Source organism: Mesorhizobium sp. LSHC412B00 (assembly GCF_000503035.1).
Taxonomy (GTDB): Bacteria; Pseudomonadota; Alphaproteobacteria; order Rhizobiales; family Rhizobiaceae; genus Mesorhizobium.
Genome location: NZ_AYWB01000016.1, coordinates 1 through 53,670, shown reverse-complemented (window position 1 = coordinate 53,670; position 53,670 = coordinate 1). Strand labels below are relative to the sequence as shown.

Below are 53,670 nucleotides of genomic sequence, written 5' to 3'. Positions count from 1 at the left end.
GCGGTACTGGCGCGCTTCGGCCTGTCTTTGCAGGATGTGCGCACCGTCATTGTCACGCATTTCCATGCCGACCACATGTCGGGCCTGTCGCTGTTTCCCAACGCTCGGCTTATCGCCAATGACACCGCCTGGGCGCGGGCGAAGGCCAAGACTTCCCGGCAGAATCTGCGCCATGGCGTCTTCAAGGAACTGTTCCCGCCCGATTTCGAGAGCCGGCTCGACGGGCTGTCGTCGAAGCGGCGGATCGAACCTCGCGGCGGCGTGCCAGGCGGCGCCGATCTGTTCGGCGACGGCAGCGTCATCGCAGTCGATCTGCCCGGCCATGCCGATGGCCAGTTCGGCCTTTCGTTCCCAAATCTGGAGCGGCCGCTGCTCTACGCCGTCGACGCGCAATGGTTGTTCGCGGCCCTTGTCGAAAACCGAACTCCCGGTCTGCCGGCAACCCTGCTGGCCGAGGATGCCGCCGCGATCGAGCCGACCAGCGTAATGTTGCGCCGGTTTCTGGCGACCGGCGGCGAGGTTGTTCTTTGTCATGATCCGGCGGTGACGGCCTACGATCTTGCCGGAGAGAGCGCATGAACGGGCCGACGGAAGCGGCCCGTTCGTTTGTGTTGACGCAATGGCTCTCGCGCAAGAGCCGTGAGAATTTCGAACGCTGGCAAGGTCATGCCTTGCGCCGCTTTCTCGACCGCGACCTGCCGCGCGCGCCGTTCTACGGCAAGACGCCGCGTCATCTCGGCGATCTGCCGGTGACCGACAAGGCGACGCTGATGGGCAATTTCGAGCGTTTCAACATCCGCGGCGTCTCGGCCGCCGAGGCCTGGAAGGCGCAGGCAGGCGATGGCCGCATTGGTGAACTGACAGTCGGCGCCAGCACCGGCACGTCGGGCAATCGTGGCCTGTTCATCATTTCCGAAGCGGAAAAATACCGCTGGCTGGGCACCATCCTGGCCAAAGCAGTGCCCGATCTGCTCTGGCGCCGGCAGCGCGTTGCGGTGATCCTGCCGCAAAACACCGGGCTCTACGATAGCGCGCGCAAATCGCGGCGTATCGACCTGCGCTTCTTCGATCTGACGCGCGGTCCGGAGAGCTGGCGCGGCGCTCTCGAAGGTTTCGCGCCGACGGTGATCATCGCGCCGCCGAAGATGCTGCGGCACTTCGCGGCCGAGGGCTTTAGGCTCAAGCCGCAGCGTGTCTTCAGCGCCGCCGAAACGCTCGACCCGGTTGACCGGCCGGTCATCCAGGCATTCTTTGGTCGTCAGCTCGACCAGATCTACATGGCGACGGAAGGGCTGTTCGCCGTCACCTGCCCCCAGGGCGGGCTGCATCTGGCCGAGGATTCGGTGTTCTTCGAGTTCGAACCGGCCGGCGACGGCCTGGTCATGCCGCTGATCACCGCCTTTCGCCGCCGGACCCAGATCATGGCGCGCTACCGGATGAACGATCTGCTGCGGCTGTCCGAAAAGCCATGCCGCTGCGGCTCGCCGCTGCGCACGCTGGACGAGATCGTCGGCCGCATGGACGACGCTTTCCGGCTCGCCTCGCCGCACGGGCAGCTCCTCGTCACGCCCGACATACTACGCAATGCGGTGCTCAAGGCCGACCGGCGCATCGACGATTTCCGCCTGGTCCAGACCGCTGCCGACGTCATCGAACTTAGCCTTGCGCCCGAGCTCGCCGACGAAGCCGCCACTGCCGCGCATGCAGCCGTGCGAACGCTACTGGCCGCGCGCCAGGCGACGGTGAGAGTCAGCCTCCTGCGCAAGAGCCTGCCGCTGGAGACCAGCCGTAAACTGCGCCGTGTAGAATGCCGACTGGGGATGAGGACGTGAATCGGCCTGCCGCATTGCCAGTCGCTCAACTGGACCAGGTTGAAAACAACCCGCGTGAGGTCGAAGCCTTCGTTCAGCTATTCAACGAGGTGCCGGTGCGCGACCTCGTGCGCAATCTGACAGTGGCTGTCGAAACCTTCGAGATCGCCGGCCGCTCCTTTCCGCTGACGCTGAACGACAGAAGCGAAGCGCCGAACTGCTACATCTGCTGCCCGTCCAGCGCCTATATCGACTATGCCATCGACGAGACCCGCAATTTCGTCTCCTCGCCCTTGCTGCAAAAAACGATGCGGATGCTGATCGGCCTGTGCGCGCCGCTGGTCAGGATGAGCGGCCTCGACCATCAGGTTCAGGTCAACAACTGGCTCTATTCGACCAATCCGGTGCCGCTGCTCGATCGCAACGCGGTCGCGGCGATGCGCGACGATCTCACCGCGCGTTTTCCCGATCGCGCTGTTCTCATCCGCTCCCTGAACGAGATCGCCGATCCCTCGACAATCGCAGCGCTGAAGGCGGAGGGTTTTCGAATGCTGGCGGCGCGGCAGATCTACATCTTCGCAGGCGACGGTTCGGCCATGACCAACGACATGAAGCGCGACCGCAAGCGGCTGCCCACGACGCCTTTCGAGCAGGTCGGCAATGGCGACTTCACCGAGGCCGACTATGCGCGCGCCGAAGCGCTCTACCGGATGCTCTATCTCGACAAATACACGCCGCTCAACCCGCACTACACGGCCCGCTATATCGGCGAGACGCACCGTCGCGGCATCCTGCAACTGGCAGGCCTGCGTCGTCCCGGCGGTGAACTGGTCGCCGTCGCCGCTTTGTCTCAGAACGGCAGGACATTGACGCAGCCCATCGTCGGCTACGACACCGGCCTCCGGGTGAGCGAAGGCCTTTACCGCATGATGATGGCGCTGGCGCAGGATCATGCGATGGCGCACAGCCTGTTCTTCAACATGAGCGCCGGTGCCGCCGCCTTCAAACGCTTGCGCGGCGCCGTGGCGACGGTGGAATACAACGCCGTCTATGCTGCCCATCTGCCGCGCCGCCAACGCATGGCGGTGCGGATCATGGAATTTGTGCTCGCGAAGATCGGCATTCCCCTGCTCAGGAGATTTGAACTTTGAGCGACACCCGGCAGCAGAAAGACAAAGACTATTGGCAGGCGGNGATGCGGTCTGCCGATATCAAAGCCAAGCCGAAGCGCATCCTGTTCGACGGCGCGCCACTGGTGCTGTTCCGCTCGGCGCAGGGGATTGCAGCCCTCTTCGACCGCTGCGCTCACCGCCTGGTCGAACTCTCGACCGGCAAGGTCGTCGGTGGCGAGATCGAATGTCCCTATCATGGCTGGCGCTACAATGGGGAAGGGCGCTGCACCGCCATTCCCGGCCATGTCGGCGACGTCCCGCATTACCGTGTCCGCCGCTACAGCGCGATCGAGCGCGACGGCGTCGTCTTCGTCTCGGCAGGCACGCCTGAGGGCGAGCCCTATCTCCATTGCATGCAAGGCAACGATGTCGTCATCAAGCGGGTGCGAAGCTCGGCGCGATCGACGGTGCTCGACGCCGCCGAGAACATTCTCGACGCCACTCACACCCACTTCACCCACAAGGGTGTGCTGCGCGGCCTGACCGCAAAGCGCCATCTCGTGCGCGTCGAGGTGACCGGCGGCAAGGGCTGGGTCGAAAGCTGCTACACCGGCGAGGACCGCCAACAGGGGCTGGTCAGCCGGCTGCTGGAAGGCGAGCGCGCCAGGACCATCGGCCGCTACCGCCATCCCGGCATCGTCGAACTCGAATATTGGGGCAAGGGCGGCTTGGCGCTGGCGACCACTTTCCATTTGCGTCAGGCGGACGAACGGACCGTCGAAGGCGTCGGCTGGCTGATCGGCCCGCGACAGGGCCTGTTCGGCGAACTCAAGGCGCTTGCTTTCCGGCCGCTCTTTGCCTTTGCCCTGCAGCAGGATCGCCGTGTGCTGAAATCGGCCAGCGACAACGCCCGTATATCGCCGCAGGTTCAGCCGGCGATCGGCCCGCTGGATTTCCTGCGCCGCGACATAGCGGCGATCATCGACGGCAAGATGCCACCGGCGGCGGCAGAGCCGCGGGTGCACCAAATCGAGCTGTAATCTAAAGTTCACGGCACTTGATTCCAGTTCTGCTGTAAATTATAGTTCACGGATGATCGAAGTTCGATCCACTGACGAATTCCGAAAATGGCTCAGAGGGCTCACGGACATTCGCGCCGTAAAGAAGATCACCCAACGGATTGTCCGCGTTCAGGCTGGGCTGGCGGGAGACGCCAAGTTCTTCGATGGCATAGGAGAATTGCGCGTAGATTACGGTCCGGGATACCGCGTGTACTTCGTCCGGCGCGGCAACACGGTCATTATCCTGCTCTGCGGCGGTGACAAAGGCTCGCAGGACAGGGACATCGGAAAAGCCAGGAAAATGGCAAAGGAAGTTTGATATGACCCTCAGAACCACACCATTCGACGCCGCCGAATATCTTGATGATGCTGAGTCTCAAGCCGAACTGCTCGCTGATGCGTTCGAGACCGGGGACGCGACTTATATTGCGCACGCCCTCGGCATTGTCGCGCGCGCCCGCGGCATGACAAGCATAGCGAAGGACGCCGGCGTGACCCGAGAGGCACTCTACAAGGCGCTGAGCGAAAAGGGCGATCCGCGCCTCAGTACATTGCTGGGCGTAACCAAGGCGCTTGGCCTGCAATTGTCCGCAAAGCCAGTTAATCCCGTTTAGGCAACCTTAGCAGGACTTACGCACTCAGCTGAAAACGGGAAGTTCCGCTTCAACTCGACTAGTCCTGCTCCGGCCCATTCCACTCGACATCGCGCGTCGACGCAGCCTGAAGGCTGATGCGCTGGCGCAGTGCTGTGCCGGCGATCTCGGCCAGCGTGCGCCACTGCGCCCGCTTCGGCGCGGGGTCGCCCGGCCAGTCGAGCAGCTCATCGGCATCGTGCATCGCCTGGCGAAAGCTGCCGAGACCACCGGAGCGCAGTGCCGCCGGCATCCCGTAGATCCACATCGCAAGCCTCACCGTCTGCGGCGCCGTCACGTCGGGCTTCACCTCGGCGCCATCCTCCAGGACCGCGTCGGCGAAGCGCCGCGGATCGCGAAAGAAGTGCAGGCCGCTCACGGCGCGCGGATTGCACTCCAGTGGCAGCACCGTGCCGTTATTCTCGCGCATCAGGTCGAAGGATATCTGGCCGGTCCAGCCGGCGCCGGCGACGAAGGTTTCGACGAAGCGCCGCGCCGCGATATCCTCGACCGGCTCGAAACAGATGCCGGCGCCCTTGCCGGCGCGATAGAGCGAACGGTAGAGCGCCAGCGCTTTGAGTTCACCCTCGATCGCCACCGCATAGGCGCTGATCTCTTCACCGGCGATGTAGCGCTGCGCCACCCAAGGAGCGGCGGGCGAGGGGCGGACGGCGTCGAGTTCGTCCGGCGATGGCCGCAGCAGTACGTCACGGGCAAAACGTGACCACAAAGGTTTGAACACCAGCTCGCGCGATTGGCCACGAACGCCGTCGAGATCGGCCTCGCTTTGCAGCAGTATCGTTTCCGGCACGTCGAGCCCAAGGCTCTGCGCCAGCCGGATGAAGGCATGCTTGTCGTGAACGCGGGCGAGCATCGCCATCTCGGGTGCGAAGAGGCGGGCCGGCATGGCGCGGTGCTGCCAGAGACGACCGAGATAAAAGACTTCCTCGCAGGTCGGGATAACGAGTTCGATGCCTTCCGCGCGGACAAGCGCTTCCACCGCCTTGGCATAGGCGTCGGCGGCAAAGCGCGGCGGCGGCAGGCGATTGTAGGCGGCGCAGGCCGTGCTCGCTGCGGCGATCGGCCGGGCCGGGCTGTCGGCCAGGATCACCCGGCAACCGGCGCCATGCAGCAGCCGCGCCAGGTGCAGCGCCACCGGCGCGCGGGCACCGGTGATCAGCACGGTGCTATTGGGCATGAGCCACCGGCATCGGTTGGAAAAGACGAGTCAATGCTTCTGCGGAAGGCTTCATTCGCCATAAGTGCCACATGGCTTGCGTGCCGCCAACGGACTCCACAAAGGTGGCTCCGCTGCGTCAGCCATCGCTTTTTGGCCTTCAGGGCGTTATTGGCAATCTGTCGAACACCCGGATCTCCTCAATGCGCTTTCTGTTTGTCCTGATACTGCTTGCCGGCGCCGCCATTGGCTTCGTGTATCCCTGGGCCATGAGCAATTTCTCCGGCCACGAGATCGGCACCTGGCGCGTCTACGACCAGGGACGGTTTAGGCCTGTGACGGTGACGCTGAAAGCTGGCGACGCGCCGGTCAGAGTGCTGGTCGACCTGACGGCAAAGGCCGAGCGCATTGTCTCGCAGCAGCGCACCGTGCTGACGCTGACTGCCGCCACAGCCGGGCGCACGGTGCTTGCCTCGACGCTGCAATTCAACCACGCCGACAATCCGCGCCAGGTCAGCCCGCAACTGCCCGACAAGATCTTTCGCGACGAGGCCGGCGTGATCGAAACCGTCAGTCCCGGCGCCTATCTCTTCACCGCCGGCCCGGGCGACGCCGACGATATCCCGATACGCGCAGTGGATCTGATACTGCGCTCCGGCGCCGGTGAGATCGATCAACGCGCACGGCCGGTTGGCTATGGGCTGATGGCCGTCGGCCTGATCGGCTTCCTGCTTACTCTGGCTTTCGGCGGTCGCCGGCCGGAGAACCCGAACTCGAAGCCGCCACCGCCGCGTTGGGGCAGAGGCTCCTCGACATGAGCGCGGCATGAACTACCGTCACGCCTATCACGCCGGCAATTTCGCCGATGTCGTCAAGCATGTCGTGCTCAGCCTTCTGCTCGACTATCTGAAGCAGAAGGACAAGGCGTTCCGTGTCGTCGACACTCATGCCGGCATTGGCCGCTACGATCTTTCGTCGGCGGAAGCGCAAAAGACCGGCGAATGGCAAGGCGGCATCGGCCGCCTCATCAACGCCCCGATCGAAAAATCGGCGGCTGCGCTGCTTGCCCCCTATCTTGAAGCGGTGCGTTCGCTCAATCCCGATGGCGGGGTGAAGAAATATCCGGGCTCGCCATTGATCGCCAGGCACCTCATGCGAAAGCAGGACCGGTTGTCGGCGATCGAACTGCACGGCGCAGATGCCGCCAGGCTGAAGACGCTGTTTGCCGGCGATTTCCAGACAAGGGTGATCGAACTCGACGGCTGGCTGGCGCTTGGCGCGCATCTGCCGCCAAAGGAAAAGCGCGGCCTGGTGCTGATCGATCCGCCGTTCGAGGAAGCCGGCGAATTCGACCGCCTGGTCGACGGCATGCAGAAAGCGCACAGGCGCTGGCCGGGTGGCATCTACGCGCTGTGGTATCCGATCAAGGATCGCAAAGCGATCATCGCCTTCCGCAAGGCGCTCAAGCAATCCGGCGTCCCAAAATTGCTCGACATCGAGTTCGAGATCCGGCCGGCATCGCGTGAACCAAGCCTCGACGGCAGCGGCATGGTGGTGGTCAACCCGCCCTTCACGCTGGAGCGCGAACTGCGCATCGTGCTGCCGGTCCTGCACAGATTGCTGGCGGTCGAAAAGCCGGCGCACTGGTCGCTGGAATGGCTGGCCGGGGAGTAGCGACGCTTCGCAGCGGGCGACGCCCGCGGCAAAGACACAAAGTCGCTAGAGGTTTTGACGGTGGCGCCATCCGCGAATGCTCAGCTGTGTTCAACGAACCGAAACCATGGAGATGCACATCTAATCGGCTCGGCGTTGACGCTAATCCCAGAATCAGAGAGATAGATATCTAATTATTAGATTTCGAATCGAATGCCAAGATCGACAGAAGAGGAACTGGTCAACGCGATAGGCTTCGCGATGTCGCGCTGGCAGGATGCCGTCGAAACGTTCGATGGGACCGTCGCCGAAATCTATGTGCTGAGCGCTGCCGAGCGCCGCTGTGTCTCGGCGCGATCAGTCACGGCCCGCGGCCGGCAAACGTCGTAGCGAGGGAGACAAATCTCACGCCGGCGGCGGTTACGACGTTGATTGACCGGCTGGAAAAGCGCGGCTTCGTCAGCCGCCAGCCGGATCCCGATGACAGGCGCAAGGTCATGGTCGCGGCGGGCACCGAGGAACTCGTCCGGCGCTGCTACCATCCGATCTTCGAGGCAGGCGCCGCATTGCTGGAGAAATACACGGTGGCCGAGATGCAGTTTTTGCTCGGCTTCATCGAAGAGGTCGAAGCGATGCAGAAGGCGTAGACCGAGAGGCTGCGCGGCAAAGCAAAACCGGTGCGTTGAGAGAAGGCATCGGAGGATGGTCCGGCGCAACGCCGGTCCGGTTTCAACTGTGTACTGTCAAGGAGACCCTATGCCCCGTATGATCTTCGTCAACTTGCCCGTCGCCGACCTCGCTGCGTCGATGGCCTTCTACAAAGCTCTCGGTTTCGACAACAACCCGCACTTCACCGACGACACCGCAGCCTGCATGGTGCTGAGCGAAACGATCAACGTCATGCTGCTCACCCATGCCAAATGGCGTCAGTTCACCGATCGCCCCATCCCACCGGCCACCTCGAGCGAGGTCATGCTGGCCGTGTCCTGCGACAGCCGCGCGGCGGTCGATGCGATGAATGAGGCGGCGGCTAAAAATGGCGGCGCCGCCGACATCAACGCCCAGCAGGATTATGGCTTCATGTACAATCGTCGCCTGGCCGATCCTGACGGCCACGTCTGGGAAGCGATGTGGATGGACCCGGCCGCCATACCGCAGGGCGACGCCAAGCAAGGCTGAACCGGGTTTCGGCGGCCCGCCGGCCATGGGCAGGCCGCTTTTCCTAATGGGCAAGGCGAGCTTTTTCAAAGGTCAGGACGTGGTTTCGCAGCTTCGCACCGAAGAAACCGGTTGCGGAGCGGGAAACCATCGGCAGCGCGACCGCTTGACCGCGCGCCGCCGAATCCGCAAAGTGGGCGCAGTCGACCTTTGAGAGGCTGCCATGACTCGCTTTGCCAAATCCGCTCTTGCTGCCCTGATTTCGCTTTGCACGCCGCTGGCCGCACCCCTCGGCCAGCCAGCACAGGCCGCCGACCTTTCCGTCTATTCCGACGAGGACAGCGGCGTTTGCGGCGAGGCCTGGGTGCTAAGCAAGATCTCCAGCCGCTTCTCCTACCAGGTGCATCACGTGCCGCATCTGCCGGATGTTTCGATCACAGATTTCCAGCGCATCCACCAGCATCGCTATCTCCCGGCCAGCGAAGAATGGCCGATCGGCCGCCGCTATTGCGGCGCCACCGTCAGCTTTTCCGATGGCCGCGCCCGCACCATCTGGTACTTGATCGAGGAAGGCCAGGGTTTTGCCTCGATCGGCGACAATGTCGAATTCTGCGTCTCGGGCTTCGACCGCTGGATGGTCTACAACGGCCGCTGCCGCGTCCTGCGCTAAGGTCGGATAAGAACCGCCGTTGAACCTGCCATCTCCCGCAAGGGGGAGATCTGATGTCGCTCCGGTTTCGCCAATCTCCGAACTGCTGCCGCTGCCTCACACCGCCTTCCCACCAGACACGTAAGCGCAGATCAGCTCGACCAACTGCTTCTGCAGCTCCGGCGCGTCGAGCATGTCTCGCCGCGCGGCATTGTGGATGACGCCCTCGACCGCTGAGGACAGCACCCGGGCCACGGTCTCATTGTCCTTTCTGCGCCTGCGATATTGCGCCACCGCCGCCGTGTAGTGATCAAGATAGCGCGACTGGAACGAGGCATGGGCGGCGCGTGAGCCGCGATCGCCCGGCGCCTCGTCGAGCAGCACCTGATGCAGCGTCGGATGGATGCTGTGCGCATCGATCATGCCGCGCACCAGCTCCTGCGCGAATCGCTTGAGCGGCTTGTCGCCTTCTGCTGATTCGGCGATCACCGACAGCACCTGATCGAAATGTCGCCGGCGAATTGCTTCGACCAGCGACAGCTTGTCGGGAAAATATTGATAGAGCGAGCCGATGCTGACGCCGGCCGCATCGGCCACCTTGTTGGTGGTGAAGCCGGCCCAGCCGAGCGCGCTCAGAACATGAGCACCGGCTTCGATGAGCGCCTCGACCGTCGCTCTCGAACGCGCCTGGCGCGGCTGCTTGCGCATGCGTGAGCGCGGCTTTGCAATGCGAGTAGACATGTCTGCTCCAGCAGCCAAGAATATAGATATCATACTCACATTTTTTGCAAAGGATATAGACCATGGACGCGCTGGATTTGCTCCGCAGCCTCTACGTTTATCAAACCTGGGCGAATGGTGAATTGCTGGAGAAGCTTGCGGGCCTCGACCAGCAGGAGCATATCGATCAGCGCCACACGGCGACCCGTCTCATCAACCACAACCTTGTCGTATCGAAGATATTCGCCGCGCATCTTTCCGGTACGCGTCATGGCTATGCGTCCGACAACACCGAGGACACACCGGCACTCGATGAATTGAGCGCTGATGTCGCTGCGATGGATCGTTGGTATCTCGACTATATCGAAGCCGTCTCGCCAAAGCTCATGTCAGAGCCTGTGCCTTTCACCTTCACCGACGGCGACAGGGCGATGATGTCACGCCAGGAAATGCTGACACATGTCGTCACGCATGGCGGCTATCACCGCGGCGAGATCGGGCGGATCCTGATGCAGATCGGCATTGCGCCGCCGTGGGATACGTTTGCCGTCCACCTCCACCACGCCGAGCCTTCGCGCCGGCTGCAGGTGCGCGAACGGGTTGGCGCTTAGGGGCCCGCACCCCTTGGCTTCCAAGGGACCGCGGCTTCCCGGGAGGAGGATTCCCCGATCTTTCGTTTCCCATTTCCGGTGGGCATCTCTTGCGCCGAAGCTGGCGATCTCCCTTCTCGTCTGGGAAACGTCCAACACAACAGGCTGTCCCTTCAAGTACTGTCTTTCCTGGCTTCCATCCAACCACTTTCGATATACGATTAAAAAGCTCGCGTTTAGTTTAGTGCTGTTCCTGCAACCGTGGGGATGAAGCAAGATCAGCCTCTGCGGTGCGATGATTGTTGCCATCCGATAGGCCGCCGATGACCGCGTGAGATCGACGGCGTTGCAAGAGAATGTGAGCTTGACGAGAAGAACGTGTGAGTCGCGATATCAGAGATTTCTCTCGCAACAGTTCGCTGCGAAGCGGGAAGATTTCTTGCCGATTTCTGTGCCGATCATTGCGATCATGCTCTCAGCGTAACCGAAACTTAATCTGTGAAATTCTATGTAATGCTTCGCTGGCTAGATACGCACGAGTCAGATATGCATTAGCTCGCCGGGTCACTCACGGCCATCGGCACAAACGCAAGGGGCATCGCATGGCAAAGACCACGACGAAGGCGCCGGCGGCGAAAGCGCCGGCAAAGAAAGCGGCACCGAAAGCTGCCGCGAAACCTGCAGCAGTAAAGAAGGCAGCACCGAAGGCAGCGGCAAAGCCGGCCGCCAAGGCAGCGGCAAAGCCGGCAGCTAAGGCAGTAGCAAAACCCGCCGCCAAGGCAGCAGCGAAACCCGCCGCCAAGAAGCCGGCCGCCAAGGCTGTGGCGAAGCCTGCTGCGAAGGCAGCAGCCAAGCCCGCCGCCAAGAAGCCGGCAGCCAAGGCAGCGGCAAAACCCGCCGCCAAGGCTCCGATGAAGGCCGCCGCCGCCAAGTCGACGGCAGCTGTGAAGAAGGCTGCACCGGCCAAGAAGCCAGCCGCCAAGAAGAAGTAACAGCGGTCCATCTCAAAGCTCCCGGGAACTTTGCCGACTGGCAGATTCCCGGGAGCTTTTTTGTTGTGATTTAGGTCTTGTTTTGATGCATGTCGTTCTCTCGAAATTGACGCCACTTCTGTGAGACATGCATGGCGATTTCATTGTCGGCGGATTGGCCGCCTGGTTTTGCCCTTCTGGCAGTTGCTCCCTCAGGGAAGATCGGCCAACACTAAGGCGGTCGCATTCGATGGGGTTCAGGCGACACGCTCTAGACCTTTGCTTTACGCGCGTCGTTCTCAAGACCGGAATCGCATTTTTGAGCGACATGCACTGGCCGTCCGAAAACAGGGAACCGATCATGCCGAAGCTGCTCTACGCGTCCTCATCCCCCTACAGTTCCAAGGTGCGCATGGCAGCACTCCATGCCGGCATTGCCGTCGAGCTGGTGCCGGTCAAGACCGAGGACAAGCCTGCTGAACTGATGTCAGCCAATCCTCTCGGCAAGATTCCGGTGCTGGTGCTCGACGACGGCCGCTCGATCCACGACAGCCGCGCGATCACTCAGCATCTCAACCGCGCTTCGAAGAGCCTGTTGTTGCCGCGCAATGCCGACAAGCGCCTCGAGGCCGAAGTGCTGGAGGCGCTGGCCGACGGCATATGCGACTGCGCGCTGTCGATGGTCTATGAGCGGCGCACGCGTCCGGAGGAGATGGTCTATCAACCCTGGCTCGATCGCCAGTGGACCAAGATCACCGCCGCACTCGATTTCCTCAACGCCAATCCGCCGAAGCTGCCGAAGAAGATCACGCTTGGCCAGCTGGCGTTGCGTGCCTGCCTCGGCTACCTCTCTCTGCGCTTCGCCGGCAAATGGGAAAAGGGCCGCGGCCGCCTGACCCGCTGGGCAGCGCGTTTCGATGAGAAGTTTCCAGGGCTGAAGGTGGCTGTGCCGGCCTGACGGGCGAAACAAAAAAAGCCGGGCGCGAGGCCCGGCTTTCTTGTGTCGTGGCTTGAACGACAGTTAGAACTTCATACCGACGCCGAAGGTGACGCGGTTGTCGCTCTCTTTGACCTTGGTGCCGACACTGTCGAAGCTCTTGGAACCGAAGTCGGTGTAGCGGTACTCGACACGGCCGAACACATTGTCGGTGATCTTGATGTCGGTGCCGACGCCGGCCGTCCAGCCGAGCATGGTGTTGCTGTCGCTGTCGCCGGGGACCGAGACCTTCTGGTTCTTCAGGGCGCCGCCGCCGGTGCCGTAGAGCAGGATTTCCGGGGTCACGGCGTAACCCAGACGGGCGCGCAGAGAGCCTTCGAAGCCGCCCTTGGAATTGACGCCGCCGCTGTCACCCTTGACGCCATTGTAGCCGAGATCGGCTTCAGCACCGTACACGAAGTTTTCCTGCTGCCACTGGTAGCCGCCGAAAACGCCGCCGACAAAGCCCTTGGTCTTGATGTCGGGGCCGCCGTCCTGGACTTTGGCATGACCGCTGAAGCCGTAGCCGGCGCTGAGACCGGCATACGGGCCGGCCCAGGAAGCGACGGGGAGCTCGGCGATCGGGGCCGGCGCCGGGGGCTCTTCCGAGACGACATCGGCAGCAAAAGCGGTACCGCTGAGGGCGAAGAGCCCGAGCGCAACCGCGAGCGGCGCGAATTTGAGATTGGTTTGCATTGTTGTTTACTCCTTAAGCCACAAGACACGTAGGCCTGTTTGTCCTGAGCGCCATCAACCCGTCCGGGGGGTGAAACGGATCTGGCACTCAACGGTTCCGAATGTCGTGTCAAAATGCGGCGGCAGCGAACCTGAAAATGGGTCATTCCCCGGCACGAATGAGGCCGAAGCTTGACGTTGCATCTTCGCAACAGCGAAATGTCAGTACGCAGGCGATGCTGCACTGCACTCGGCTTGGTGCAACGGGTTCAGCGTCCTATATTGCGGTCCTGCCGACCCGAATCCGGGGCGGTGCCGGCGGCGAAAAAGCCGTTTCGCCACATTCCTGCCCCAGGTGGAAACGGCATTTAACCCCTGGACGCGTCACAATGTGCCGCCAGCCGAATTGAGGCGCAGATTGAGGATTGACAGATGATCGAAGCCGCCGGAACGGCGCTGGTGACGGGCGGGGGGAAGCGGATCGGCAAGGCGATCGTCGAGGATCTGGCCGCGCACGGTTTTGCCGTCGCCATCCACGCCAACCGCTCGACCGCCGAGGCCGACGCGCTGGCTGCGAACATCAGGGACGGAGGCGGCCGCGCCGGCGCGGTAGCCGCCGATCTGACCGACATGGATGCGGTTGGCGATCTCGTCGGCCGCGCCGCGGCAGCGCTCGGCCCGGTCACGCTTCTTGTCAACAATGCGTCGCTGTTCGTCGACGATAGCGTCGAGGACTTCGACTGGGCGGCATGGGACCTTCACTTCGCCATCCATGTGAAGACGCCGGCGCTGTTGGCGCAAAACTTCGCCCGCGCCTTGCCGCCAGGGCAGGAGGGGCTGATCGTCAACATCATCGACCAGCGCGTCTGGCGGCCGACGCCGCGCTATTTCTCCTATGCGCTGTCGAAGTCGGCCTTGTGGACGCAGACCGAAATGCTGGCACAGGCGCTCGGTCCGCGCATCCGCGTCAACGCCATCGGTCCCGGTCCGACGCTGAAGAATACGCGCCAGGAAGATCATGATTTCCAGAAGCAGGTCGATGGCCTGATTCTGGAGCGCGGCCCGCAATTGGCCGAATTCGGCGCCACCATCCGCTATCTCTGGGATGCGCGCTCGGTGACCGGCCAGATGATCGCGCTTGACGGCGGCCAGCATCTTGCATGGCAGACGCCGGATGTGACAGGCATGGTGGAATGAGTCCCGCAGACCAGAAACACAAGACGCGCGCCGGCGCCGCCGACGATATGCCGCCCGAGATCAACCTTCAGGATGAAGCGGTCGAGGAGATCGTCGAGCCCGAGGCCACCGGGCCCGATGTCGCCTTCACAGCGATAGACTGGGCGCCGCATGCCGGCGACGCCGACGGCATGGTCGGCGCCGAGGTCATCCAGACATTGGTCAAGCGGCTGCCCAATGCGCCCGGCGTCTACCGCATGATGAACGCTGCCGGCGACGTGCTTTATGTCGGCAAGGCGCGCAGCCTGAAGAAGCGGGTGACCAACTACGCGCAAGGCCGGTTCCACACCGCCCGCATCGGCCGCATGGTGCGCGAGACATCGACGATGGAGTTCGTCGTCACCCGCACCGAAATCGAAGCGCTGCTGCTCGAGGCCAATCTCATCAAGCGCTTGCGGCCGCGTTTCAATGTGCTGATGCGGGACGACAAGTCGTTCCCTTACATCCTGTTGACCGGCGATCACGTCTCGCCCGGCATCTACAAGCATCGCGGTGCGCGCTCGCGCAAGGGGGACTATTTCGGACCTTTTGCGTCGGCCGGCGCGGTCGGGCGCACCATCAATTCGCTGCAGCGCGCCTTCCTGCTCAGGAGCTGCACCAACTCCTTTTACGAAAACCGCACCCGGCCGTGCCTGCTCTACCAGATCAAGCGCTGTGCCGGTCCATGTACCGGGGAGATCTCGCATAGCGACTATGCCGAGCTGGTCAGCGAGGCGAAGGATTTTCTGTCGGGCCGCAGCCAGAAGGTGAAGACCGAAATCTCTGCCGCCATGCAGCAGGCCTCGCAGGAGCTCGATTTCGAGCGCGCCGCCATTTATCGCGACCGGTTGGCTGCACTGTCCCATGTGCAGAGCCATCAGGGCATCAACCCGGCCACGGTCGACGAGGCCGATGTCTTTGCCATCCATCAGGAGGGCGGCCAGGTCTGTATCCAGGTGTTTTTCTTCCGCACCGGCCAGAACTGGGGCAACCGCGCCTATTTCCCCAAGGCCGATCCGGCACTGGAGGGGGCGGAAGTGCTGGGCTCGTTCCTGGCGCAGTTCTATGACGACAAGCCGACGCCACGGAACATCCTTCTGTCGCGAGGCGTCCAGGATCAGGAACTGTTGGCCGAAGCGCTGTCCACCCGCGCCGGCCGTAAAGTGTCGATCTCGGTGCCGCACCGCGGCGAGAAGAAGGATTTGACCGACAACGCGCTGCAGAATGCCCGCGAGGCGCTCGGCCGCCGCCTGGCCGAAACCTCCACGCAAGGCCGGCTGCTCGCCGGCTTTGCCGAGACCTTCGGCCTGCCGAAGCCGCCGGTGCGCATCGAGGTCTACGACAATTCGCACATTATGGGCACCAACGCCGTTGGCGCCATGGTCGTCGCCGGGCCGGAAGGGTTTGTGAAGAACCAGTACCGCAAATTCAACATCCGCTCGACCGAGATCACGCCCGGTGACGATTTCGGCATGATGCGCGAGGTGATGGAACGGCGCTTTTCGCGGCTGCTGAAGGAACATGGCGATGTCGTTCCCGACGACGCGGCAGCCGGTGGAGCAGGCGACGACATCGAGGAAGACATCTCCGGCAGCTTCCCGGCCTGGCCGGACGTCATCCTGATCGATGGCGGCCAGGGCCAGATGAGCGCGGTGCGCAAGATCCTCGCCGACCTCGGCATCGAGGATCGCGTGGCGGCCATCGGCATCGCCAAGGGCCAGGACCGCGATGCCGGCCGCGAGCGTTTCTTCGTCAGAGGCAGGGACTCGTTTTCGCTGCCCGTCCGCGATCCCGTGCTCTATTTCGTCCAGCGGCTGCGCGACGAGGTGCATCGCTTCGCCATCGGTTCGCACCGCGCGCGGCGCAAGAAGGAATTGGTCAAGAGCCCGCTCGACGAGATCGCCGGCATCGGTCCCGGCCGCAAGCGCGCGCTGCTGCTGGCCTTCGGCACTGCGAAGGCGGTCAGCCGCGCGGCAGTCGAGGATCTGGTCAAGGTCGACGGTATTTCAGAGCAGGTCGCCAAGCTCGTCTACAATCATTTCCATGAGAGCTGAGCGCCGGTGACGCCGCTGTCCCGATCAAATGGCAGCAGCCGTTCTTTTCTCGCAGGCCACTCGAATCCCGGCAATCGCGCGCTATTTTCGTCTGGCCAATCGAATCTCGCCTGTTGACCCCCTACATCCGGTTCTGATTTGAGTACGCAGGCAGAAAGAGTCCCTGAGATATGGCCAAGCGCGCGTTCAACCTGCCTAACATGCTTACCTATGCCCGCATCGTCGCGGTGCCGCTGGTGGTGCTGTGCTTTTTTCTCGAGGGGCATCTGAAATCGAGCGACTTCGCCCGCTGGTCGGCGTTGATCATCTTCCTGCTGGCTTCGATCACCGACTATCTCGACGGCTATCTGGCGCGCGCCTGGCAGCAGACGTCCAACATCGGCAAGATGCTGGATCCGATCGCCGATAAACTGCTGGTCGCCACCTGCCTGCTGCTGCTCGCCGCCGACACCGACCGCCATGCCGGCATCGCAGGCTGGTCGTTGTGGGCGGCAATCATCATCCTGTGCCGCGAAATCCTGGTTTCGGGGCTGCGCGAATATTTGGCGGCATTGAAAGTCTCGGTGCCGGTGACGCAGCTCGCCAAATGGAAGACCGCCATCCAGATGGTCGCCATCGCCTTCCTGCTGGCTGGGCCTGCCGGCGACAAGATCTTCCCTCTGACCACGCAGACCGGACTGGTGCTGCTGTGGATCGCAGCCCTCGTCACGCTCTACACCGGCTACGACTATTTCCGCGCCGGCCTCAAGCACATCATGGACGAGTGAGATGATCACCCGGCTCATTTATTTCGCCTGGGTGCGCGAACGGATCGGCAAGCCGGAAGAGGATGTCGAACTGCCCGCCGGTATCGAGACGGTGGCCGACCTCCTGCGCTGGCTGAAATCGCGTGGCGAGGAATATGAGCACGCGCTGCAATATCCTGATGTGATCCGCGTCGCCATCAACCAGGAACATGTCGAGCATCGCGAGAAGATAGCCGGCGCGCGCGAGATCGCGCTGTTTCCGCCGATGACCGGGGGCTGACACCATGTCCGGCGCGCCGACGGTGCGCATCCAGCGCGACGATTTCGACGTTGCCGCCGAGATCGCGAAACTGACCGGGGGTCGCGCCGACATCGGCGCCGTGGTGTCCTTCTCAGGACTTTGCCGCGACGAGCAGGGCCAGCTGTCGGCGCTGGAACTCGAGCACTATCCAGGCATGGCCGAGGCCGAAATCAGCCGGATCGCCGGCGAGGCGCTTCAGCGCTGGCCGTTGCAAGGCCTGACCGTCATCCATCGCCACGGCAAGATCGCACCGGGCGAAAACATCGTGCTGGTGGTGGCGGCGTCCTCGCACCGGCAGGCGGCGTTCGAAGCGGCCAATTTCCTGATGGATTTCCTGAAATCGCGTGCACCCTTCTGGAAGAAGGAGCACCGCGTGGACGGCACCGATGGCGGCTGGGTCGAGGCCAAGGACGCCGACGACCAGGCTGCGGCGCGCTGGAAGGCGCGGCCCGAATAAATCTCGGCGCAGCCATGTATTGACCGCATTCCCTTGGCCAAATCGCATCGGCAAAAAGGGAGCAAGGGCATGCTGGACAGGATCGCCGAATTCTTCGTCTTCGGTTTTGTGCCGCTGGTTATCGGCGTTCTGGCCGTTCCCGAGCCTTCCGTCGCCGCCGAGAAAACCCTGAAGGGCGAGGTGATGTATCGCGAGCGCATCGCGCTGCCGCCCAACGCCGTGCTGTCGGTTCAACTTGCCGATGTATCGCTGGCCGATGCGCCGGCCGCCATTGTCGGCGAGCGCAAGGTAGCGCCGGCCGGCCAGGTGCCGATCAAGTTCGAGATCAGCTTCGATCCAACGGTGATCCGGCCCAACATGACCTATGCGCTGCAGGCGCGCATCATCGCCGACGACAAGCTGCTGTTCGTCACGGACTCGCGCTATCAGGTCGATCCGCTCAGCGAGGCGCCGCAGGCCATTGTGCTGAAAATGGTGGCGCCGAGCGACAAGCCGACCTCGGCCTCGCTGTTCGGCCAGAGCTGGCTAGTCGAATATATCGACGGTATCGGCGTGATTTCGGAGCCGCAGGCGACGTTCCGGGTCAGCGAAGCCGGCAAGGCGGGCGGCAGCGGCCCGTGCAACGCCTATTTCGCCACCGCCAAGGTCGATGGCGAGACCATCGTCATCAGCGACATCGGCTCGACCTACAAGGCCTGCGCGCCGGAGATCATGGCCGAGGAAAAGGCGCTGTTCGAGGCGCTCGCCAAGGCGGCGTCATACCGTGTCGATGGCGGCAAGCTGATCATCGCCGACAAGGACGGCCACGATATCTTGCGCTTCAACGCAGCGAGCTAAGAATCAAGACTGCGGCGGCGGGGGCGCCGGCGTCAGGCCGAACCGGCGCATCAGGTCCATCAGCCTGGTGCGGTCTGGCGGGCCGCCAGTGCTGAAGATGGCGAAGGCCTCGCGAAAATATTCCGGGCCGATCGCCGCCGGTGTCACCACGCACAGCACCTTGGCGGTCGCGGCGGTGTCGTTGTCGAAGCGATGGACCGCGCCGCGCGGAATGCACAGCGCCTGCCTAGGCCCGATATCGTGCCGGTGTCCGTCGACGGTCAGCGTCAGCACGCCTTCGATCCCGTACATCGTCTCTTCATAGTGATCGTGGCTGTGCGCCGGGGCGGGCAGGCGCTGCGAGCCGGCGACCGTCAGTTCGAAGGCGGCGATGCTGCCGTTCGACTGGTCGCCGGTAAGCAGGAAGCGCACGGCAAGGCCGCCATGGCTGATTGTCTCGTCGGCCGGATTGACGCTGATCTGGCTAGCTCTGTCTAGCATTTCATCCTCCCACGTGGTAAATTGAATTTACCGAAATGAGTAAACTCAATTTACCAGAGTGTCAATGCCATTATCCGCGGAAGAACCGCCAAAGAAGCCACCGCTGATCGGTGCACTGCTGCGCGTTCCGGCCATGGCCATTCACCGCAAGCTGATCAGGGATCTCAGGGCGTCGGGTTTCGAGGACCTCAGCCCGCCGCATATGGCGGTGATCCAATATCCCGGCCCGGATGGCCTTCGGCCGAGCGCGCTCGCCGAGCGCGCCGCGATGAGCAAGCAGGCCATGAATCAACTGCTGAAGACGCTGGAAGCGATGGGTTATATCACTCGCTCGGCGGCGCCCGATGAGAGCGGCGGGACCGTCGTCCACTTCACCGATCGCGGGCGCGCCGCATACCAGAAGATGGCCGACATCCTGCTCGACGTCGAGCGGGAATGGGCGCAGGAGCTTGGGCAGAAGCGCTTCACCGAGCTGAAAACGCTGCTCGGCGACCTCTGGGACACGCCGCTGATCCGCTAAGGGAGCGGGCCAAAAACAAAAAGCCGGGGTTTTGCCCCGGCTTTCATAGTCAAACCTGTCTATCGGCTCAGCCGACGATCTCGGTGTCCGAGAACCAGTACTTGATCTCTTCAGCAGCGGTTTCCGGCGCGTCGGAGCCGTGCACGGAATTCTCGCCGATCGACAGCGCGTGGACTTTGCGGATGGTTCCTTCGGCGGCGTTGGCTGGATTGGTCGCGCCCATCACTTCGCGGTTCCTGGCAATGGCGTTTTCGCCTTCCAGCACCTGCACGATGGTCGGCGCCGACGACATGAATTCCACCAGTTCGCCAAAGAACGGACGATCCTTGTGCACGGCATAGAAGCCTTCGGCCTCGCGGCGGCTCATCCACACGCGACGTGAGGCGACGACGCGCAGGCCGGCCTCTTCCAGCATCCTGGTGATGGCGCCGGTAAGATTGCGCCGGGTCGCGTCCGGCTTGATCATGGAAAAGGTGCGTTCGAGCGCCATGGGGTCGTCCTTGTCTTGAGATGAAAGTCTTGAGATCGGAATGTGGAGTGGCGGGCTCTATACAAGCCGCCCGGCCCATTGCCAAGGGGACGCGCCCCGGCAGCGTTATTCGGCCGCGACCGCCCGCATGGCTGTTCGCAACGCCCTGGTCAAAGGCAAGGCTTTGCGGGAAAATGGCGATTGCGCAGGCACGCACGGTTTCGAAGGGAAATCAGCGGAACGGAAAGACATCGGACCATGTTTGACGGGACGCGCTGGCCTACCACCACCCCAGGCCGGGCGACATAAAAGGGAGCCTATTGATTATCGGCATTTTTGCTGCCGTGGGCCTTGTTCTGCTGCTCTTTCTGGGTCGCCGCACAGATACGAACTTCGGCTTCGGCCCCGAATGGCAATGCACGCCGATGCCGAAGGGCGACCCGATCTGCGTGAAGCTGGTCGGCAAAGACGGCGCGAAGTGACTGTCAGTATCACTACCGCCTGATCACTACCGGCGGCCGCCGGCGCTCCCAGCCCTCGCGCTCCAGCGTCGGCATCTCATGCTCCTCGCTGGGATAGCCGAGGCAGAAATAGCCGATCAGCGTCCACTCAGGCGGGGTGTCCAGGATTACGGCCATCTCGGCGGCGTCGAGGATCGACACCCAGCCCATGCCGATGCCTTCCGCCCGCGCCGCCAGCCACAGTGTGTGCACCGCCATGACGGCCGAATAGTCGATGGTCGCCGGCATGGACATGCGGCCGAGCCCATGGCCCTGTTGCGTCGTGCGGTCGGCGAAAACCGCGAACTGGCAGGGCGCTTCATTGAGACCGGCGAGCTTCAGCCGGGCATAGAGAGCGGCGCGCTCGCCTGAAAAGCATTCAAGAGCTTCGGCATTGCACCGCTCGAAACAGTCTCTCACCGCGCCCCGCCGCTCGGCGCTCTCGACCACCACGAAGCGCCACGGCTGGCTGAGACCGACGGACGGCGCGATGCTGGCAAGCTCCAGCAGCCGCTCCAGCGTACCCTCGGGCAAAGCCGTCCGCTCGAAGCGCCGCACATCCCGGCGCCAGCGCAGCAGCGTGACCAGCCCGGCGCGAAAATCATCGGTGAAATCGGGGGGTGGTGGCATGGCGATCAGGAGATTTGTGTGGGCAGTAGGCAGTAGGCAGTAGGCAGTACAGCGCTCGGACCCTATTGCCTACTGCCTATTCCCTAAGCTGCTGCCGCCGCCTCCTTTCAGCAATGCCGGTTGAACGGACGGGTCGCGTCTCGTCCGACGAGTTCATGGAACAGAATGGTCATTGGCGGCTGCGTCCTCGCGGTCTAATTAGGCGCGTGCGGCTGAAGCGGAACTCGTCGGCGGGAAAAAGATGAAACAGCATTTCATGATGTTCGCGGCCTACAATCAATGGGCCAATGGCCGCATCTACGATGCCGTCGCCGCACTTGACGAAGAAGAGTTCAACCGCGATGTCGGCGCATTTTTCGGCTCGATGATGGGAACGCTCAACCATCTGCTGGCCACCGACCGCATCTGGATGAAACGCTTCACCGGCGAGGGCGACGCGCCGGCAAAACTCGACGCCATCCTGCACCGCGCGTTGCCTGGCTTGAAGCTGGCGCGTGAGGCCGAGGACAGGCGGATCGTCGACTGGGTCGGCGGTTTGACCGAAAAGGCTTTGTCCGGCCGCTTCTCCTACATGACCGTTTCCGACATGCGCACCGTCTCGCAGCGGCTGGCGCCGGCGCTGGGACACGTCTTCAACCACCAGACCCATCACCGCGGCCAGGCGCATACCATCCTGACCATTCTCGGCCGGCCTTCGGTGCAGCTCGACCTGGCGTTTTTCCAACGCACCGACGAAGGCCGCGCCTACGCCTGATCTCCTGACCGCGCTTCCCGTTTAAACGCACGGGAGCGTTAACCGGTGCATTTGCGCGACCGTCGATGCCCGGCACCAGCTCTGGATCCAAGCCGGGTTTTGAGGACCCTGTCGGCACAACGCTGCCCGGTGACGGGGCCAGGTGGCTGGGCTGTCGGTGGCCCGCCTTTTGTGGGCCTTCGGCTCCAGGCCGCCGCAGCCACAACCCGCTCCAACTCCGGTGGAATTTCTGTTTAGAGAATTAAACAAAGTTTAAATATTGAAGCAAAAACATATTTTTTTTTAGCAGACCAGTGTACGCCTTGAGAACTACAATCCTTATTCTTGGAAAAAATAAAGAAACTATAAGGAAGACTCGTGCGTAGCTGTGAGTGCATAAGCATATGTCTGCTTTGGTTTGCTGGCATGTTGCAATGCACAAAGCAGAACGGCAACAAGGAGAGTGTCATGGTTAATATCACTCAAAAAATCGCTAGAACACTGGCGGCGGGTGCAATTATCGTCATTTTTGCCGCTCCCGCGAATGCAGGCGGCGGAATTGGCGTCGGTGTCGGCGCATCTATCGGCGGTGCTGGCGGCATCAATGCCGGTGTTGGCGCTTCGATCGGCGGCAGCGGCGGGGTCAAGGCCGGTGCCGGCGCCTCGGTTGGCGGCAGCGGCGGTATCAAGGCGGGTGCTGGCGCAACGGTCGGCGGCAATAGCGGCGTTACTGCGGGCCTCGGCGCCTCAGTCGGCGGTAGCAGCGGCATCAAGGCCGGCGCTGGCGCGACGGTCGGCGGAGCCGGTGGCATCAAGGCCGGTGTTGGGGCCACGGTCGGCGGCAGCGGAGGTATCAATGCCGGTGTCGGCGTCAACGTCGGCAGCGGCATCAACGTCGGTGTCGGCGTCGGCATTGGCGGAACGCCGGGCACGCCCGGTACGCCCGGTACCCCCGGCACTCCAGGAACTCCTGGAACACCAGGCACCCCTGGGACACCCGGTGTCGTCGCCAGCATGTCGAACAGCCAGCTGACACGTATGAAGAAGCGCTGCGTCGATGTGCTCGCGAGCGAGGGCACCTACGACAGCGATCTGCGGCAGCTATGCCTTATGATCTCGCGTCGCTGAGACAGGTTTCGCCGGGAGTGTCGAGCCAGCCGTGAGGCTTTACGGCACTCTCCTACCGCATGGCCCAGACTTCCCGAGGGACATGCGCTGACGAGAAGCCTCCGGCCAGTCGGAAAGCCCGCCGCGCAAGTGGCGGGCTTTTTGTCGCCACTCACAAGGCAACCGATCGCGCCTTTCGATTGCCGGAGCGTTTTATCGTTTAACGGAAACGGTGAAACGCGCTATCCCTTTGTCTTGGTAATTCTCAGGGAAAGCGCCCACGCGCTTCTCCCGGGAAAGCTGCTCACACTTTCCTGGAATTGTTCTGGTTAACCACATTCGAATTGCAGGTAAGATTTTAGGGTTTCATTTGTGTTCCCGCTGCAAAATGGCGAACACAGTGGGAGAAATGGCATGCGGGTCGATCTTTCGCCCACGAGCTTGGGCAGGGTCATAGCAGTCACGGTTGTCGGCACGGCGATCTGTATCGCGGCGGCCTTCCTTGTCGATTCCTACAATTTTCCGTCGCTGTCGCCCGAAGCGTTGCGCTGGGCGCAGCTCACCGACCTGTTGCTGCCGCTCGTGCTGGGTGGATCGTTCTTCTCTTTCCTGATGTACAAGATGCGCCAGCTGGCGATCGCCCAGAAGAATCTGAGCATCGTCGCGGCGACCGACAGCCTGACCGCGGTGTTCAACCGCGGCGCGTTTTCGATGCTGGTCGAGGCCTATCTCGAACAGGCGCGCAGCCAGGCCGTCGTCGATGCCGGCGCCCTGCTGATCGTCGACGCCGATCATTTCAAGACCATCAACGATCGATTGGGCCACGATTGCGGCGATCAGGCGCTCAAGCTGATTGCGCAGACGATCAAGGCCCAGCTGCGCGGCGCCGACATCGTCGGGCGCATCGGCGGCGAGGAGTTCGCCATCTTCCTGCCTGGCGCCGACCCGTCGCAGTCCTGGCTGGTTGCCGAGGGGATCCGGCGGCGCATCCGCGAGGTCGAGTTTGCCCCGGATGGACGGCCCTGTCCGCTCTCGGTGAGCATCGGTGGCGTCGCCTTCAGCGGACCCACCACCTATGCCGACATGTTCCTGACGGCCGACCGGCACCTCTACAAGGCCAAGTCCAACGGCCGCGACCAGGTCAGTTTCGAAACGACCGGGCCGCGCAGCCTGCTCGCCGGCGACCCGACGTTGCATTGAAATGCGGGGGCCAGGCGAGGCTCCGGTCGGGCGCAGGCGCTTTCCAAACGGATCGCGGCAATGCGACCTGGAATACGCAACGGCGCCGTCAGCTTCCATGGTGTCGACTGCAGCAGGCCTCGTTCCTTAACGCAAGTGTCTCGGTCTGCTGGTTGGCGCTGCGATCCGTTGGCCTACCGCATCGATATGATGCCTTCAGATGTACCTAGTCCTCGCTTGCTGCGTCCGCCGCTGCTTGCGGGTTGGCCGTCCATTTCTGCTTCGAGGTGTGATCAACGCGATGGCGAAACGGTGGCTGCAGCGTCGCTCGCTATCGCGCGTGGTACCCGCCTCGGCGGCTTGTACCGTTATCCAGTGCTCATAGATCGGATGAGTCAGGAATCCAGAAGTCGGCCTAAACTCGTTTAACGGGCATTTACTTAGAGAAGAAATAATTCGTAGAGTGGCGTCGGATTGTTCCATCAATTCAAGTGATGATATATTCAATTTCCCGATCAACCATAATGGATTTGTGTCTGACGTCTCAAGCGTCAGTTGATATTTCAGATGGGAAAAAAATATGCAATAAAACTCAAAGGATTTAACACGGCATCTAGGCCGGGGGGGCTTTTTTACTCCTCCAGTTCGCCTCAGGGTATGGATGCGTGACGCGGCACCTTGTAAAGGATGAAGACATCGATCTCGTCAGTTCCGATCATCCACAAGCGATTTCTTTCCTGGCGAACGAATTTAAGGTTAAAGCCATTCAGTCGCGATCGATACCGGAGGAGGCAGTTTTTGGCCGGCTCTATGATGCAGTCTTTGCGCTTTCATTCTTTTCCACATGCCGATAACAACTGGTCGCGATGGCTGGTTCGTCTGTTCAGCTTTGTGCGGCCTGGTGGCATTCCGATTTTCACAACTCACGGCTCGCGATCCATGCCTTTTCTTCAATGGAGACGCCACCGAGTGAATTTGGCTTTCGGTTTGCATTGAACAGTGAACAGGCCGACATCGCGGTTGAGGAATACGGCATGGTGGCCATGGATCTTGGGTTCGTGATCAAACTATCTCAAGACGCTTCCAATGCCGAGTTACTCCAAGATGAAGTGGACGCTTGGTGGGATCACCAAGACGTGTTTGTCGTTCGACGTCTGCCGGCAAGTCCGAGTGATCTTTTTTGCTGGGCAGGCCTGGTCCCGGCCGTCTCAGACGGCGTAGCCGCCATAACCGTGTGCGACCGGCTTGACCGAGACGGCCGGCTGGACCGCGGGCCAGAGGATGCCTGCCGTGACTGCAAAGGTGATCAGGGCATCGCGTGCGGCCTCGGTCGAGATTTCTCCGGCGCGCGCCGCCTCGCAAGCCCTCACGGCCGCGCCATAGCTCAGGCGCCGGCGTGACGGCGGAAATTCGGTCAGGAAATCATGCATCTCGAACAGCGAGGCGAGCATGCGTTTGTGGCCGGCGCCAACGCTAACGGCAACCGGGGTGAAGAACATCGCGTCGTGCATTCTGGCCTCTCTGGATGGGCGGAAGGGCGGCGGCCGCCGCCCTCCGATCGCGGGTTGGACGCCAGAAAACGCGGCTGGCGGCCCGAGGTTCCCTGAGAGATGCCATGACAGGACGATCTGCTCTTGAGGTCGCTCCCTGCCGGCATTCGCGGTTGCGGCTATTTCCACATGCCGCGCATGCGGGCGCCGAGGTCGACGCGGACTTCAGGTCTGTGGCGCGGATCGTCCTTGGCGTGGACGCTCGCCCAAGAGGTCTGCTCGAAGGCGCCGAGGATCGAGGCCGGGATGAAACGGGTTCGCGAGGCATAGACGTGACGGTCGCCGCGCGCTGCCTGGCCGTGGGTGAAGAAGCGCTGCGGCGTCACCAGATGCAGGCCGTCCTTGGCCCGCGTCATCGCGACGTAAAGCAGCCGGCGCTCCTCCTCGATGTCTTCCTTGGTGCCGACGCCGAGATCGGCCGGGATGCAGCCATCGACGGTGTTGAGCACGAAGACGTTCTTCCATTCCTGGCCCTTGGCCGAATGAATGGTCGACAGGATCAGATAGTCCTCGTCGCGGTGCGGCGGCCCGGCCTGGTCGCTGGTCGCATCCGGTGGATCCAGCGTCAGCTCGGTCAGGAAGCGCTCGCGCGAAGCATAGCCTGAACCGATCTGCTCGAGCTGCATGAGGTCGGCCCGCCGCGTCGTCGCATCCTCGTGCATGCGCTCGAGATGCGGCTCGTACCACAGCCTGACCTGTTCGAGATCGGCCGGCCATTTCCCCGACCGGGCGCGCAGGCCGGAATAAAGCGCAACGAAGGCTGGCCAGTCCTCAGCCGCGCGTTGCGGCGGCCGGTAGCGGGCCAGCCCCATTTCCTCATCGAGCGATGTCGCCATGGTCTCGACGATGGTGCTCGCCGCCGAAGGGCCGATGCCGGGCAGGAGCTGCAGCACGCGGAAGCCGGCGACGCGGTCGCGCGGGTTCTCGGCAAAACGCAGCACCGAAAGCACATCCTTGACATGGGCGGCGTCGAGGAATTTCAGCCCGCCGAACTTGACGAAGGGGATGTTGCGGCGCGTCAATTCGATCTCCAGCGGGCCGCTGTGGTGCGAGGCGCGAAACAGCACCGCCTGCGATTTCAGCACCGTGCCGGCCTCGCGCTCGGCAAGGATGGCCTGGCAGACATAGTTCGCCTGCTCCGCCTCGTCGCGCACGCTGACCAGTTTCGGCCTTTGCGAGGATTTGCGCTCCGACCAGAGCTTCTTGGTGAAGCGCTCCGATGCCTCCGAGATGACCGCATTGGCTGCCGCCAAAATGGTCTCGGTCGAGCGGTAGTTGCGCTCCAGCATGATGACATCGGCGGCTCGCGCGAATTGTTGCGGGAAATCGAGGATGTTGCGCACGTCCGCGGCGCGAAACGAATAGATCGACTGCGCGTCGTCGCCCACCACCGTCAGTCCGGCGCCGTCCGGCTTCAGCGCCGAAAGGATCGAGGCCTGCAGCCGGTTGGTGTCCTGGTATTCGTCGACCAGCACATAGTCGAAACGCGAGCCGAGATGCGCCGCGATCTCCGGCTCGGCGGCCATCTGCGCCCAGTAGAGCAGGAGGTCGTCGTAATCGAGCACGTTCTGCGCCTGCTTGGCTTCGACATATCGGGCGAACAGCGCCTTCAGTTGTTCGGTCCAGCCGGCACACCAGGGAAAGGCCGAACCCAGCACCTCGCCGAGCGGCGCTTGCGCGTTTACTGCGCGCGAATAAATCGCCAGGCAGGTGCCCTTGGTCGGAAACCGGCTTTCGGTCTTCGAGAATCCAAGCTCATGCCGGGCAAGATTCATCAGGTCGGCGGAATCCTCGCGGTCATGGATGGTAAAGGCGGGGTCGAGGCCGATCGTCAGCGCATAGTCACGCAGCAGCCTGGCGCCGATGCCGTGAAACGTGCCGGCCCAGGCCAGCGCATCGGCGATGACGGACGCGTCTCGGCCCAGCACCTCGCCGGCGATGCGTTCGACCCGCCTAGCCATTTCGGTGGCGGCGCGGCGCGAGAATGTCATAAGCAGAATGCGTCTGGGATCAGCCCCCTTGACGATCAGATGCGCAACCCTGTGGGCGAGCGTGTTGGTCTTGCCGGAGCCGGCGCCGGCGATCACCAGCAGCGGCCCGGCGATCTGGCCGTCGCCATGTTCGACGGCGAGCCGCTGCTCGGCGTTGAGCTTCGCCAGATAGGCGGGCTGCAAGGACGAATCATTGATGGCGATGGTCATCGCCTATCAAGCATCGTTTCCGCTTTGTTCGCAACGGGNCGGGCTGCAAGGACGAATCATTGATGGCGATGGTCATCGCCTATCAAGCATCGTTTCCGCTTTGTTCGCAACGGGCGGAAGTCGCCCTTACCGCCGTGGCGCGACACCCGTTGCCGCCGACTGGCGCCGCAAGGCGGCGCGTTCGTCGCCAGGCACCGGCAACGGATCGAAATTGTCGGGCACGTCCTTGATGATCTCCTTGGCGATGCGATAGGTCGCGTAAGCGAAAAGGCCGGTAATGAGCAGACGGATCATGGCGCGATCTCCTTTGGGCAACCAACCTCAGAGCCGCCGTTTGGTTCCAGCCGACGCGGCGTCGTTTGCGAGCGTGCAACCAAAGCCGAACCACCTCGTTGCCTTACGAAGGAGAGGGCAGACCTAGGAGGTCGCCATGAAGAGGCTTCTGATTCTGCTAGCCGCCAGCTTGGCGCTCGCCGCCTGCGACGGCGACATCCAGCCAACCAAAGCCCCGGTGCTCGATCAAACTCCGCAGACGGATTCGGCGCCAAAGCCGGCGGCCAGCGGCGATCAGCCGGCGCAATGATCGTTTTCCGGCGGGAGACGAGAAATGGCTTTCAGGAGAAGAAGGCCGGCGCCGCTTGGGAGGTGAGCTGATAGCGCCGGCCAGGCGGATATCAGGTCCGCCGCAACAACCGAAGATAGCTGAGTCTCTCGCCTGCGTCATGAGGTGGCAGTTTTCGTGCCGGTTCTGCTCGTGCCGTCTGCGCAAAACCAGCTGAAACGGCCGCAAATCCCGCAAGGCCGCGGAAAGAATCCGACCTCAGGCCATCGCCTGCCGCAGCACCGGGCCGCCGGCAATCCCGGCGTCCAACTGGCACTGCGTCAGCGCCGCCTCGGCCATTATCCACTGCTTGAACAGTTCCACCTTGCGCGTGTAGGGCGCGGTGACCGGGCAGACGAAATACCAGCCGGCGGTGTTGGGGTGATGCACGGCAAACGGCGCCACCAGCCGCTCTGCGCGGATCTCGCTCGCCATATAGGCGCGGTTGGCGACTGCAAAGCCCATGCCGGCATTGGCCGCCTCATAGGACATCATGCAGGAATCGAAATAGATGCTCTTGGTCTCGCCGAGCACGGAACTCGCGCCGGCAAAACCCAGCCACGACTGCCAGTTCTGCGTGCAGGTGTCGGAATGCAGCAGCGTGAAATGCCTGAGGTCGTCCGGCGTCACCTTTGACGGCGGCCTGTCGCCGAGAACTTCGTGGAACAGCTTCCTGCTGCACACCGGCGTCAAATCCTCCTTGAACAGCAGGTCCGCTTTGAGGTCGGGAAAGCTGCCGTCGCCATAGCGGATCTCGAGGTCGAACTCGGAGGTGGCGAACTCATTGGCGGCGTAGGAGGTCGAAACCCGCATTTCGATTTCGGGATATTGCCGCTGGAACAGCGGCAGGCGGGCAAACAGCCAGCGCGCCGCGAACGTCGGCAGCACCGAAATCTTCAGCACATGTGCCTGCGACTGTCCGGTCGCCTCCATGCTGGCCGCCACGATGCGCTCCAGCGCCTCGCGAACGCGCGACACATAGGTCTCGCCCTCGGGCGTCAGCGACACCGCATTGCCGCCGCGCTGGAAGATCTTGAAGCGCAGCTGTTCCTCGAGGCTTTTGACGCGCTGGCTGACGGCGGAAGCAGTAATAAACTGCTCTTCGCCGGCGCGCGTGAAGTTACGGTGCCGGGCGGCACTTTCGACAATCTTCAGCGAATTGAGGTTGACCTGACTGAGCAGACGCACGCGTTTCGACCTTAAGCTGGGCTTACACTAGCACCTGCATTCCTAATTTTACAGGGGTGGGGAAATTAATCGACAGTTTACCAAGTGATGCCCCCATCCTGGAGAAGTAGAATGAACGCCCATACCATACCTGAACTGCGCTACGCGATGAGCCGAGAAGCCATTATCGGTCATGAGACGGCCTGGAAAGTGTCCGGTTTCGGCGTTGCGCAGTATCTGCATGGCTACGACCCGGCGCTGCTGGCGGCGATCGAAGAGGCGGCGTTGAAGCTCAAGGCCAGCCACGCCGTGCACAAGCACCTCGACCTGACCTTCATCACCGGCGCCGATCGTTTCATCCCGGAGATCAAGGAGCTGCTGCATGACAAGCTGCGCCTGGAACGTCTGTCCGACATGATGGGCACCAAGCTTGAGCCCTATCCGCTGTCGATCGTCGGCTCGACCGTCACTTTCATGAATCCCAAGGACGGCGCCGTCGATTGGCATTGCGACGGTGTCCCGGTTACCGAACTCATTCCGCTGTCGATCAGCAATCCGCTGGTCGGCGGCCATCTCGAAATCTACTGCGACGATTCCGAGACCGGCCGCGCCATCCTTGAATCCGGCCGCGAGATTCCGCGCAACCAGGTCATGCGCATCGACCACAAGATGAACTACGCCACACTCGGCCAGTTTCTCGGTGTGCTGCACCGCACCGCGCCGATCCAGCTCGGCTCGCGCGTCACGCTGGTCCTCAACCAGCGCTCTGTGGCCAAGCCCTACGTCGACGACAATCGCATGTTCTATCTCGCAGCCGACAATGATCACGATCGCGAGTGGGTCAACGAGCTCGCCGAAGACGTCTGGACGAACCAGCTGCCGGCCTATCGGCGCTTCGAGGAAGAACGTCCCGTTGCGGCGGCGGCCGATGCGCCGGTCCCGGGCGGGTCAAGGGAATCCTGGTAGCCAGAGCATAGAAGTGGACGCCGGTTTGGCCGTCGGTAACATCATGGTCGGCGATAAGGACAAGGCACCGTCTCGGCGATTCCGGGATGGATCGGGCTCGCCATCGGCCATGGTCTTCGCCGCCGGCGCGGTCGCCCTGTGGTCGACCAACGCGCTGGTCGGCAAATCCCTGCTGGCCAGCCATCCAGTATCGCTCGTGCAGTTGCTGCAATTTTGTGGAGCGGCTCTGGTGTTCGCCGTCCTCCATCTGGCGAGCCGGAAGGGGGACACGCAAGACGCAGCCTTTGCCAAGGGTGCTGACGGCACCCTGGCGCCGGTCGCGGTCGGCTTTATTGGCCTGGTCGGCACCATGGTGCTGCAATACATCGCCTTTGCCTCCATGCCGGTGATCGAGGCCAATCTCGTCGCCTACACCTGGCCGCTGATGGTCGCGGCGGCGGTCATCGTGCTGGGCAAGCGGCAACGCCCCGTGCTGCTGGGTTTGACTGCCGTGCTCGGCTTTGTCGGCGTGGCGCTGGTGATCTCGGGTGGCCGCGGCCAGCCTTTTCTCCAGGGCAGCATCGTCGGCTATCTCGCTGCCTTCGGCTCGGCGCTGTGCATGGCCTTCTATTCGATTGCGGTCGCCCGCCTGGCCACACCGTCGGAGCGTTTGCTTTTGCCTTCGGCATTGGTCGGCGTCGGCCTGACCTTGCTGTGGTGTATTCACGACGGCGCAGCCTGGCCATCCAGCGAGCACCTCCTGCTTGGCCTCTATCTCGGCGCCGGTCCGATGGGGCTGGGATATTATTTCTGGTCGCGCGCCTTGAAGCTTGAAGGCGGCGGCAAGGTTGCGGTCATCGCCTATCTGACGCCGATCGCATCGACGCTGCTGCTGACACTTTCGGGCGAAAGGCTGACGCTTACCGCGATAGCCGGTGCGGTCCTCGTCATCGGCAGCTGTATTGCGGTGGGCATAGAACGCTCGGAGGCTGAACATGCTTGACGACGATGAACGCCTCGCCAGACAGGAAGCATTCTGGCTGCTCAAGGAGTTCGGCGCCGAGGCGCCGCTCTACGCCGCCATGAAGGCCGAAAAGGCGATAGAGCAAAAAGATTTCGGCCGGTGCGCCCGCTGGAAGCGCATTCTGGACATACTGGCCGACTCTAAACCTGCGGCGTCCGTGCAGTTGAAATCTGCTGGCGCGAAGTCGGCCGTTTCCAAGTATTAGATTTTCTAATTTGCAACGTTGCAACCTGTTGTGGAAACATCCTCCTGTTCCGATTCTTGATCGTTTATTGAGACTTTAGCGACCCGTTGGGGGGTGCAGCTAGGTCGATACATCAAGAGAAGTCTTAAAAAAAGCCGGCAACTTCATGACCGGCGGGAGAAACAGAATTGCACACCATCGACAGCAAGACCGCTATTGAACTGACTGCTGACATCGTCTCGGCCTATGTCGGCAACAATCCTCTCCCTGCGTCTGGCCTGCCGGATCTGATCGCCAGCGTCAGCGCATCGGTGCGCAAGCTGGGCAGCATTGCCGCCGTGGAAAGCCCCGCGCTGAACCCCGCTGTCAATCCGAAGCGGTCGGTGTTTCCCGATCACATCGTCTGTCTGGAAGATGGCAAGAAATTCAAGTCGCTGAAGCGCCACCTGATGACCGACCATGGTCTGAGCCCGGAGGAATATCGTGGCAAATGGGGCTTGCCGTCGGACTATCCGATGGTGGCGCCGAACTACTCCGCGACCCGTTCGGCACTGGCCAAGTCCTCGGGCCTCGGCCGCAAGCCGGCCGTTCCGGCCGCCGCGGCCAAGGTGACGAAGCGCAAACCCAAAGCCTGAACCAGGCAGCCTCTGAAAAGTCGGTCTGCTGTTTGCAATGGACGGCGCGCTTAAGGCGCGCCGTTTTCATGCCTTATGCCCCCGCCGGCGCCCAGGCCCTTGCGAAGCGCCGCCCTCCCGTGCAAAAGCCCCGGCATGCTTATCATCAACGATCTTTCGCTCCGCATGGCCGGACGCTTGCTTCTCGATCATGCCTCGCTGACCTTGCCGGCCGGCACAAAGGCCGGCCTCGTCGGCCGCAACGGCACCGGCAAGACGACGCTGTTCAAGGCCATCACCGGCGACTTTCCCTCCGAGACCGGCTCGATAAGCCTGCCCAAGAACACCCGCATCGGCCAGGTGGCGCAGGAAGCGCCCGGCACCGAGGAGCCGCTGATCGAGATCGTGCTCAAGGCCGATCTCGAGCGCACCGCATTGCTCGAGGAGGAAAAGACCGCCACCGACGCGCACCGCATTGCCGACATCCATATGCGGCTGGCGGATATCGATGCGCATTCGGCGGAATCCCGCGCGGCCACCATCCTCGCCGGCCTTGGCTTCGACGACGCCGCGCAGCGCCGCCCGGCCTCGTCCTTCTCCGGCGGCTGGCGCATGCGTGTGGCGCTCGCCGCGGTGCTGTTTGCCGAGCCCGACCTTCTGCTGCTCGACGAGCCGACCAACTATCTCGATCTCGAAGGCACGCTTTGGTTGGAAAACTACGTGTCGAAATATCCGCACACCGTGCTTCTGATCTCGCACGATCGCGACCTGCTCAACCGCGCCGTCAATTCCATCGTTCATCTCGACCAGAAGAAGCTGACCTTCTGGCGCGGCGGCTACGACCAGTTCGAGCGCCAGTACACCGAGCAGAAGGAATTGCAGGAGAAGGGCCGCGTCAAGCAGGAAGCCGCGCGCAAACACATGGAGTCCTTCGTCGAACGCTTCCGCGCCAAGGCTTCGAAGGCGAGACAGGCGCAGTCGCGCATCAAGGCGCTGGAGAAGATGAAGCCGATTGCCGCGATCGTGAACGACACGGTGCGGCCGTTCTCTTTCCCCGAACCGGTGAAAACGGTGGCGTCGCCGATCATTGCCTTGAACAACGTCAATGTCGGCTACACCGAGGGCCAGCCGATCCTCAAGAAGATGACGTTGCGCATCGATGCCGACGACCGCATCGCCCTGCTCGGCGCCAACGGCAACGGCAAGTCGACCTTCGCCAAGCTTCTGTCGGGCCGGTTGAAGCAGGAGAGCGGCACCATGACGGTGGCGCCGGGCCTGAAAGTGGCGATCTTCGCCCAGCACCAACTCGACGACCTACGCCCGGATGAAAACGCCTATGAGCATGTCCGCCGGCTGATGCCGGAAGCGCCGGAATCCAAGGTGCGCGGCCGCGTCGCCCAGTTCGGTCTGACCACCGAAAAGATGAACACCGCCGCCAAGGACCTGTCCGGCGGCGAGAAGGCGCGCCTGCTCATGGGCCTGTCGGCCTTCGAGGGTCCAAACCTGTTCATCCTCGACGAACCGACCAACCATTTGGACATCGACAGCCGCGAGTCCTTGATCCATGCGCTGAACGAGTTTCCCGGCGCCGTCATCCTGATCTCGCATGACCGGCATCTGCTGGAAGCGACCGCCGACCGCCTGTGGCTGGTCAAGGATGGTGCGGTCAACCCGTATGACGGCGACCTAGAGGACTACAAGACGCTCGTCACCGGCGTGTCCGGCGATCGACGCGGCAAGCGCGAGGCCGAGAAGGCATCAAAGGCCGATCGCCGCCGCGATGCCGCGGCGCGCCGCGCCGCCTTCGAGCCGCTGGCCAAGGAAATCCGCGCCACCGAAGCGCTGATGGACCGCATCCGCAAACGCATCGACCTGATCGAGGATGAACTCGCCAATCCGGCGGTGTACGAAAAGGATCCGTCGACCGCGACCCGGCTCGCCAAGGAGCGCTCGCAGCTGGCACAGCAGTTGGCTGGCCACGAGGAAAAGTGGCTGACCATGTCGGCCGAGTACGAGGAAGGCACGGCGGAGTGATTTACCCTCCCCCTTGTGGGGAGGGTCGATCCGCGAAGCGGAGCGGGGTGGGGGTCCGCGCCGCACCCCGTCGCTGCGCGCCGACCCTCCCCATCAAGGGGAGGGTAAGATCTGGCCCTACACGCCGCCCGCGAAACCCGCTAAAAACGCCGCATGAACCAGCACGCCAAGGTCAGAATCGGCCACTCCGCCTGTCCGCATGATTGCCCTTCGACCTGCGCGCTCGAGGTCGAACTGCTCGATGGCAACCGCATCGGCCGTGTCCATGGCGCCAAGTCCAATACGTATACGGCTGGTGTGGTCTGCGCCAAGGTCGCGCGCTATGCCGACCGTGTCCACCATCCCGACCGGCTGCTGAAGCCGCTTGTTCGCGCCGACGCCAAGGGCGCCGGCATCTGGAAAGAATCCAGCTGGGAAGCGGCACTCGACCTCGTCGCCGAGAAATTCATCGCGGCCGAGGAAAAATACGGCTCCGAGACCGTCTGGCCTTATTTCTATGCCGGCACGATGGGGCTGGTGCAGCGCGACGGCATCGACCGGCTGCGCCATGCGAAAAAATACTCCGGCTTCTTCGGCTCGATCTGCACCAATCTGGCCTGGACCGGCTGGATGATGGGAGCGGGCGCCTTGCGTGGTCCCGATCCGCGCGAGATGGCGAAGTCCGACTGCGTGGTGATCTGGGGCACCAATGCCGTGGTCACGCAGGTCAATGTCATGACCCACGCCATCAAGGCGCGGAAGGAGCGTGGCGCCAGGATCGTCGTCATCGATGTCTACGAGAACGCGACGATGAAGCAGGCCGATATAGGCCTTGTGCTGAAGCCCGGCACCGATGGCGCGCTGGCCTGCGCGGTCATGCATGTGCTGTTCAGGGAAGGCATGGCCGACCGCGCCTATCTCGAAAGATACACCGACGATCCGAAGGGGCTGGAAGCGCATCTGGAGACGCGCACGCCGGAATGGGCTTCCGCCATCACCGGTCTTGCCGTCACCGAGATCGAGGCTTTCGCACGCCTCGTCGGCACGACGAGGAAAACCTATTTCCGCCTCGGCTATGGCTTTGCCCGCCAGCGCAATGGCTCGGTCAACATGCACGCGGCATCCTGCATCGCCGCCGTCACCGGCGCCTGGCAATATGAGGGTGGCGGTGCCTTCCATTCCAATTCCGGCATCTTCAAGCTCAACCAGGATGTGCTGGAAGGCGCCGCGATGCGCGATCCCAATATTCGCCATCTCGACCAGTCGCGTATCGGCCCGGTGCTGACCGGTGCAGCGGACGCGCTTTACGGTGGCCCGCCGGTGACGGCGATGCTGATCCAGAACACCAACCCGGTGAATGTCGCGCCCGAGCAGCGGCTGGTGAAGCAGGGTTTCCTGCGTGACGACCTGTTCACCTGCGTGCACGAGCAGTTCATGACCGACACGGCAAAGCTCGCCGATGTCGTTTTGCCGGCAACGATGTTTCTCGAGCATGACGACGTCTACAAGGGCGGTGGCAACCAGCACATCACGCTCGGCCCCAAGCTGATCGAACCGCCGGAAGGGCCGCGCACCAACCATTTCGTCATCGAGCAATTGGCGCAGCGTCTCGGCGTCGCAGACCGGCCGGGCTTTGGCCTGACCGAGCAGCAGCATATCGACATCATCCTCGGCAAGCGCGGGCTGGGCTCCTTCGCCAGCCTCAAGGAAGACAAATGGGTCGACCTGCAGCCGGATTTCGAGGCGGCGCATTTCATCGATGGTTTCGGCCATGCCGACAAGAAATTTCACTTCCGCGCCAATTGGAGCGGGCAGGCGGCGCCCAACCGGCCGCCGAAAATCATGGGCCTGTTCGGGCCGGTGGCGGAGCTCCCGGAATTCCCCGACCATGTCGACCTGATCGAGGTCGCGGATGCGGAGCATCCGTTCCGGCTCGCCACATCGCCGGCGCGCAACTTTCTCAATTCGACATTCGCCGAGACACCTGTGTCGAGAGCCAAGGAAGGCCGGCCGGAACTCCTGGTGCACCCGGACGATGCCGCCGCGCTTGGATTGGGCGACGGCGACCGTATCGAGGTCGGCAACCGGCGTGGCGAGGTGGTGCTGCACGCAAAGCTGTTCGAAGGCCTCAAGCGCGGCGTGGTGATCGGCGAGGGCATCTGGCCAAACAGCGCCCATGAGCGTGGCGAAGGCATCAATGTGCTCACCGGCGCCGATGCGCCGGCACCTTATGGCGGCGCTGCCTTTCACGACAACAAGGTCTGGCTGCGGCCGGCGGGCTAAAGCAATTCCAGGAAAAGTGTGAGCGGTTTTCCGTCCGGAATTGCGTAAAAGAGACTGGCTATCCCGGCAGAGGCACCATCAGCCCCACCTTGACACGGTCCATGGCAACGAAGGTGCGGAATTTTCGGACATTCTTGCTGTCGAAGAACAGTCTGCGCGTCAGGGCCTCATAGGCCCCCATGTCGGCCGCGGTGATGACTAGGATGAAGTCGGCCTCGCCGGTGACGTAGTAGCATTGCTGCACTTCGGGCTCTGCCGAGAATTGCCGCTTGGCCGCGTCGATCAGGTCCGAGCGTTCGCTCTCCAGTTCGACCTCGACGAAAATGGTGATGGGCTGGCCGACCACAACGGGGTTGATGACAGCGACGTTGCCGGCAATGACGCCGGACTGTTCCATGCGCTTGATGCGCCGCTGCACCGCCGGCGCCGACAGGTTGACGGCTTCGCCGATCAGCCGCTGCGGCGTCGTGTTGTCCCGCTGCAGGATGGCAAGGATGGCGAGGTCGAAACTGTCGAGCGAAGGCGATCGAGGCAAAGCGCTATCCTGGCGAAACAAACTTGCATTTCGAAGCGCCAATAACAGCGCTATTTGCGCCTCGGCTGCAATATGATTTCGTCACACCTAAAGGAGGCCGCCCGTGTTCCTGCTCAACAGCAATGCCTTGCACCGCCGGCCGCTCGATCCGGTCGATGCCGAAACGCTGGGGAATGCCGGCGCCGATACGGTCGAGCGCTTTCTGGCCCATTGCGACAATCACCTGCCAACGCCCTTGCATGCATTGCCGACGCTGGCCGGCGAACTCGGCCTCGGCGCCGTCCACATCAAGGATGAAGGCTTTCGCCTCGGTCTCGGCAGCTTCAAGGCGCTCGGCGGCGCCTATGCCGTTTTTCGACTGGTGCTGGAGGAGGCGAGCCGATCGCTTGGTCGGCCCGTTGACGTGGCCGATCTCAACCGGTTCGACGTCCGGGCGGTCGCTGCCGGGATGACGGTTGCCTGCGCCACCGACGGCAATCACGGCCGCTCGGTCGCGCAAGGTGCACAGTTGGTTGGCGCGAAAGCGGCAATCTTCGTTCACGCCGGCGTCAGCGAGGCGCGCATTGCAGCAATAGCCCGCTATGGCGCCGAGATGATCCGCGTCGACGGCAATTATGACGACTCGGTCAGGCAGGCCGCCGAGGTTTCAGCTGAGCAAGGCTGGACCGTGGTGTCCGACACCTCCTGGCCGGGCTACGAGCGCATCCCCGGTCTGGTCATGCAGGGCTATTCGACGATCGTGCGTGAAGCATTGGGCCAGTTGCCGCAGCCGCCGACCCATGTCTTCGTGCAGGCCGGTGTCGGCGGCATTGCCGCCGCCCTGGCCGGCCATCTCGCCATCGTGCTCGGTCACGCCAGGCCGACCTTCATCGTCGTCGAGCCGGCCCGCGCCGCCTGCGTTGTCGCAGCCGCCCGGGTGGGCCACGTGGTCAAGGTCGCACACGATCAGCCGACGGTGATGGCGATGCTCGAATGCTACGAGGCCTCGCAAGTTGCCTGGCGCGTTCTGGCGCGGGTTGCCGATGCCTTCATGACGGTGGATGAGGAGGAGGCGGTCGCGGTGATGCGGCGGCTGGCACGGCCGGCTGGCAATGATCCAGTGATCGTCGCCGGCGAAAGCGGCGGCGTCGGTCTGGCCGGGCTGATCCGGGCGGTGGCCGACCACAAGGCCGCGCTCGGGCTCGACGACAAATCCCGCGTGCTGCTGATCAACACCGAAGGCGCCACAGACCCGCATCGCTATACCGAGCTGGTCGGGCAGAGCCCCGCCGATGTGCTGGCCGGCAAGCTGAAGGCCGAGGCATAGCCATGATCGGGATCGATGCACAGCGTCTGCTTGGCCGCATCCGGGAACTCGGCGCGGTTGGCCGCGACAGTGAGGATAGGCTGATCCGGCTCGCCGTCTCCGACACAGACAGACAGGGCCGTGACCTCTTTGTCGGCTGGCTCGGGCAGGCCAGGCTGGAAGTCGCCATCGACCGGGTCGGCAATATTTTCGGCATCTGGCAATGCCCCGACAATGCCGGGCAGGCGCCACTGCTCATCGGTTCGCATATCGACACCGTCATCGATGCCGGCATCTATGATGGCTGCTACGGCGTGCTGGCCGGGCTGGAGGTGATCGAGACGCTGCAGGCTTGGGGCTTTTCGCCGTCACGCCCGGTCGCGGTCGCCGCTTTCACCAATGAGGAAGGTGTGCGCTACACGCCTGATATGATGGGCTCGCTATGCCATGCCGGTGGCGTCAGCGCCGAGGCCGTGCTGGCCGCCATCGGCACGGATGGCAGCGTGCTCGGCCAGGAGCTCGCCCGCATCGGCTATGCCGGCGACCGCGAACCCGGCTTCCTCAAGCCGCATGCCTATCTCGAACTTCATATCGAGCAGGGGCCGGTGCTGGAGCGTGAAGGCGTGCCGATCGGCGCGGTCGAGAATCTGCAAGGCATTTCCTGGCAGCGCATCACCATCGACGGCGCCGCCAACCATGCCGGCACCACGCCGATGTCGATGCGCAGCGACGCCGGCCACGCCGCCGCCCGCATCATCACCTTCCTGCACGACCGGGCGAAAGCTTCAAATGGGCCAACCGTGGTCACTGTAGGCACGATGCGCTTCGAACCCAATGCCATCAACGTCATTCCCTCGCGCGCTATCTTCACCGTCGATCTGCGCGATCCCGACGAACAGCGCCTGCAGGCGCATGAGGCGGCCCTTGCGGCTTATCTCGAGGAGCTTGCTGCAGCCGAGAGCCTGTCGATTTCGGCAGAGCAACTGGCCCGTTTCGAACCGGTGCTGTTCGACATCGGCATCGTCGAGCGGATCGAGGCGGCCGCGAAGAACCGCGGTCTCGGCGTCAGGCGCATGACATCGGGCGCCGGCCATGACGCGCAGATGATGGCCCGCCTCGCGCCGGCGGCAATGATCTTCGTGCCGAGCGCCGGTGGCATCAGCCACAATCCGCGCGAACACACTGAAGATGCCGAGCTTGTCGCCGGCGCCAACATCCTGCTTGATGTCGCCAGTGAGCTTGCAAAATAGGTCGGGGAGAAAATGGCTGAGCTCGATCGTGATGTGCTGAAGCAGGAAATGACCGGCTGGCGGCGCGATTTGCACGCGCACCCCGAGTTCGGCTTTGAGGAAAAGCGCACCGCTGCCTTTGTCGCCGCGAAGCTGCGCGAATTCGGGCTGGACGATGTTGCAGAGGGGGTCGGCGGCACCGGCGTCGTTGGCACATTGAAGCGCGGCAGCGGCAACCGGGCGATTGCGCTCAGGGCCGACATGGATGCGCTGCGCATCACCGAGCAGTCCGCGACCGCCCATCGCTCGCAGAACCCCGGCATCATGCATGCCTGCGGCCATGACGGCCACACCACCATGCTGCTCGGCGCGGCAAAGCTGCTGGCCGCCGAGGGCGGTTTCGACGGCACCGTGCGCTTCATCTTCCAGCCCGCCGAGGAATGGGGCAGGGGCGCGCTGGCGATGCTGGACGACGGGCTGCTGCAGCGCTTTCCCTTCGACGAGATTTTTGGCCTGCACAACATGCCTGGCCTGCCCGTCGGGCATTTCGAGACCCGTGCCGGCCCGTTCATGTCGGCGGAGGACAATTTCGAGATCGTGCTCAAGGGCATCGGCGGCCATGCGGCGCGGCCACATTCCGGGAACGAGACCTTGGTCGCCGCCTGCGCGCTGGTCACCAATCTGCAGACCATCGTCTCGCGCCGGCTGAGTCCCGCCGACATTTCGGTGGTTTCGGTGACCGAGCTGATCACCGACGGCACCCGCAACGCATTGCCCGGCCTCGCCCGCATCCTTGGTGACGCCCGCAGTTTTCGTCCCGAGGTCAGCGCCGAGATCGAGCGCCAGATGCGGGTCATCGCGGCGGGCACCGCCGCCGCCTACAATGTCGCCGCCGACGTGACCTACAGCAGGGAATTCGTGCCGCTGCAGAACGATGCCGACCTGGTGGACGCGGCCTTTGTCGCCGCAAGGCGCGTGCTGGCCGATGGCGCCGCCGGCATCGCGGCGGAGCCGATGACCGCCTCGGAGGATTTCGCCCGCTTTCTCGACCACGTACCGGGCTGTTTCGTCTTCCTCGGCAATGGCGAGGCCTCGCCGCCGTTGCACAATTCCAGCTACGACTTCAACGATGACGGGCTGTTGCACGGCACGGATTTCCATATCGCGATCGTCAGGCAAAGACTGTGCGGCGCGATCGGGAAATGACGCCTGATCGCCTTCGCAACTGGCCCAAGCGGCACTGCTATCGCCAGCCAGCTGCCGGGTTTAGGGAGATTGCCTGTTGCCGGAGATCGCACGCCGATGACCAGGGTTTCGCTTCTGGGAATACCGCATGACGAGAACTCGTCCTATCTCAAGGGCGCGGCCGCAGCGCCGGCCCTGATCCGGCGGGAACTCAAAAGCGACGCGCACAGCTCGTGGAGCGAAACCGGCTTCGATGTGGCGGACAGTTTCGTCGACCACGGCGACATCGACTTTTCAGGCGCCGGCGGTCCATGGGAGCGGATCGAGGCCGAGGTCGGCCGCGCGCTGGATGCCGGCCACCCGTTGATCAGCCTCGGTGGCGATCATGCCATCGCCTGGCCGGTGCTGCGTGCCGTGCGCCGCCGCCATGCCAGGCTAACGATCGTCCAGATCGACGCCCATCCCGACATCTACGATGCCTATCAGGGCAACAGGCGGTCCCACACCTCGTCCTTCGCGCGCATCCTGGAGGAGGGGCTGGCTGGCCGGCTGATCCAGATCGGCCTGCGCACCCTCAATGATGAGCTTCGTGACCAGCTCAAGCGCTTCGGCGTCGAAATGATCGAGGCGCGGCATTTCAGCGAGGATCTGCAGCTCGATCTCAAGACGCCGGTCTATCTCTCGGTCGATCTCGACGGCCTCGACCCGGCTTGTGCGCCCGGCGTGTCGCACCGCGAACCCGGTGGTCTTACAACCCGGCAAGTGATCAACCTGATCCAGCGGATCGACCAGCCCATCGTCGGCGCCGATGTCGTCGAATACAATGCAAGCCAGGATGTCTCCAATCTCACCGCGCTGGTTGCCGCCAAGCTGGTCAAGGAGATCGCCGGCATGATGCTCAAGACGCATGGCGCCGGCTGAATCAATCTGGCAGGGCGGCATGGTAGATCATTGTTGTGACTCGCATTTCCAGTGAAAGCCGCCATGCCGCATCTGTTGAAGATAGCCATAGCCGGTGCGCTCGGCCGCATGGGCAGCCAGATGGCGCTGGCCGTCGAGGCCGATCCCAGGCTGACGCTCGTCGCCCGCTTTCACAGGCCGGGCAGCATCGGTGAGGGGCTGGTCGAGCGCGACGAAGCACTGGCGCTTGCGGATGTCGTCATCGATTTCACCACGCCTTCGGCCTCCGTCGATCTTGCACAAGCTTGCGCGGCCCGCGGCGGCCCGGCGCTGGTCATCGGCTCGACCGGCTTCGAGCCGGCCGATCTCGCCGCCATCGCTACTGCTTCGAAGTCCGTCGCCATCGTTCGCTCCGGCAGCTACTCGCTCGGGCTCAGCATGCTGACCGGGCTGGTCGAGCAGGCGGCGCGAGCACTTGGTCCCGCCGCCGACATCGAAATCCTGGAAGCGCATCACCGCATGAAGGTCGACGCACCGTCGGGCACGGCGCTGATGCTGGGCGAGGCGGCCGCTCGCGGACATGGCGTCAGGCTGGACGATGTGGCGAAACGCATCCGCGACGGCCTTACAGGTCCACGCCCTGCCGGCGAGATCGGCTTTGCCGTGCTGCGCGGCGGCAGCATCGTCGGCGAGCACAGCGTGAGCTTGCTGGCCGAGGGCGAGACGCTCACGCTTTCCCATTCGGCGGGCCACCGCTCGATGTTCGCGCGCGGCGCCATTGCGGCAGCACGCTGGGTCGCCGTCCGGCCGCCCCGCGAATACGACATGCGCGACGTACTGGGCTTCACGACCTTTTGAGATGCAAGGGTAACGCAACGAGGGGCGTTGGAGGTCGGAGCCGCCTAGAGAATAGAATATAGCAACAACTACGCCATTTCGCGCCTTCCAACACCGAACCGAACGGTTCGGTTCGCACATTTTTGTGATTGGCAATGGCAGCAACGCACACCCATTTCGGGGTGGTCCGAGCGACGCGAATTCCTCCCAAGGCACGCCACTTGACGGACAGAACTGAAAAATCTGGATTACCTGAAATGACCAAGATCGCACTTACCGCTGCTGCCATCCTCCTTGCCACCGGCACCGCTTTCGCAGGCAGCGACCACTACGGCTCCGACGGCGTCAACCAGCCTGCTGTGACAGCGCCCGCCGGCAACATCGATCACAATTATACCGCCTCGATCCGCAAGCCGGCCAGCCTCGGCGATTTCACGATCAAGGGCGACTCGAACCAGCCGGAATCCGGCCAGGGCATCTGGGGTCGTTGATTTTCTGAGAAATCTACGACCACAAAGAGCGGTGGGCCCGGCCCACCGCTCTTGTTTTTATGCAATCGACTCGGGCCGCAAAGATCTTGAATCAATCCGCCAGCAATTGGTCCTATCTCCTTGTTTGACCGTGGTCTTTTCAAAACACGGTTTGCGGCTGTCACCTGCGGCTAGCCCGTTAAGCAGCTTGGTCTAGCTTAGATCCTTCGGCTTGATGCAATGCGTCAACCGGGCCGCGCCGAAGCCGAGATCCGCCCAGTCGCCGTCGATGACAAAGCGGGCAAGGGCGCCGGTCGGGAATTTCTCTTCAAGTTTCCTGAGAGCAGCCACACCCGATCGCGGACCGGCGAGCCGGCGGGCAAAGTCCTCCAGGCCGGGATTATGGCCGAGCACCAGGAGACAGCTAGCCGATGCGACTGCCTGCTGCACCTCTGCCAGAATGTCGCCAGCCGTGGCTTCGAAAAGCGCCTCGGCGAACTCCACCGTTACGCTCGCCGAAAGTTCCGCCGAGACCAGCCGCCATGTCTCGCGCGTGCGCAGCGCCGGCGACACCAGCGCCAGGTCAGGCTGCCAACTGCGCCGGGCCAGTTCGCGCCCCATCATCGGCGCCGTCTTCAGCCCGCGCGGCCCGAGCGGCCGGTCGAAATCAGCAAGCGCCGGGTCGTCCCAGCTCGACTTGGCGTGGCGAAGAAGAAGCAGCTGTTTCATCTGTTAGATCTCAGGACCAGGGAATTTCGCGCTGGAAGTCCTTGCCGTATCCGCCACCGTATTTAGCGCCCGTAGCGGCATCAAAGGCTGCCGACAAAGTGCCGAAGACGAACAGGCCGACGCGCCTCTCATCTTTGTCCCATTGGACGGCAATATCCGCTTCGGTGATCGCCCAGGCACCCGATCGAATATGAATTGCGCCGATGATCCGCCCAACTACCTCGTCATGCGCTTCGTATAGCTAAAAATAAGCCGTGGCGTTTGCTGGCCCTTCAGTGTCGTCATATTCAAAGACGCCGGCGAGATCGCCTTTTCCCCGGATCGCGCTGTCAAAAATATCCAAGGGCTTTCAGGTCCTGAAGCGCCTACGGCGTGATCCGCGCCAGATGTTCGAGATCGCGCTCTTCGCGCAGCGGGTCGGGGGCCATCACCACGGAAGTTCCGTTTTCGGCATCGTCGGCGAAATGTGCCAGCACGGTGCGGCCGCCTTCCATGTGCGCCTTGCCGTCGGCGACCAGCCCGAGCGCCAGCGCATAAAGCCGGTGCTCGGCCTTCAGCACTCTGGCGGCCAGCGTGTCTTCGTTGTCGCCGACCATCACCGGCACCGCTGCCTGCGCGATGATCGGGCCGTCATCCATCTCTGATGTGACGAAATGCACCGTGCAGCCATGAATGCGAATTCCGGCGCGCAGGGCGCGCGCATGCGTATCGAGCCCTTTGAAGGCCGGCAGCAGGGCAGGGTGGATGTTGAGCATGCGCCCTTGCCACTTCTCGACCAGGCCGCGGGAGAGAATGCGCAGATAGCCGGCCAGCGCCACGATCTCGGCGTTGAACGCAATCAGAGCGGCGTCGATCGCCACATCATGCGCTTCCTTGCTGGCATGGTCGGCGCGCACGATGACCTTGGTCGGGATACCGCGCGCGGCCGCGATGCCGAGGCCGGCGGCGTTGGCCCGGTCGGAAATGACGCCAACGATCTCGGCGGGATAGGCCGGGTCGCTCGCCGCCGCGATTAGCGCCGTCATGTTCGAGCCGCGTCCCGAGATCAAAACAACCGTGCGTTTCCTGCTCATAGGCCGATCGAGCCCCGATAGATAACGCCGGCGTCGCGGCGCGGCACGATGCGGCCGATCGGCGTCACCGTCTCGCCGGCCTCCTGCAGCACGGCTGCGACCTGTGCGGCCTGGCCGGAGGCGACGACGAGGATCATGCCGATACCGCAGTTGAAGGTGCGCATCATCTCCTCCGGCGCCACGCCGCCAGTCTTCGCCAGCCAGGAAAACACCTGCGGCACATCGATGGCATTGAGATCGAGCTCTGCGGAAAAGTCCTTTGGCAGGACGCGCGGGATGTTTTCGGGGAAACCGCCGCCGGTGATGTGGGCCAGCGCCTTGATGCCGTGCGTGCCACGGATCGCTTTGAGGACCGACTTCACATAGATGCGGGTCGGCTCGAGCAGCGCCTCTGCCAGCGTCGCCTCATCGTTGAACGGCGCCGGATCGCCCCAGGCAAGACCGCTGACGCCAACGATGCGGCGCACCAGCGAAAAGCCATTCGAATGCAGGCCCGAGGAAGCCAGGCCAAGCAGCACGTCGCCTTCGACGATATCGTCGGTCGGCAGCAACTGGCCGCGTTCGGCAGCACCGACGGCGAAACCGGCCAGGTCGTAATCCTTGTCGTGATACATGCCGGGCATTTCGGCCGTCTCGCCGCCGATCAGCGCGCAGCCGGCCTGTCGGCAGCCGATTGCTATGCCGCCGACGATTGCCGCCCCCTGGTCGGGGTCGAGCTTGCCGGTGGCGAAATAGTCGAGGAAGAACAGTGGCTCGGCGCCCTGCACGACGATGTCGTTGACGCACATGGCGACGAGGTCGATGCCGATCGTGTCGTGCTTGCCGGCATCGATGGCGATCTTCAGCTTGGTGCCGACGCCGTCATTGGCGGCAACCAGCACCGGATCCGTGAAACCCGCCGCCTTGAGGTCGAACAGGCCGCCAAAACCGCCGATCTCGCCATCGGCGCCCGGCCGGCGCGTCGCGCGCACCAGCGGCTTGATCTTCTCGACCATGAGGTTGCCGGCATCGATGTCGACGCCCGCCTCGGCATAGGTGAGCCCGTTCTTGCGCTTGGCCCGGTCGCCCTTGCTCATCGTCGGCGCATCCCTGTTTCCCTCGGCGGCTCTTCGCATGAATGGTTTCGGGGGGCAAGGATGACGACAGGATACCGGGCTTTTGCCCAAGATAAATACGTGGACAGTCGCCCCTTCACCGCTGGTCCTTGCACCCACAATCCAACTCCATCATCTATCTGCAGAATAAGCATGGCGGGACATGCCTTTGACCATTCCCAACCTCATCACCATCCTGCGCTTCGTGCTGGTTCCGGCCGTCGTACTGGCGATGCTGAACATGCGCTGGGACTGGGCCTTTGCCGGCTTTCTCGTTGCAGGCATTTCCGATGGCGTCGACGGCTTCATCGCCCGCCGCTTCAACCAGCAATCGAGACTAGGCGCCTATCTCGATCCGATGGCCGACAAGGTGCTTCTGGTCTCGGTGTTCGTGGTCATGGGCTTCATCGGGAAATTGCCGCTGTGGCTGGTGGTGACCATGGTGTCACGCGATGCGCTGATCATCTGCGCCGTGCTCTTGTCCACGGTCATGGCGCATCCGGTCGAGATGAAGCCGCTCTATGTGTCGAAGGCCAACACCGCCGCCCAGATCGTGCTGGCGCCGTGGTGCTGGGCGAACTTGCCCTTGGCCTCCACCTCGACCCGCTCAGGCCTGCGCTCATATTGCTGTCCGGGGTCTTGACCGTGGCTTCGGCCGCGGCCTATCTCGTGGCTTGGCTGAGGCATATGAGCGGCTATGGCGAAGGCTCCACCCCGGGTAGTTGACAAGAATGCCGCGACTGCCGCGCTGGCAGAGGCGGCTGCGTCCCTGGCGTTTCGCCGCCAGATTTTCTTCTGGCTGGGCACGGCAATCTTCCTGGCGCTGTTCCTCTACATTTTTTCCAGCATCCTGTTGCCGTTCGTTGCCGGCATGGTGCTGGCCTATTTTCTCGACCCGGTCGCCGACCGGCTGCAACGCCTCGGCCTCTCCCGGCTGATGGCGACGGTGGTCATCCTGATTGCCTTCATCGTCCTTTTGGTGCTGGCCTTCGTCATCCTGGTTCCGGTACTGGCCACGCAGATGGCCGATTTCGCCAGCAAGCTGCCGGAATATCTGACCCGGCTGCAGTCGCTGATCACCAGCTTCGATCCGAAATGGCTGGAGCAGAAATTCGGCGTCAATGCCAATGGCCTGCGCGACGGGCTGAATTCGCTGCTCACTTCCGGTTTCGGCCTGCTGAGCACCGTCTTCACCTCGATCTGGAGTTCCGGCGTTGCTCTGGTGTCGGTGGTCAGCCTGTTCGTGGTCACTCCGGTTGTCGCTTTCTACATGCTGCTCGACTGGGATCGCATGGTGGCGGTCGTCGACAGCTGGGTGCCGCGCGATTATGTCGGGACGGTCAGGGCGATCTCCAGGGACATCAACACCGCGACCGCCGGCTTCGTGCGCGGCCAGGGCACGCTGTGCCTGGTGCTCGGCGGCATGTATGCCACCGGCCTGACGCTGACCGGGCTGAATTTCGCCATCCTCATCGGCCTCTTCGCCGGGCTGATCTCGTTCATCCCTTATGTCGGCTCGCTGACCGGACTGGTCCTGGCCGTCGGCGTCGCCTTCGTCCAGTTCTGGCCGGACTGGACCATGATCGTTGCTGTCGCCGTGGTGTTCTTCATCGGCCAGTTCATCGAAGGCAACATCCTGCAGCCCAGATTGGTCGGAAAAAGCGTCGGCCTGCACCCGGTCTGGCTGATGTTTGCGCTGTTCGCTTTCGGCGCCCTGTTCGGCTTCGTCGGCCTTTTGATCGCCGTTCCTGCTTCGGCGGCGGTTGCCGTGCTGGTGCGCTTTGCCATTGCCCGCTATCTCGAATCGCCGCTCTACAAGGGACACTCCACCGAGCCAGTCCCGCCGCTGCCTGCCGATCGCGGCGGCGGCCACCGCTCGCCGCGCGGCTGAACGTGGCGGATCAAAAGACCGAACCGCCGCGCCAGCTGCCGCTAGACCTTGGGCATGGCACCGGCTATTCGCGCGACGAACTGGTGGTGTCGGCCACCAACCGTGAGGCGGCAGCCCTTGTCGACCGCTGGCCGGACTGGCCATCGCCGGTGATCGTGCTCGCTGGCCCGGCTGGCTCCGGCAAGACCCATCTGGGTTCGATCTGGCAGGCGCGGGCCAACGCTGTGGCGGTCGATGCCCAGCGCATCGGCAATGCCATCACCGGGCTTGGCGGCAGGCCCGCGCTGATCGACGATGTCGACAAGACAGCCATCGACGAGGCGGGCCTGTTCCATCTCATCAATGAAGTGCGCGGCGCCGGGGCCACCTTGCTGTTGACGGCGCGGCGCTTCCCCGCCGCCTGGAGGGTGACGTTGCCCGATCTCGCCTCGCGGCTGAAGGCGGCGGCAACAGTCGAGATCCACGAACCCGACGATTTGCTTCTGGCCGGCGTCATCACCAAACTCTTCGCCGACCGCCAAGTCGAGGTCGAGCCGCACGTCGTGCAATATCTGGTGCGCCGCATCGAGCGCTCGCTGGCCACCGCCATGCGCGTGGTCGAGCGCCTCGACCGCACCGCGCTCGAGCGCAAGACGCCGATCACCAGGGCGCTCGCCGCCGAAACCGTCAGCGCAATGGACGAAGGGCAGGGCGAGTTCGAGGTTTAGATCCTGCTGCAATTCCCTGGACGGCGATTGTCGATCCCGCCCGTGCGACGTTTTCAAAACATGCATGGTGACATCACCTGAAACAATATGATACTTTCAATCAATGACATCGGAGCGATATCAATGCCTGCAGTGACCGTCCGAAATCTTCCGGAAGCGACCCACCGAGCTCTGCGTGTACGGGCGGCCTTGCACGGTCGCAGCACCGAGGCCGAGATACGCGACATTCTGGAAAACGCGGTGCGGCCGGACGGCCGTGTGAAACTCGGCTCCGTTCTGGCAGACATTGCCCGACGCGCCGGGCTGACCAATGAAGACGTGGAGGTCCTGGAGCAGGCTCGCGACAAGGCGCCGGCCGAACCGCTGGGGTTCGAATGATCCTCCTCGATACCAATGTCGTTTCGGAGGCCATGAAGCCCGAACCGCATCAAGCTGTGTTGGCCTGGCTTGATGACCAGGCCGAGGAAACGCTTTACCTCTCCAGTGTGACGCTCGCCGAAGTGCTGTTCGGCATCGAGGCCATGCCGGCGGGTCGTCGCAAGGCTGCGCTCGCTGAAACCTTCGCCGGTGTGTGCGCCGTGTTTGAGCGCCGCATCCTGCCTTTCGATACCGAGGCGGCCCGGCACTATGCCCGACTTGCAGTGAAGGCGAGGGCAGCCGGCAAGGGGTTTCCTGTGCCCGACGGCTACATCGCGGCAATCGCCTCCGCAAACGGCTTTCATCTCGCCTCGCGTGACACGGCGCCATTCCATGCGGCCGGCGTGCCTGTCATCGATCCTTGGCAGCCGTAATCAGGTACGGCAGCCCGACCAGAGCGCGAGCTGCGAACATGCGTTTCCGCAGGATTTCCTCTACAGCGACGACAGCGTGTTCGAATGAATACACTCGATCTCTCCGTGCCCACCGCCGCATGAGGGCCGCTGTCCCATTTCGGGAAACATTATCTGGCATCCGTCTTGCACCTGGGAACTTGCCGGCTGACCCCGGTCCTGGTCGCGTTCCTGATCGGGTTGTAGGCTCGCCGGGAGTGATGATTGGGGTTCTCGCCCGGCGAGCTTACCTTCGTAGAGCAGTCACCGGAGTGTCCGGGAGGGTGCCCTATAGCCACAACGCCGCCAGATACCGGACCAGCAGATAGACCACCGTATGCGCTGCCACGTAGCACGCGACGACGACGACAAAGAACAGCACGCTGGCGGGCCACGACCGGGGACGGCCTTGCCTCTTGCTCGGCCGGTTGTTCCAGATCCACAGGGCTGCACAGATAATGGCCCAGACGACGACGAACGGAACCGTGATGCGGATGTAAGCGAAGTAGGCAGGGCCAATCAGCGAAAGCCATGCCTCGAGACCAAGCATCCAGAATCTCCCCTTGCCCGGAGTCTAATGCATGTCGCTCAAAAGTGGTCCCGGTTTTGAGAGAACGACATGCATCAAAACAAAAATCAAAGCGCGTCGCCTGGATACGTTCCAGCGCGACGCGCTTTTAGACCGGCGATAGAGGTGGAAGCGAGGGGATTATCCCTGCGTCGATTTTCAGCCAAACCCGCCGAAGGGATGCTGTTCGATGACACGGGCGCCTGATGCATGTCGCTCAAGTGGCCCCGGTTTTGAGAGAACCGCATGCATCAAACATGCATCAAACAAGACCTCAAGCGCGTCGCGTGAGTCCGTTCAAATGAGACGCGCTTTAGGTCAGATTGGTGCTCCGGTCGCCAAACTCGGCCGTAGCAGGTCTAAAGCGATCGGATCAGCCGCAGACCCTGACCTCTTCGACGACCCTGTGGTGATGGCGCCAGTGCCTGACCAGTTCGATATGGCAGCGGTGATGGCGATGGTGGCGCCGCCATTGGCCATCCTGGTTGTCGCTGTAGTCGTCGCCATAGTCGTCGCTATAGTCTTTGTGGCGCTGGTGATGGCGAAGAATCTGTATATCGCCATCGTCGGACGAATATTGATCGTCGTCATCGGACTGGATAGTCAGACTGGCGGCTTGCGCCGGTGCGATCAAAGCCGCCGTTCCGGCGAACGCGATCATCGAGGCGATGAGAAGGGTTTTCATTGTTTGCTCCTTGGGTTGAACATACACAACTCTCGGAGCGAACTGGTGTTCCAATGTAGGGTCCGATCGGCGAGCGGCTGCTGCTTGGGCAATGCGTGCCGCCATGCGCTACCGGCGAGGCAGCCATTGGCGACCTTGGGAGTGATACCTTGGGCAAGGACTGGCTTTGTGGGAAAAAATGGTCGGAGTGGAGAGATTCGAACTCCCGACCCTCTGGTCCCAAACCAGATGCGCTACCAGGCTGCGCTACACTCCGAGGCCCTGCGGCGTATACGGTTCCGGACCCTGTCGCGCAACCCCTAAAACATCAAACGGGGCTTGGCGGTATGCGCTCCCGCGCAATCCTGGCTGCGATCGCCTTGGCCTGGATGCGAGCATTGGCGAAGCAGCCACGGATGCTTGGCCGCATGCCGGTGAACCACAGGCCCGGCAGTCGCGGGTCGCTGTCGGCGCCGTTGAACAGCGGCACGCCCTTTTCGTCGAGCACGCCGAGCTTGCCCAGCATGGCCTCGAGCCCGGTGCGGTAGCCGGTCGCGGCGATGACGATATCGGGCTGGATCGTCGCGCCATCGTCGAAAACGACCGTGTCGCCGGTAAATTCCCGCACGGTTGGCAGCACGATGATCCTGCGGTCCTTGATGGCATCGACGGCGCCGTCATCGGTGGCGATGGCGGTATAATCCGACGCCAGCCGGCTTGCGCCGCCCGAAGGCGTCGGCGGCAGGCCGTAGGCCGTGAGGTCGCCGAAGGCCCATCGCTGCGTCGCCGCCATCACCGCATCGGCGAGCTTGAACGGCAGCCGCGCCAGGATCGGCGAAAATCGGTGGACGGCGATCTGGCCGAGGCGCTTGGGCAGCAGTGCCGGACCGTTGCGCGCCGACAGCCAGATCTGTCCCGCGTCGGCTGCCACCAGGTGATTGAGCACGTCGAAGCCGGAATTGCCGGCGCCGACGACCAGCACTTTCTTGCCCGCATAGGCCTTGGCGTTACCGAATGCGGCCGAATGGATGATGCGTCCGGCAAAGGCCTTCATGCCTTTCCAGGCCGGGATGAAGGGCTGCCGGTCGCGCCCGGTGGCGATGACGACATGGCGCGCCAGCCGCGGCCCGGCACTGGTCCGCACAAGCCAGTGGTCGCCCTCGAAGCCAATCTCCTCGACCGCGATGCCGAACTCGACCGGCAGCCGGTGCATGGCGTGGAATTCGTTCAAATGGCCGATGATGGTGTTTCGGTGCGGAAAGGCAGGGGTGCCGGCAGGAAAGGAAACGCCCGGCAGCGCCGAAAGGTCGCGATGCGTGTTGAGATGCAGTCGCTCGTGCCGCCCGTGCCATGGCTCGGCCAGCCGGGCTTCCTTTTCCAACACCATCACAGGCACGCCGGTCTTGAGCAGCGCATGGGCTGCGGTCAAGCCGGCTGCCCCGGCGCCGATCACGATCGCGCCGTCGAAAATCGCTTGGCTGTCGGCCTCGGCGTGCAAAATCCCTGCGTCCATGCCTCTTTGTGTCGCCATCATGACCATGACTTTTGATGCTACGCCAGTGTATCGGGCCGATGCCGCTGCCGAAGCGGCCTGGTTGCAGGCCGCTTCGGCCTTGCCGTCGGCAGTGTTGCACAGTATTGACTGAAATAAGGCGGCGCTACCGCCAACGCAGCTACGAGGTGCCCATGTCCGCGCGAATTTTCAGCCCAGCCAAAACCGCGATGCAGTCCGGCAAGGCCAAGACCGGCCATTGGGTGCTGGAATTCGATCCCGCCCAACGCAAGAAGATCGACCCGCTGATGGGCTACACCACATCGGGCGACATGCTGAGCCAGATCAGGCTGACCTTCGACACCAGGGAAGAAGCGGTGGCCTATGCCGAAAAGCAGGGGCTGGCCTTCCGTGTCGAGGAGCCGAAAGAGACCAAGCGCCGGCAGATTTCCTATGCGGAAAATTTCCGCTATGACCGCAGGATACCCTGGACGCATTGACCGGCGGTCAGCGCCTGGCACATAGACACCAGCCGGCCAAGATATCAAATGCCGGCCAGCGGTCCCGTAGCTCAGCTGGATAGAGCACCGGCCTTCTAAGCCGATGGTCACAGGTTCGAATCCTGTCGGGATCGCCAACAACTTCAAAGAGTGAGCGGCCCGAGACATAGGTGACGATTTGTACCGGACACATGGGTAACACTTTTGGCTTTTGGCCGGAGGTGTTGATGCCGTGGAAAGAGTGTTCGGTGATGGAGGAACGTCTTCGTTTTGTGGCTCGTCTTCTCGACGGGGAAGGCATGAGCGATGTGTGCCGCGAGTTCGGCATCTCGCGCAAGACCGGCTACAAGATCTTCAACCGCTACAAGGAGGACGGGCTGGATGCGCTCACCGACCGCTCGCGGCGGCCGGTGCGCTACGCCAACCAGCTTCCCGACCAGATCGAGCGGCTGATCGTGGAGAGCAAGCGGGAGAAGCCGCACTGGGGTGCCAGGAAGATACGCGAGCTGCTGGTGCGCAGGCTGGCCGGCGACGTCCGCATCCCGGCCAGGAGCACCGTTCATGCCGTGCTCGATCGCCACGGCCTTGTGAGCCAGGCCCGCAAGAGGAACCGAGCGAACAAGGCCGTGGGCACGCAACTGTCCCAGGCGGTTGTGCCCAACGATCTGTGGTGCGCCGACTTCAAGGGCGAGTTCAAGCTCGGCAAC

At 63.0% G+C, this 53,670-nt stretch carries 62 protein-coding genes, 2 tRNA genes and 1 pseudogene (1 of these 65 only partly in view); 47 read left to right on the top strand and 18 right to left on the bottom strand.

The features are described 5' to 3' along the window. From X757_RS06145 to X757_RS141605, 6 genes are all read left to right on the top strand, one after another. A protein-coding gene (locus X757_RS06145; protein ID WP_023727343.1) for an MBL fold metallo-hydrolase crosses the window boundary here: on the top strand, nucleotides 1-579 show its 3' portion. The gene continues 246 nt to the left of window position 1, outside the view; the window shows 579 of its 825 coding nt (coding positions 247-825); the start codon falls outside the window, past its left edge; it ends in the stop codon at nucleotides 577-579. After that, a complete protein-coding gene (locus tag X757_RS141585; RefSeq protein ID WP_023685700.1) occupies nucleotides 576-1,832 on the top strand; it encodes a F390 synthetase-related protein in 1,257 nt (418 codons plus the stop codon). Before X757_RS06145 ends, X757_RS141585 begins: the two co-directional genes overlap by 4 nt. Beyond that, the gene (locus X757_RS141590; RefSeq protein ID WP_050593971.1) at nucleotides 1,829-2,962 is read left to right on the top strand and encodes a GNAT family N-acetyltransferase; all 1,134 of its coding nucleotides are present in this window, start codon (nucleotides 1,829-1,831) and stop codon (nucleotides 2,960-2,962) included. The genes X757_RS141585 and X757_RS141590 overlap by 4 nt, the downstream gene beginning before the upstream one ends. Beyond that, nucleotides 2,959-3,963, top strand: a complete 1,005-nt coding sequence (locus tag X757_RS141595; RefSeq protein WP_023727341.1) for a Rieske (2Fe-2S) protein — start codon at nucleotides 2,959-2,961, stop codon at nucleotides 3,961-3,963. Before X757_RS141590 ends, X757_RS141595 begins: the two co-directional genes overlap by 4 nt. 52 nt (nucleotides 3,964-4,015) lie before the next feature. After that, nucleotides 4,016-4,303 carry a type II toxin-antitoxin system RelE/ParE family toxin gene (locus X757_RS141600; RefSeq protein WP_023727340.1) on the top strand — a complete coding sequence of 96 codons (288 nt, stop codon included), beginning with the start codon at nucleotides 4,016-4,018 and terminating at the stop codon, nucleotides 4,301-4,303. A 1-nt stretch (nucleotide 4,304) separates the two neighbouring features. Beyond that, nucleotides 4,305-4,598: an addiction module antidote protein gene (locus tag X757_RS141605; RefSeq protein ID WP_023672747.1), complete on the top strand. Its 294-nt coding sequence runs from the start codon at nucleotides 4,305-4,307 to the stop codon at nucleotides 4,596-4,598. Nucleotides 4,599-4,656: 58 nt separating this feature from the next. Here the strand turns inward: X757_RS141605 and X757_RS141610 are convergent, their stop codons facing one another. Next, a complete protein-coding gene (locus X757_RS141610; protein ID WP_031251533.1) occupies nucleotides 4,657-5,814 on the bottom strand; it encodes a hypothetical protein in 1,158 nt (385 codons plus the stop codon). A gap of 182 nt (nucleotides 5,815-5,996) precedes the next feature. Between X757_RS141610 and X757_RS141615 the strand changes: the two genes are divergently transcribed. From X757_RS141615 to X757_RS141635, 6 genes are all read left to right on the top strand, one after another. Next, nucleotides 5,997-6,611 (top strand): hypothetical protein, encoded by a 615-nt coding sequence (locus X757_RS141615; RefSeq protein ID WP_023684715.1) that lies wholly within the window; start codon nucleotides 5,997-5,999, stop codon nucleotides 6,609-6,611. A gap of 7 nt (nucleotides 6,612-6,618) precedes the next feature. Further along, nucleotides 6,619-7,467, top strand: coding sequence for a 23S rRNA (adenine(2030)-N(6))-methyltransferase RlmJ (locus tag X757_RS141620; protein WP_023727338.1), 849 nt, complete (start codon nucleotides 6,619-6,621; stop codon nucleotides 7,465-7,467). 192 nt (nucleotides 7,468-7,659) lie between these two features. Continuing rightward, a complete protein-coding gene (locus X757_RS1000000168650) occupies nucleotides 7,660-7,836 on the top strand; it encodes a hypothetical protein (protein ID WP_023727337.1) in 177 nt (58 codons plus the stop codon). Further along, a complete protein-coding gene (locus X757_RS1000000167090) occupies nucleotides 7,788-8,093 on the top strand; it encodes a MarR family winged helix-turn-helix transcriptional regulator (protein ID WP_198024429.1) in 306 nt (101 codons plus the stop codon). The genes X757_RS1000000168650 and X757_RS1000000167090 overlap by 49 nt, the downstream gene beginning before the upstream one ends. 109 nt (nucleotides 8,094-8,202) lie before the next feature. Continuing rightward, nucleotides 8,203-8,625, top strand: a complete 423-nt coding sequence (locus X757_RS141630) for a VOC family protein (RefSeq protein WP_023727335.1) — start codon at nucleotides 8,203-8,205, stop codon at nucleotides 8,623-8,625. 202 nt (nucleotides 8,626-8,827) lie between these two features. Beyond that, nucleotides 8,828-9,274: a hypothetical protein gene (locus X757_RS141635; RefSeq protein WP_023684720.1), complete on the top strand. Its 447-nt coding sequence runs from the start codon at nucleotides 8,828-8,830 to the stop codon at nucleotides 9,272-9,274. A gap of 96 nt (nucleotides 9,275-9,370) precedes the next feature. Here the strand turns inward: X757_RS141635 and X757_RS141640 are convergent, their stop codons facing one another. Continuing rightward, nucleotides 9,371-9,994, bottom strand: coding sequence for a TetR family transcriptional regulator (locus X757_RS141640; protein WP_031198064.1), 624 nt, complete (start codon nucleotides 9,992-9,994; stop codon nucleotides 9,371-9,373). A 62-nt stretch (nucleotides 9,995-10,056) separates the two neighbouring features. Here X757_RS141640 and X757_RS141645 point away from each other — a divergent pair, with 62 nt between their 5' ends. The 3 genes from X757_RS141645 (at nucleotide 10,057) to X757_RS141655 (ending at nucleotide 12,492) form a co-directional block, all read left to right on the top strand. After that, entirely contained in the window at nucleotides 10,057-10,584 is a 528-nt protein-coding gene (locus X757_RS141645) for a DinB family protein (RefSeq protein WP_023727333.1), read from the top strand. 581 nt (nucleotides 10,585-11,165) lie between these two features. Further along, a complete protein-coding gene (locus X757_RS141650) occupies nucleotides 11,166-11,555 on the top strand; it encodes a hypothetical protein (RefSeq protein WP_023673454.1) in 390 nt (129 codons plus the stop codon). Nucleotides 11,556-11,895: 340 nt separating this feature from the next. Continuing rightward, nucleotides 11,896-12,492 carry a glutathione S-transferase family protein gene (locus X757_RS141655; protein WP_023689091.1) on the top strand — a complete coding sequence of 199 codons (597 nt, stop codon included), beginning with the start codon at nucleotides 11,896-11,898 and terminating at the stop codon, nucleotides 12,490-12,492. A 63-nt stretch (nucleotides 12,493-12,555) separates the two neighbouring features. Here the strand turns inward: X757_RS141655 and X757_RS141660 are convergent, their stop codons facing one another. Then, nucleotides 12,556-13,206, bottom strand: a complete 651-nt coding sequence (locus tag X757_RS141660; RefSeq protein WP_023673452.1) for an outer membrane protein — start codon at nucleotides 13,204-13,206, stop codon at nucleotides 12,556-12,558. 411 nt (nucleotides 13,207-13,617) lie between these two features. Here X757_RS141660 and X757_RS141665 point away from each other — a divergent pair, with 411 nt between their 5' ends. The 6 genes from X757_RS141665 (at nucleotide 13,618) to X757_RS141690 (ending at nucleotide 18,795) form a co-directional block, all read left to right on the top strand. After that, a complete protein-coding gene (locus X757_RS141665) occupies nucleotides 13,618-14,382 on the top strand; it encodes an SDR family oxidoreductase (protein ID WP_023727332.1) in 765 nt (254 codons plus the stop codon). After that, complete coding sequence (uvrC, locus tag X757_RS141670; protein WP_023727331.1) at nucleotides 14,379-16,454, top strand: excinuclease ABC subunit UvrC; 2,076 nt, start codon at nucleotides 14,379-14,381, stop codon at nucleotides 16,452-16,454. The genes X757_RS141665 and uvrC overlap by 4 nt, the downstream gene beginning before the upstream one ends. 170 nt (nucleotides 16,455-16,624) lie before the next feature. Continuing rightward, nucleotides 16,625-17,221: a CDP-diacylglycerol--glycerol-3-phosphate 3-phosphatidyltransferase gene (pgsA, locus tag X757_RS141675; protein WP_023673449.1), complete on the top strand. Its 597-nt coding sequence runs from the start codon at nucleotides 16,625-16,627 to the stop codon at nucleotides 17,219-17,221. A gap of 1 nt (nucleotide 17,222) precedes the next feature. Further along, a complete protein-coding gene (gene moaD / locus X757_RS141680; RefSeq protein ID WP_023673448.1) occupies nucleotides 17,223-17,480 on the top strand; it encodes a molybdopterin converting factor subunit 1 in 258 nt (85 codons plus the stop codon). 4 nt (nucleotides 17,481-17,484) lie between these two features. Next, nucleotides 17,485-17,958 carry a molybdenum cofactor biosynthesis protein MoaE gene (locus X757_RS141685; protein WP_023673447.1) on the top strand — a complete coding sequence of 158 codons (474 nt, stop codon included), beginning with the start codon at nucleotides 17,485-17,487 and terminating at the stop codon, nucleotides 17,956-17,958. A 69-nt stretch (nucleotides 17,959-18,027) separates the two neighbouring features. Next, a complete protein-coding gene (locus X757_RS141690) occupies nucleotides 18,028-18,795 on the top strand; it encodes a YbaY family lipoprotein (protein WP_023727330.1) in 768 nt (255 codons plus the stop codon). A gap of 3 nt (nucleotides 18,796-18,798) precedes the next feature. Here the strand turns inward: X757_RS141690 and X757_RS141695 are convergent, their stop codons facing one another. Then, complete coding sequence (locus X757_RS141695) at nucleotides 18,799-19,275, bottom strand: cupin domain-containing protein (RefSeq protein ID WP_023701902.1); 477 nt, start codon at nucleotides 19,273-19,275, stop codon at nucleotides 18,799-18,801. 64 nt (nucleotides 19,276-19,339) lie between these two features. On the opposite strand from X757_RS141695, the gene X757_RS141700 reads away from it, so the two are divergent. Continuing rightward, nucleotides 19,340-19,795 carry a MarR family winged helix-turn-helix transcriptional regulator gene (locus X757_RS141700; RefSeq protein ID WP_023727329.1) on the top strand — a complete coding sequence of 152 codons (456 nt, stop codon included), beginning with the start codon at nucleotides 19,340-19,342 and terminating at the stop codon, nucleotides 19,793-19,795. A gap of 67 nt (nucleotides 19,796-19,862) precedes the next feature. On the opposite strand, the gene ndk is transcribed toward X757_RS141700, so the two are convergent. Further along, nucleotides 19,863-20,285 (bottom strand): nucleoside-diphosphate kinase, encoded by a 423-nt coding sequence (gene ndk, locus X757_RS141705; protein ID WP_023684731.1) that lies wholly within the window; start codon nucleotides 20,283-20,285, stop codon nucleotides 19,863-19,865. Nucleotides 20,286-20,584: 299 nt separating this feature from the next. Here ndk and X757_RS1000000168170 point away from each other — a divergent pair, with 299 nt between their 5' ends. Beyond that, on the top strand, nucleotides 20,585-20,746 hold the full coding sequence (locus X757_RS1000000168170; RefSeq protein ID WP_023727328.1) for a hypothetical protein: 162 nt from the start codon (nucleotides 20,585-20,587) through the stop codon (nucleotides 20,744-20,746). 12 nt (nucleotides 20,747-20,758) lie between these two features. Here X757_RS1000000168170 and bluB read toward each other — a convergent pair whose 3' ends face one another. Then, nucleotides 20,759-21,394 carry a 5,6-dimethylbenzimidazole synthase gene (gene bluB / locus X757_RS141710; protein ID WP_023727327.1) on the bottom strand — a complete coding sequence of 212 codons (636 nt, stop codon included), beginning with the start codon at nucleotides 21,392-21,394 and terminating at the stop codon, nucleotides 20,759-20,761. Nucleotides 21,395-21,635: 241 nt separating this feature from the next. Here bluB and X757_RS141715 point away from each other — a divergent pair, with 241 nt between their 5' ends. The 3 genes from X757_RS141715 (at nucleotide 21,636) to X757_RS141725 (ending at nucleotide 24,434) form a co-directional block, all read left to right on the top strand. Further along, a complete protein-coding gene (locus X757_RS141715) occupies nucleotides 21,636-22,148 on the top strand; it encodes a DinB family protein (RefSeq protein WP_023673440.1) in 513 nt (170 codons plus the stop codon). Nucleotides 22,149-22,595: 447 nt separating this feature from the next. Next, the gene (locus X757_RS141720; protein WP_023684735.1) at nucleotides 22,596-23,255 is read left to right on the top strand and encodes a hypothetical protein; all 660 of its coding nucleotides are present in this window, start codon (nucleotides 22,596-22,598) and stop codon (nucleotides 23,253-23,255) included. Nucleotides 23,256-23,648: 393 nt separating this feature from the next. Then, the gene (locus tag X757_RS141725; protein WP_023684736.1) at nucleotides 23,649-24,434 is read left to right on the top strand and encodes a GGDEF domain-containing protein; all 786 of its coding nucleotides are present in this window, start codon (nucleotides 23,649-23,651) and stop codon (nucleotides 24,432-24,434) included. Between the two features lie 1,187 nt (nucleotides 24,435-25,621). Here the strand turns inward: X757_RS141725 and X757_RS141730 are convergent. The 3 genes from X757_RS141730 to X757_RS1000000168645 form a co-directional block, all read right to left on the bottom strand. Beyond that, a complete protein-coding gene (locus tag X757_RS141730; protein WP_023670262.1) occupies nucleotides 25,622-25,924 on the bottom strand; it encodes a DUF982 domain-containing protein in 303 nt (100 codons plus the stop codon). A 158-nt stretch (nucleotides 25,925-26,082) separates the two neighbouring features. Further along, nucleotides 26,083-28,164: an ATP-dependent helicase gene (locus X757_RS141735; protein ID WP_023727326.1), complete on the bottom strand. Its 2,082-nt coding sequence runs from the start codon at nucleotides 28,162-28,164 to the stop codon at nucleotides 26,083-26,085. A gap of 126 nt (nucleotides 28,165-28,290) precedes the next feature. Further along, nucleotides 28,291-28,458, bottom strand: a complete 168-nt coding sequence (locus X757_RS1000000168645) for a hypothetical protein (protein ID WP_023684745.1) — start codon at nucleotides 28,456-28,458, stop codon at nucleotides 28,291-28,293. Nucleotides 28,459-28,594: 136 nt separating this feature from the next. On the opposite strand from X757_RS1000000168645, the gene X757_RS1000000168640 reads away from it, so the two are divergent. Further along, nucleotides 28,595-28,747 (top strand): hypothetical protein, encoded by a 153-nt coding sequence (locus X757_RS1000000168640; RefSeq protein ID WP_023693936.1) that lies wholly within the window; start codon nucleotides 28,595-28,597, stop codon nucleotides 28,745-28,747. A 237-nt stretch (nucleotides 28,748-28,984) separates the two neighbouring features. Here the strand turns inward: X757_RS1000000168640 and X757_RS141740 are convergent, their stop codons facing one another. Next, complete coding sequence (locus tag X757_RS141740; RefSeq protein WP_023727325.1) at nucleotides 28,985-29,953, bottom strand: LysR substrate-binding domain-containing protein; 969 nt, start codon at nucleotides 29,951-29,953, stop codon at nucleotides 28,985-28,987. Nucleotides 29,954-30,064: 111 nt separating this feature from the next. Here X757_RS141740 and X757_RS1000000168635 point away from each other — a divergent pair, with 111 nt between their 5' ends. The 6 genes from X757_RS1000000168635 to X757_RS141770 all read left to right on the top strand — a co-directional run bounded on the left by X757_RS1000000168635 (nucleotide 30,065) and on the right by X757_RS141770 (nucleotide 36,995). Further along, complete coding sequence (locus X757_RS1000000168635; RefSeq protein ID WP_023670267.1) at nucleotides 30,065-30,898, top strand: hypothetical protein; 834 nt, start codon at nucleotides 30,065-30,067, stop codon at nucleotides 30,896-30,898. A 43-nt stretch (nucleotides 30,899-30,941) separates the two neighbouring features. After that, a complete protein-coding gene (locus X757_RS141750) occupies nucleotides 30,942-31,880 on the top strand; it encodes a DMT family transporter (RefSeq protein ID WP_023727324.1) in 939 nt (312 codons plus the stop codon). Continuing rightward, nucleotides 31,873-32,106 carry a hypothetical protein gene (locus tag X757_RS141755; protein WP_023684750.1) on the top strand — a complete coding sequence of 78 codons (234 nt, stop codon included), beginning with the start codon at nucleotides 31,873-31,875 and terminating at the stop codon, nucleotides 32,104-32,106. The genes X757_RS141750 and X757_RS141755 overlap by 8 nt, the downstream gene beginning before the upstream one ends. Before the next feature lie 167 nt (nucleotides 32,107-32,273). Next, nucleotides 32,274-32,720: a MucR family transcriptional regulator gene (locus tag X757_RS141760; protein WP_023670270.1), complete on the top strand. Its 447-nt coding sequence runs from the start codon at nucleotides 32,274-32,276 to the stop codon at nucleotides 32,718-32,720. 135 nt (nucleotides 32,721-32,855) lie between these two features. Beyond that, the gene (locus tag X757_RS141765; protein WP_023705325.1) at nucleotides 32,856-34,733 is read left to right on the top strand and encodes an ABC-F family ATP-binding cassette domain-containing protein; all 1,878 of its coding nucleotides are present in this window, start codon (nucleotides 32,856-32,858) and stop codon (nucleotides 34,731-34,733) included. A 153-nt stretch (nucleotides 34,734-34,886) separates the two neighbouring features. After that, nucleotides 34,887-36,995: a molybdopterin-dependent oxidoreductase gene (locus X757_RS141770; RefSeq protein ID WP_023711902.1), complete on the top strand. Its 2,109-nt coding sequence runs from the start codon at nucleotides 34,887-34,889 to the stop codon at nucleotides 36,993-36,995. A 58-nt stretch (nucleotides 36,996-37,053) separates the two neighbouring features. On the opposite strand, the gene X757_RS141775 is transcribed toward X757_RS141770, so the two are convergent. Further along, entirely contained in the window at nucleotides 37,054-37,530 is a 477-nt protein-coding gene (locus tag X757_RS141775) for an Lrp/AsnC family transcriptional regulator (protein WP_023727323.1), read from the bottom strand. Between the two features lie 103 nt (nucleotides 37,531-37,633). Here X757_RS141775 and X757_RS141780 point away from each other — a divergent pair, with 103 nt between their 5' ends. The 6 genes from X757_RS141780 to X757_RS141805 all read left to right on the top strand — a co-directional run bounded on the left by X757_RS141780 (nucleotide 37,634) and on the right by X757_RS141805 (nucleotide 43,457). Then, nucleotides 37,634-38,836 (top strand): diaminopropionate ammonia-lyase, encoded by a 1,203-nt coding sequence (locus X757_RS141780; protein ID WP_023727322.1) that lies wholly within the window; start codon nucleotides 37,634-37,636, stop codon nucleotides 38,834-38,836. A gap of 2 nt (nucleotides 38,837-38,838) precedes the next feature. After that, complete coding sequence (locus X757_RS141785; RefSeq protein WP_031251528.1) at nucleotides 38,839-40,065, top strand: Zn-dependent hydrolase; 1,227 nt, start codon at nucleotides 38,839-38,841, stop codon at nucleotides 40,063-40,065. Nucleotides 40,066-40,077: 12 nt separating this feature from the next. Next, nucleotides 40,078-41,250: an amidohydrolase gene (locus tag X757_RS141790; RefSeq protein WP_023727320.1), complete on the top strand. Its 1,173-nt coding sequence runs from the start codon at nucleotides 40,078-40,080 to the stop codon at nucleotides 41,248-41,250. Nucleotides 41,251-41,346: 96 nt separating this feature from the next. Beyond that, nucleotides 41,347-42,150, top strand: coding sequence for an agmatinase (speB, locus tag X757_RS141795; protein ID WP_023727319.1), 804 nt, complete (start codon nucleotides 41,347-41,349; stop codon nucleotides 42,148-42,150). Nucleotides 42,151-42,213: 63 nt separating this feature from the next. Beyond that, a complete protein-coding gene (dapB, locus tag X757_RS141800) occupies nucleotides 42,214-42,987 on the top strand; it encodes a 4-hydroxy-tetrahydrodipicolinate reductase (RefSeq protein ID WP_023727318.1) in 774 nt (257 codons plus the stop codon). 236 nt (nucleotides 42,988-43,223) lie between these two features. Next, the gene (locus tag X757_RS141805) at nucleotides 43,224-43,457 is read left to right on the top strand and encodes a DUF680 domain-containing protein (protein WP_023727317.1); all 234 of its coding nucleotides are present in this window, start codon (nucleotides 43,224-43,226) and stop codon (nucleotides 43,455-43,457) included. 192 nt (nucleotides 43,458-43,649) lie between these two features. On the opposite strand, the gene X757_RS141810 is transcribed toward X757_RS141805, so the two are convergent. From X757_RS141810 to purM, 3 genes are all read right to left on the bottom strand, one after another. Further along, nucleotides 43,650-44,165, bottom strand: coding sequence for a histidine phosphatase family protein (locus tag X757_RS141810; RefSeq protein WP_023727316.1), 516 nt, complete (start codon nucleotides 44,163-44,165; stop codon nucleotides 43,650-43,652). A gap of 365 nt (nucleotides 44,166-44,530) precedes the next feature. Beyond that, nucleotides 44,531-45,238 (bottom strand): phosphoribosylglycinamide formyltransferase, encoded by a 708-nt coding sequence (gene purN, locus X757_RS141815; protein WP_023670282.1) that lies wholly within the window; start codon nucleotides 45,236-45,238, stop codon nucleotides 44,531-44,533. Next, complete coding sequence (purM, locus tag X757_RS141820) at nucleotides 45,235-46,314, bottom strand: phosphoribosylformylglycinamidine cyclo-ligase (protein ID WP_023689059.1); 1,080 nt, start codon at nucleotides 46,312-46,314, stop codon at nucleotides 45,235-45,237. The genes purN and purM overlap by 4 nt, the downstream gene beginning before the upstream one ends. A 187-nt stretch (nucleotides 46,315-46,501) precedes the next feature. On the opposite strand from purM, the pseudogene X757_RS01000000165255 reads away from it, so the two are divergent. The 5 genes and pseudogenes from X757_RS01000000165255 (at nucleotide 46,502) to X757_RS141840 (ending at nucleotide 49,721) form a co-directional block, all read left to right on the top strand. Further along, nucleotides 46,502-47,058 (top strand): annotated as a pseudogene (locus X757_RS01000000165255) (CDP-alcohol phosphatidyltransferase family protein). Beyond that, entirely contained in the window at nucleotides 47,030-48,223 is a 1,194-nt protein-coding gene (locus X757_RS141825; RefSeq protein WP_023684761.1) for an AI-2E family transporter, read from the top strand. Before X757_RS01000000165255 ends, X757_RS141825 begins: the two are co-directional and overlap by 29 nt. 2 nt (nucleotides 48,224-48,225) lie before the next feature. Further along, the gene (gene hdaA / locus X757_RS141830; protein ID WP_023689058.1) at nucleotides 48,226-48,930 is read left to right on the top strand and encodes a DnaA regulatory inactivator HdaA; all 705 of its coding nucleotides are present in this window, start codon (nucleotides 48,226-48,228) and stop codon (nucleotides 48,928-48,930) included. A gap of 123 nt (nucleotides 48,931-49,053) precedes the next feature. Continuing rightward, nucleotides 49,054-49,308, top strand: coding sequence for a plasmid stabilization protein (locus tag X757_RS141835; protein WP_023670289.1), 255 nt, complete (start codon nucleotides 49,054-49,056; stop codon nucleotides 49,306-49,308). Further along, on the top strand, nucleotides 49,305-49,721 hold the full coding sequence (locus tag X757_RS141840; RefSeq protein WP_023689057.1) for a type II toxin-antitoxin system VapC family toxin: 417 nt from the start codon (nucleotides 49,305-49,307) through the stop codon (nucleotides 49,719-49,721). Before X757_RS141835 ends, X757_RS141840 begins: the two co-directional genes overlap by 4 nt. Before the next feature lie 307 nt (nucleotides 49,722-50,028). Here X757_RS141840 and X757_RS141845 read toward each other — a convergent pair whose 3' ends face one another. From X757_RS141845 to X757_RS141860, 4 genes are all read right to left on the bottom strand, one after another. Next, on the bottom strand, nucleotides 50,029-50,289 hold the full coding sequence (locus X757_RS141845) for a hypothetical protein (protein WP_023689056.1): 261 nt from the start codon (nucleotides 50,287-50,289) through the stop codon (nucleotides 50,029-50,031). Between the two features lie 391 nt (nucleotides 50,290-50,680). Continuing rightward, a complete protein-coding gene (locus X757_RS141850) occupies nucleotides 50,681-50,992 on the bottom strand; it encodes a hypothetical protein (RefSeq protein ID WP_023689055.1) in 312 nt (103 codons plus the stop codon). 179 nt (nucleotides 50,993-51,171) lie between these two features. Next, nucleotides 51,172-51,248, bottom strand: a tRNA-Pro gene (locus tag X757_RS141855). 51 nt (nucleotides 51,249-51,299) lie between these two features. Continuing rightward, nucleotides 51,300-52,484: an NAD(P)/FAD-dependent oxidoreductase gene (locus X757_RS141860; protein ID WP_023727315.1), complete on the bottom strand. Its 1,185-nt coding sequence runs from the start codon at nucleotides 52,482-52,484 to the stop codon at nucleotides 51,300-51,302. A 173-nt stretch (nucleotides 52,485-52,657) separates the two neighbouring features. On the opposite strand from X757_RS141860, the gene X757_RS141865 reads away from it, so the two are divergent. The 3 genes from X757_RS141865 to X757_RS141875 all read left to right on the top strand — a co-directional run. Further along, nucleotides 52,658-52,963 carry an ETC complex I subunit gene (locus X757_RS141865; RefSeq protein ID WP_023670294.1) on the top strand — a complete coding sequence of 102 codons (306 nt, stop codon included), beginning with the start codon at nucleotides 52,658-52,660 and terminating at the stop codon, nucleotides 52,961-52,963. Nucleotides 52,964-53,023: 60 nt separating this feature from the next. Further along, a tRNA-Arg gene (locus X757_RS141870) sits at nucleotides 53,024-53,100 on the top strand. A 90-nt stretch (nucleotides 53,101-53,190) separates the two neighbouring features. After that, nucleotides 53,191-53,670, top strand: a 480-nt coding sequence (locus X757_RS141875; RefSeq protein ID WP_031251545.1) for a helix-turn-helix domain-containing protein, incomplete at its 3' end; no start/stop codon positions are given.

Bases quoted from the DNA above. Each gene is read 5' to 3' on its own strand.
- X757_RS141585 (WP_023685700.1), top strand. From the start codon at position 576: ATGAACGGGCCGACGGAAGCGGCCCGTTCGTTTGTGTTGACGCAATGG.
- X757_RS141600 (WP_023727340.1), top strand. From the start codon at position 4,016: ATGATCGAAGTTCGATCCACTGACGAATTCCGAAAATGGCTCAGAGGG.
- X757_RS141605 (WP_023672747.1), top strand. From the start codon at position 4,305: ATGACCCTCAGAACCACACCATTCGACGCCGCCGAATATCTTGATGAT.
- X757_RS141610 (WP_031251533.1), bottom strand. From the start codon at position 5,814: ATGCCCAATAGCACCGTGCTGATCACCGGTGCCCGCGCGCCGGTGGCG.
- X757_RS141615 (WP_023684715.1), top strand. From the start codon at position 5,997: ATGCGCTTTCTGTTTGTCCTGATACTGCTTGCCGGCGCCGCCATTGGC.
- X757_RS141620 (WP_023727338.1), top strand. From the start codon at position 6,619: ATGAACTACCGTCACGCCTATCACGCCGGCAATTTCGCCGATGTCGTC.
- X757_RS1000000168650 (WP_023727337.1), top strand. From the start codon at position 7,660: ATGCCAAGATCGACAGAAGAGGAACTGGTCAACGCGATAGGCTTCGCG.
- X757_RS141630 (WP_023727335.1), top strand. From the start codon at position 8,203: ATGCCCCGTATGATCTTCGTCAACTTGCCCGTCGCCGACCTCGCTGCG.
- X757_RS141635 (WP_023684720.1), top strand. From the start codon at position 8,828: ATGACTCGCTTTGCCAAATCCGCTCTTGCTGCCCTGATTTCGCTTTGC.
- X757_RS141640 (WP_031198064.1), bottom strand. From the start codon at position 9,994: ATGTCTACTCGCATTGCAAAGCCGCGCTCACGCATGCGCAAGCAGCCG.
- X757_RS141645 (WP_023727333.1), top strand. From the start codon at position 10,057: ATGGACGCGCTGGATTTGCTCCGCAGCCTCTACGTTTATCAAACCTGG.
- X757_RS141650 (WP_023673454.1), top strand. From the start codon at position 11,166: ATGGCAAAGACCACGACGAAGGCGCCGGCGGCGAAAGCGCCGGCAAAG.
- X757_RS141655 (WP_023689091.1), top strand. From the start codon at position 11,896: ATGCCGAAGCTGCTCTACGCGTCCTCATCCCCCTACAGTTCCAAGGTG.
- X757_RS141660 (WP_023673452.1), bottom strand. From the start codon at position 13,206: ATGCAAACCAATCTCAAATTCGCGCCGCTCGCGGTTGCGCTCGGGCTC.
- X757_RS141665 (WP_023727332.1), top strand. From the start codon at position 13,618: ATGATCGAAGCCGCCGGAACGGCGCTGGTGACGGGCGGGGGGAAGCGG.
- uvrC (WP_023727331.1), top strand. From the start codon at position 14,379: ATGAGTCCCGCAGACCAGAAACACAAGACGCGCGCCGGCGCCGCCGAC.
- pgsA (WP_023673449.1), top strand. From the start codon at position 16,625: ATGGCCAAGCGCGCGTTCAACCTGCCTAACATGCTTACCTATGCCCGC.
- moaD (WP_023673448.1), top strand. From the start codon at position 17,223: ATGATCACCCGGCTCATTTATTTCGCCTGGGTGCGCGAACGGATCGGC.
- X757_RS141685 (WP_023673447.1), top strand. From the start codon at position 17,485: ATGTCCGGCGCGCCGACGGTGCGCATCCAGCGCGACGATTTCGACGTT.
- X757_RS141690 (WP_023727330.1), top strand. From the start codon at position 18,028: ATGCTGGACAGGATCGCCGAATTCTTCGTCTTCGGTTTTGTGCCGCTG.
- X757_RS141695 (WP_023701902.1), bottom strand. From the start codon at position 19,275: ATGCTAGACAGAGCTAGCCAGATCAGCGTCAATCCGGCCGACGAGACA.
- X757_RS141700 (WP_023727329.1), top strand. From the start codon at position 19,340: ATGCCATTATCCGCGGAAGAACCGCCAAAGAAGCCACCGCTGATCGGT.
- ndk (WP_023684731.1), bottom strand. From the start codon at position 20,285: ATGGCGCTCGAACGCACCTTTTCCATGATCAAGCCGGACGCGACCCGG.
- bluB (WP_023727327.1), bottom strand. From the start codon at position 21,394: ATGCCACCACCCCCCGATTTCACCGATGATTTTCGCGCCGGGCTGGTC.
- X757_RS141715 (WP_023673440.1), top strand. From the start codon at position 21,636: ATGAAACAGCATTTCATGATGTTCGCGGCCTACAATCAATGGGCCAAT.
- X757_RS141720 (WP_023684735.1), top strand. From the start codon at position 22,596: ATGGTTAATATCACTCAAAAAATCGCTAGAACACTGGCGGCGGGTGCA.
- X757_RS141725 (WP_023684736.1), top strand. From the start codon at position 23,649: ATGCGGGTCGATCTTTCGCCCACGAGCTTGGGCAGGGTCATAGCAGTC.
- X757_RS141730 (WP_023670262.1), bottom strand. From the start codon at position 25,924: ATGCACGACGCGATGTTCTTCACCCCGGTTGCCGTTAGCGTTGGCGCC.
- X757_RS141735 (WP_023727326.1), bottom strand. From the start codon at position 28,164: ATGACCATCGCCATCAATGATTCGTCCTTGCAGCCCGCCTATCTGGCG.
- X757_RS1000000168645 (WP_023684745.1), bottom strand. From the start codon at position 28,458: ATGATCCGTCTGCTCATTACCGGCCTTTTCGCTTACGCGACCTATCGC.
- X757_RS1000000168640 (WP_023693936.1), top strand. From the start codon at position 28,595: ATGAAGAGGCTTCTGATTCTGCTAGCCGCCAGCTTGGCGCTCGCCGCC.
- X757_RS1000000168635 (WP_023670267.1), top strand. From the start codon at position 30,065: ATGAACGCCCATACCATACCTGAACTGCGCTACGCGATGAGCCGAGAA.
- X757_RS141750 (WP_023727324.1), top strand. From the start codon at position 30,942: ATGGTCGGCGATAAGGACAAGGCACCGTCTCGGCGATTCCGGGATGGA.
- X757_RS141755 (WP_023684750.1), top strand. From the start codon at position 31,873: ATGCTTGACGACGATGAACGCCTCGCCAGACAGGAAGCATTCTGGCTG.
- X757_RS141765 (WP_023705325.1), top strand. From the start codon at position 32,856: ATGCTTATCATCAACGATCTTTCGCTCCGCATGGCCGGACGCTTGCTT.
- X757_RS141770 (WP_023711902.1), top strand. From the start codon at position 34,887: ATGAACCAGCACGCCAAGGTCAGAATCGGCCACTCCGCCTGTCCGCAT.
- X757_RS141785 (WP_031251528.1), top strand. From the start codon at position 38,839: ATGATCGGGATCGATGCACAGCGTCTGCTTGGCCGCATCCGGGAACTC.
- X757_RS141790 (WP_023727320.1), top strand. From the start codon at position 40,078: ATGGCTGAGCTCGATCGTGATGTGCTGAAGCAGGAAATGACCGGCTGG.
- speB (WP_023727319.1), top strand. From the start codon at position 41,347: ATGACCAGGGTTTCGCTTCTGGGAATACCGCATGACGAGAACTCGTCC.
- dapB (WP_023727318.1), top strand. From the start codon at position 42,214: ATGCCGCATCTGTTGAAGATAGCCATAGCCGGTGCGCTCGGCCGCATG.
- X757_RS141805 (WP_023727317.1), top strand. From the start codon at position 43,224: ATGACCAAGATCGCACTTACCGCTGCTGCCATCCTCCTTGCCACCGGC.
- X757_RS141810 (WP_023727316.1), bottom strand. From the start codon at position 44,165: ATGAAACAGCTGCTTCTTCTTCGCCACGCCAAGTCGAGCTGGGACGAC.
- purN (WP_023670282.1), bottom strand. From the start codon at position 45,238: ATGAGCAGGAAACGCACGGTTGTTTTGATCTCGGGACGCGGCTCGAAC.
- purM (WP_023689059.1), bottom strand. From the start codon at position 46,314: ATGAGCAAGGGCGACCGGGCCAAGCGCAAGAACGGGCTCACCTATGCC.
- X757_RS141825 (WP_023684761.1), top strand. From the start codon at position 47,030: ATGGCGAAGGCTCCACCCCGGGTAGTTGACAAGAATGCCGCGACTGCC.
- X757_RS141835 (WP_023670289.1), top strand. From the start codon at position 49,054: ATGCCTGCAGTGACCGTCCGAAATCTTCCGGAAGCGACCCACCGAGCT.
- X757_RS141840 (WP_023689057.1), top strand. From the start codon at position 49,305: ATGATCCTCCTCGATACCAATGTCGTTTCGGAGGCCATGAAGCCCGAA.
- X757_RS141845 (WP_023689056.1), bottom strand. From the start codon at position 50,289: ATGCTTGGTCTCGAGGCATGGCTTTCGCTGATTGGCCCTGCCTACTTC.
- X757_RS141850 (WP_023689055.1), bottom strand. From the start codon at position 50,992: ATGAAAACCCTTCTCATCGCCTCGATGATCGCGTTCGCCGGAACGGCG.
- X757_RS141860 (WP_023727315.1), bottom strand. From the start codon at position 52,484: ATGGACGCAGGGATTTTGCACGCCGAGGCCGACAGCCAAGCGATTTTC.
- X757_RS141865 (WP_023670294.1), top strand. From the start codon at position 52,658: ATGTCCGCGCGAATTTTCAGCCCAGCCAAAACCGCGATGCAGTCCGGC.